Origin of the sequence: Kosakonia sp. MUSA4 (assembly GCF_013085925.1) — a bacterium.
Lineage (GTDB): Bacteria > Pseudomonadota > Gammaproteobacteria > Enterobacterales > Enterobacteriaceae > Kosakonia > Kosakonia sacchari_B.
In genome coordinates, this window is the sequence record NZ_CP025697.1 from 755,285 (window position 1) to 812,955 (window position 57,671).

Below are 57,671 nucleotides of genomic sequence, written 5' to 3' on the forward strand. Positions count from 1 at the left end.
TACAGATTAGACCGGTGTGCCCTTGGGGCATGGCGGTAAACAGAATTTGCCTGGCGGCACTAGCGCGGTGGTCCCACCTGACCCCATGCCGAACTCAGAAGTGAAACGCCGTAGCGCCGATGGTAGTGTGGGGTCTCCCCATGCGAGAGTAGGGAACTGCCAGGCATCAAATTAGCAAGTCAAACCGGGGCAACAAACCGGTGGTTGTAAAGAAATTCGGTGGAGCGGTAGTTCAGTCGGTTAGAATACCTGCCTGTCACGCAGGGGGTCGCGGGTTCGAGTCCCGTCCGTTCCGCCACTTATTTAAACCGTATCTCTTACGAGATACGGTTTTTTTTCGTCTGTTGATTGTGCAAAAAAGGGCACGTATGCCCTGTATTCTACTCCCAGCGCTTCAGCAGCAAGCTGGCGTTCACACCACCAAAGCCAAACCCGTTTGATAACGCATAGCGCATATGCTGCGTCTGTGCCGTAAGCGCAACCAAATTAAGCCCCTCAGCCTCAGCATCCGGATGGTGCAGATTCAGCGTTGGCGGTACAACCTGATCGCGTAATGCCTGAATGGTGAAGATCGCTTCAATTCCTCCCGCAGCTCCGAGCAGGTGGCCAGTCGCCGATTTCGTTGAGGTAATGGCTATTTGGTGCGTACCAAATACGCTTTTGATCGCCGCCAGTTCCCCTTTATCTCCAACCTGCGTTGACGTGGCATGGGCATTAATATGCTGAATATCTGCCGGGCTAATACCTGCCTGCTTAATAGCTGCTTCCATCGCCCGACGCGCGCCGTTACCATCTTCTGGCCCGGCAGTGAGATGATGCGCATCGGCACTGGTACCATATCCGACCAATTCCGCCAGCGGTGTAGCACCTCGCGCCAGAGCGTGCTCCAGCGATTCAATAACGACGATACCTGCACCTTCTCCCATCACAAAACCGTCACGATCGCGATCAAAAGGCCGTGATGCCGTCTCGGGGTGATCATTAAAACTGCTGGATAATGCTTTTGCCGCAGCAAAACCGCCAAGACTGACACGATGGATCGCGGCTTCGCTTCCGCCGCACAGTGCAATATCCGCTTCACCGGCGCGAATCATTCGTGCTGCATCGCCAATTGCCTGCGCTCCTGCTGCGCAGGCAGTAACAGGCGCGCCAATCGGACCACGAAAACCGTGGGCAATAGACACGTGACCGGCAGCCAGGTTGGCGAGAAAAGAAGGGATAGTAAAGGGGGAAAGACGGCGCGGCCCGCGAGTATCAGTAGTGCGTACGGCATTAGCTATCTCATTGAAACCGCCAATACCGGTAGCAATCACTGTTGCGGTGCGGTCTCTTTCAGCTTGATCTTCTGGAAACCAACCCGCCTGAGAGAGCGCTTCCTGCGCTGCCACCATTGCAAACTCGATAAAACGATCCATTTTTTTCCGTTCCTTTGATGGGATCGCTACTGAGGGATCGAATCCATGTAGCGGATCATCTTCAATGGAAGGAACCTGTCCCGCAACTTTACAGGCAATATCTTCCACAATCTCCTCATCGAGTCGGGAGATCCCAGATTTTCCCTGCAATAATGCTTGCCAGACATGCGACACGCCGCAGCCGAGCGGGCTGACGATCCCCATTCCTGTCACGACGATGCGTTTTGTTGGAACGCTCATAACTCTTTCTCCTGAACTATCATGGCGTCTGCGGCTTTTTCATGAATGGAACAAGCAACGCAGCAATCAAAAAACCCAGCATAATTAACCAGAATGCATCCGAGAAAGCCTGGGTCCGCGCCTCCCGCATCGCTAATGCCGAAAGGTTTTTCAGTGCGGCACTGTTGGCTATTTCCGGCGAAACGCCCTGGCTCATCAACCGGTTAGTACTGTTTTGAATGAAATCCGTCACTGGAAGGCTGGCGTTATTGAGATGATCGGCAAGGCGGCTATAGTGAAAATTGGTTCGGTCATTAATCACTGTGCCGCACAGGGCGATACCGATGGCGCCACCAAGATTGCGCATCAAATTAAACAGCCCGGATGCCAGTTTCAGGCGCGTGGGCGGCAGACTACCCAGCGTAAGTGTGACCGTTGGTGCGACGGCAAACTGTTGCGCCAGCCCGCGAAATGCCTGCGGCAACAGCAGCTCCTGCGCTCCCCATTCATGGGTGAGAGGAATAAAGCTGTACATCGAAACCGCAAATCCCAGCAACCCCGCCATTAACAGCCAGCGTAAATCGACACGGTTGGCCAGCCAGGCATAAAACGGTATCGAGAGCACCTGGAACAAACCGGTAGAAAAAACCGCCAGACCGATTTCCAGCGCGCTGTAACCGCGAACCATCCCAAGAAACAGCGGAGTTAAATAGATCGTAGCAAAGATGCCGACCCCTGCCATAAACGAGAAATAGCAGCCCAGCGTAAAGGTTCTGTCCTGCAATGCCCGAAGATCCATCACCGGTTGCGCATGACGAAGGGTACGCACAATAAAAGCAATGCCACACAGCAACGCTATCCAGCCAGTGGTCGCCAGCGTTGTATCATCAAACCAACCCCAGCGTGGCCCTTCCTCAAGGGTGTATTCCAGGCACCCCAGTGAAACGGCGAGCAGGATAATGCTCAGGTAATCAGCTCCGCGCAGAAGCGAGGGGTCAGGCGTATCGATTTTTACCAATAGCGGAACCGCAACGGTGATGTAAATTCCGGGCAGAATGTTGATAAAAAAAAGCCAGTGCCAGTTAAAATTTTCAGTTATCCAGCCACCGACCGTTGGGCCAAGAGTCGGTGCCAGCGATGCCAGTCCGCCAATCGTTGCCGCGGCGATGACACGTTGTTTACCCTGGAAAAAAGCAAACGCTGTCGTAAAAACCAGTGGGATCATTGAACCACCCGCCAGGCCTTGCAGGGTGCGGAAAGCAATCATGCTTTGAATATTCCATGCCCAGCCGCACAGCAGGCTCATCACGGTGAAACCGGCCGCAGAAGCGGCAAACAGCCAGCGTGTTGACATAACCCGTGCCAGCCAGCCCGAGAGAGGAATAATGATGATTTCTGCGATCAGGTAACTGGTCTGGACCCACACCGTTTCATCGTCGCCAGCAGAGAGCCCACCGCCAATGTCCCGCAGTGAAGCTGAAACAATCTGAATATCAATAAGCGCGATGAACATGCCCACGCACATGCTGGCGAAGGCAAACACTTTCTGGCCGACCGGCATTGAAATGCCTTGTGACAGCGGTACTGTGCCAGTGCTGCTCATTGCGAGCTCTTTTCATCAACAGTGACGACGACAGAAAGCCCCGGACGCAATACATCAAGTTTCGCCGCATCACCTTCCAGCGCGATACGTACAGGAACACGCTGAACGATTTTGGTGAAATTTCCGGTCGCATTTTCTGCCGGGAGAATGCTAAACCGCGAGCCAGTTGCCGGTGAAACGCTGGCAACATGACCATGGAAAATATGACCCGGCAAAACATCGGCCATGATAGTGGCGCTTTGCCCTGGACGCATATGCGCCAACTGGCTCTCTTTAAAATTGGCATCAATCCATAAACCGTCAGCGGGAACCAGCGAAAGCAATTGCGTTCCGCTGTTGACGAAGGAGCCGGACCACGCACGACGGTTACCGATCACGCCATCAAACGGTGCCCGAATTTCGGTATAACTGAGATTTAATCGCGCTATCGCAAGGCTGGCCTGCGCTTGTACCAGCGCGGCTTGCGTCTGTTTTTCTTTGGCGTTCAGCACTAATAACTGGCGTTCAGCGACCGTCGTATCCGCCTGCGCTTTGCTCTCTTCCGCACGGGCGCGACGATAATCCGCAGAGGCATTTTCCCGCACCTGGGCGGAAACGGCACTGGACATCACCAGCGCGTTATAGCGGCGATTGTCGTTTGCGGACTTTTCCGTAACGGCTCTGGCTGCCGTCAGAGAAGCGGCCGAACCTTCAATGGTGGCCATTTGCAATTGTCGGGTGGCATCAATGTCGGCCAGCGCGGCCTGCTGGGCGGCAACTTCACCAATGGCCTGTTCAACGGCGGCCTGGTAGTCGCGATCGTCAAGACGGATCAATAGATCGCCTCTCTTCACTAACATATTGTCCTGAACCGCGATCTGCTGGATATAGCCGGAAACTTTGCTGGAAATGGCACTGATATCCCCGCCGACATAGGCATCATCAGTCGACTGAATAAAACGCCCGCTTTGCCACCAGTAAACGCCGTAGCTTGCACCCGCCAACAACCCTACCGTCAGTGCTATCAGCACCAGCATTTTTTTCTTTTTATTCAGCGTCATGATCGCGGCTCGCATGGTGTTGCGGTACGAATTTCTGCGTGTTATCGCCAGCCCGTTTTCGTAGCAGATAGTCGTGGCGGTAGTGGATCATCGGCGATGCCGCAGGGCCTGGAACCAGGGTGTATTTCTCCGGCGTGATGGGCTCACCGGTCGCTTTATCTACCAGGATTGCCTGGACCGGGCGCTGTGTTTCACGTTCAACCAGCTGAATTTGTGCCCCTTCCGGGGAGAAGTAGCGATTTCCCCATTCAGCCAGCGCAAGGATCACCGGGCGGAAGTCACGTCCGAGCTGCGTCAAATGGTATTCGTAACGTGGTGGCGTGTTGCTATAGCTCACCTTTTCCAATAATCCGTCATCCACCAGTTCTTTCAGGCGGCGAGAGAGAATATTCGGAGCAACGTTGGTGCTTTTCTGGAACTCATCAAAGCGCGTGAAACCGGCAAACGCGTCGCGCAGGATTATCATGCTCCAGCTATCACCAATGCGTCCCAGACTGCGGGCGATGGGGCAGGGAGCAGTGCAAAGCGGTTCATTTTTCATTATCTGGCCTGGAAATTTGCTGTGTCATTGCGCTCACGGTGACATAGTGACTATCAAAATGCAAGTTACTCAGCGCGCGCGTTCCCGCCGAACTATTGCTTCTCAGGCAAAAATCCTCTGCTTTTTATGCTCTTTTTCCTTACCCGGCGCCTGGTAATAATCTGCGCACTGACTTAGTAAGCGACGAAAGAGGAATTTTTATGTCTATCCCTGCATTTGGTCTGGGTACCTTCCGTTTAACGGATGAAGCGGTGATCGCTTCGGTAAAAAATGCCCTGGAACTGGGTTATCGCGTGATTGATACCGCACAGATTTACGGTAATGAAGAAGCGATTGGTAAAGCACTTGCTGAAAGCGGTGTGGCACGTGAAGAACTGTTTATCACCACCAAGATCTGGACGGAAAATCTGGGTGAAGCAAAGCTGATCCCAAGCCTGAAAGAGAGCCTGAAAAAACTGGGTACTGATTATGTTGATCTGACGCTGATCCACTGGCCTTCTCCAGGCGCAGAAGTACCGGTTGCAGTCTCTATGCAAGAGCTGATGAAGGCAAAAGCGCAGGGTCTGACCCGTCAGATTGGTATATCTAACTTCACCATCCCATTGATGGAAGAAGCGATCGCGGCGGTGGGAGCAGAGAATATTGCGACCAACCAGATTGAACTCTCGCCGTATCTGCAAAACCGCAAAGTGGTTGACTGGGCGAAACAGCACGGTATTCATATCACCTCTTACATGACGCTGGCTTATGGTAAGGCGCTGAAAGATGAAGTGATTGGCCGTATCGCGCAGAAACATAACGCTACGCCAGCACAGGTGATCCTGGCCTGGGCGATGGGGGAAGGTTATGCAGTGATCCCGTCTTCCACTAAGCGTGAAAACCTTGCCAGCAACCTACAGTCGCAGACACTTAAACTGGATGCAGCAGACAAAGCGGCAATTGCCGAGCTGGATTGCAATGATCGCCTGGTCAGCCCGGAAGGGCTTGCGCCGAACTGGGATTAAGCGATGGAACAGCGGGAGCCTGCGCTCCCGTTATTATTTCTCTCCTGTCTGCGGTAAATGCTCGCTGACAAAATCGATAAAAGCGCGGATGCGGGTGCTCACTGCCCGGTCGCTGTAGTAGACGGCGCTGAAAGGCATTTCCACCGGCAGACGCTTATCCGCCAGCAAATCAACCAGCTCTCCACTCGCCAGTTCTTTGTCGATCATATAGTCCGACAGGCTGGCAATGCCATTTCCGCTCAGGCATAAATGTTTCAGCGTTTCACCGCTGTTCGACGCAATATCAGGTGTTACTTCATACAGTTGACCATCGGCAGCGGCAATGGGCCAGACGTTAAGCGAAACCGGCTCGGTAAAACCAAGGCAGACGTGATTGCTTAATTCTTCCACCGTTTCCGGTTTTCCGTGGCGAGCAATATATTCCGGCGAAGCGATAATTTTGCGATAGCTTTTAAACAGCGGACGGGCGCGCAGGCTGGAATCGGTCAGTTTGCCTACACGGATCGCAACATCCACTTTACGTTCGATCAGGTTGATAAAAGTTTCACTGGAGACCAGTGACAGTTTGATTTCCGGATAGCGCTCGCGAAACGGTTTTATCAACGGCATCAAAAAATGCAGCACCACAGGTGTTGCTGCGTCGATGCGTAACATTCCGCTGGGCGTGGAGTTGGTTTCCATGATCTCGGTTTCTGCTGCCGCCATTTCCTGCAGGACGTTTTGTACGCGCCGAAAGTAGCGCTCGCCTTCTTCAGTCAGGCTGAGCTGCCGCGTGGTGCGATTAAGCAAATTAACCCCAAGCTTATTTTCCAGCTTCTTTACCGCGCGGCTGATGGCCGAGTTGGCTTGTCCCAGGCGTTCCGCTGCCCGGCTGAAGCTGCCGCTTTCAACAACGGCAACAAAAATGGCGAGTTCTTCTGAGGTGGTTTTCATTATTGCCTCTGTAGCAACATTTCAACGATATTTTTCATCCATAAGTTATTTAACCATGTTGCCAGAGAGGGGGCTACAACGGTGTTCATTACTGATGTCACTGAGTACTTACTCACCAGAACAGGGCGTTTTTCTGGTGATTGAACGTTGAAACTCGGTGTTAAAATCCCTATAACTGAATGACCACCCGATGTTGGGGCGGACATCAAAGAGGTTTGAAGCCGAAAGTGCCAAAAAATACCTATGCCATGCGATATGTTGCCGGACAACCCGCGGAGCGAATCTTACCGCCGGGGTCTTTCGCGAGTATTGGCAAGGCGCTGCCCGCAGGCGTTCCGCTAAGTAGCGACGAAAAAATTCGCGTTCTGGTGTGGAATATTTTCAAGCAGCAGCGCGCGGAGTGGCTGTCGGTACTGCAAAATTTTGGTAAAGATGCGCATCTGGTTTTACTGCAGGAAGCGCAAACCACGCCGGAACTGGTCCGGTTTGCGACCACTAACTATCTTGCGGCTGATCAGGTTCCCGCCTTTGTTTTACCGCAGCACCCTTCGGGAGTAATGACCCTTTCCTCGGCGCATCCGGTTTATTGCTGCCCGCTACGCGAACGTGAGCCGATCTTACGTCTGGCAAAATCGGCGTTAGTCACGGTTTACCCGTTACCTGATTTACGCAATCTGATGGTCGTAAATGTGCATGCGGTTAATTTCAGCCTTGGCGTGGACGTTTACAGCAAGCAATTACTACCAATTGGCGATCAGATATTGCGTCATCACGGGCCGGTGATCATGGCTGGCGATTTTAATGCCTGGAGCCGTCCGCGCATGAATGCTCTGTACCGCTTCACCCGGGATATGTCTCTGCGGCAGGTGCGCTTTACCGACGACAATCGCCGGCGTGCCTTTGGTCGACCGCTCGATTTTATCTTTTACCGCGGGTTAAACGTGGAGGAAGCTTCAGTTCTGGTGACCCGCGCGTCGGATCATAACCCACTGCTGGTGGAGTTTAGCCCTGGCAAAGCCGGGAAGTAACACGGCGAAAAGGCAAAAAAAAGCACCGTGGGGAACGGTGCTTTTTTAATGGGCTTAAATCAGGAATCCGGCGTGGCGCTGTTTTTCACAAAGAGCGTCAGTTGATCGCCAGGCTGCAAATTATCCGTATCGTTGTTCCAGCGCATTACATCCTGGATGTTAACGCCGTGACGTTTTGCGATACTCGATAGCGAATCACCTTTGCGCACGCGATACGTAATGCTGTCGCTGTTGCGGGCAAGACGCTGCGCACTGCTGCCTGCGCCAACCGTCAGGTTCTGACCGATTTTCAGGTTTGCGCCGCGAAGGTTATTCCACTGCTGGAGATCCTTCGTGGTCACGCCGAGGCGTGAGGCAATCGCTGAAAGCGTGTCGCCTGAACGAACTTTGTAGCTGCGACTGGTCAGCGGGGTGTTATCCGCCACCAGGGTTGGCTGTACAGCGGCGATTTCGCCGGAGGCCAGAGATTCACGCAGTTGATCGGCGTGTTTCTTCGGTACCATCACGTACTGTGGCCCAACGGAACCGAGCGTGGAACCTTTAACGCCAGCGTTAAAGGTTTTCAGCTTGTTCACAGAGATGCCAGCCATTTCCGCCAACTGAGCAACTTCAACCGGGCTGCTCAATCTGACTCGCGCCAGGGCACGACTTTCGTCCGGCGTTGGCAAATTAACGCCATAACGCTTGCTGTTCTTGAGAATATCGCTCAATGCCAGCATTTTCGGCACGTAAATTTTGGTTTCCTGCGGCAGTGAGAGCGACCAAAAATCAGTGGGTTTACCCCGTGCTTTGTTCGCTTTTATTGCCTTCAGTACACGCCCTTCACCGCTGTTATAGGCGGCTACGGTCAGTAACCAGTCGCCGTCAAACATACGATTCAGACGCTGCATCATGTCGAGTGCGGCTGTTGTAGACGCCACAATGTCACGACGCGCATCGTAGCTGCGTGTCTGTTTTAAACCATAATTTCGCCCAGTGCTCGGAATGATCTGCCAAATGCCTGCGGCATTGGCGCCAGACGTCGCGTGTGGGTTAAAAGCGCTCTCCACTATGGGTAGTAGTACCAGTTCCATGGGCATGTTACGTTTTTTAACTTGCCCTGCTATCCAGTACATATACGGCTCTGCCCGTAAAGTTACATCGTGGAGATAGCTCTTATTGCTTAAATACTTCAGTTTCTGTTCGCGAATCCGGGCATTTTCCGGAATTCCCATCTTTAGCTCGTCGCTAATGGAGGTCCACAAGTCACTGTTATTCTGGGCGGCAAATGTTCCATCGTCCATCCACCGCGCCTGACTAGTAAACTTCCCTGCTTCCCCTTGACCAGCTGCAGAAAGGCTCTGTGCGTGCTGTTGGACCGTGCCGTCGTGCTTAGACGCCTGGCACCCCACGAGCAGGACAGAGGCGAATAATATCGCTTTTGCCTTCATGTGTGTGTCAATAGTAGTTGCTTAAAAGACGAGCGATAATAACGGCGCAGCTCAGAAAAGGCAACCAGGAAATATCAGAAGTTATCTTTCTTTGCCCGTAACCATGCGAAACGCTCTTCAGGGTGTTGCAAATTTGTTTCTTTGTTAATTACATCAATTAAATCAATATCTTTTGTTCGTAAAAATAAATTAATTCGACGCTCGTTTTTCAGAATTACGGGTAGTGTTTTTTGATTTTTTGCACGTAACTCCTTCACTTCTCGATAGTATTCGTTAAGTACAGGATCCTCCGGCAGGATACTGATTGCAAACTTCATATTTCCTAAAGTGTATTCATGTGCGCAACAAATGACCGTCTCATCCGGAAGGTCGTTTATCTTACAAAACGATTGATACATCTGGGTTGCCGTACCTTCGAAAAGCCTGCCGCATCCGCCGGAAAAGAGCGTGTCGCCGCAAAATAGATAAGGAAAGCTAAAGAAACAGATATGTCCTAAAGTGTGACCGGGCGTGGCGAATATAGAGAATTCGTGCCCCAAAACAGAAATGACCTGGCCATCAGCAACAATATGCGTAGCACCTTTATCTTGCGTCTCTGCGGGCCCGTACACCACAACGTCGGGATACCGCTGGCGCAGCTCTTTCACGCCGCCAACGTGGTCATTATGATGATGTGTTAAGAAGATGGCTTCCGGCTGCCATTGTTTCTCTTCAAGGGTTTGCAGCACCGGCGCGGCTTCGCCCGGATCGACAATCAGGCAGCGTCCGTTATCATTGTTCAGTACCCAGATGTAGTTATCCTGGAAGGCGGGAATACTGTTAAGATTCATAAAATACCTCTCAAAGCGGAGCGGAAGGTGGTGATGAAACCGGCAAGGACTCCTCAGACATTCGTAGCACCCGTAAGCTGGAATGATTTACCCAAAGGCGCATATTACCGTGAGGCGCTGGAAGGAGAACTCAAGCCCTGGTTTGCAAAAATGTATGGTTTTCATTTGCTTAAGATCGGCAATCTCAGCGCAGAAATCAATGCCGAAAGTTGTGCTGTTTCCCATCAGGTGAATGTTTCCCTGGCTGGCGAGCCAATGCAGGTTCGTGCCGATCCGCTGCATCTGCCCTTTGCGGAAAAATCCGTTGATGCCTGCCTGCTGGCGCACACGCTTTCCTGGTGTACCGATCCGCACCGTTTATTGCAGGAAGTGGATCGTGTGCTGATTGACGACGGCTGGCTGGTGATGAGCGGCTTTAATCCGATTAGCCTGCTCGGCCTGGCGAAGGCCGTACCGTTTGCCCGCCGCTCGCCAGCCGTCAAAAGCCGCATGTTTACTCTGATGCGCCAGTTCGACTGGTTATCACTGCTCAATTTCGAAGTGTTACATTATAGCCGTTTTCGCGTGCTGCCATGGACGAAGCAGGGCGGTAAACTGCTTAGCTCGCATTTACCCGCGTTGGGGTGCATGCAGTTGATCGTCGCCCGCAAACGCACCATTCCGTTGACGTTCAACCCGATGAAGCAGAGCCGTAATAAAACCCCAGTGCGCCAGGCTGTTGGCGCAACGCGCCAGTCTTAAGCCTCTGGCTGATAACCAACATCTTCCTGTGTCGGGTTCATCGCTGCCGCTCGCGCCAGCTCATCGCAGCGCTCGTTTTCCGGGTGGCCGGCATGGCCTTTGACCCATTCCCATTTAATTTGATGCTGGCTGAGCGCTGCATCCAGCCGCTGCCAGAGATCGACATTCTTCACCGGTTTTTTCTCTGCGGTTTTCCAGCCGCGCTTTTTCCAGTTGTGGATCCACTGGGTAATCCCCTGGCGCACATACTGGCTGTCGGTGCTGAGCACAATTTCGCAATGCTCTTTTAATGCTTCCAGCGCCACGATAGCGGCCATCAATTCCATGCGGTTGTTGGTCGTCAGACGATAACCTGCGCTGAAGGTTCTTTCATGCTGGCGATAGCGTAAGATGGCGCCGTAACCGCCAGGACCTGGGTTACCGAGACAAGATCCGTCGGTGAAAATTTCTACCTGTTTAAGCATCTCTGGTAGACTTCCTGAGTTGAAAACGACAAGTCTGACATAAATGGCCGCTATGAGCACTGCAATTACACGACAGATCGTCCTCGATACCGAAACCACCGGTATGAACCAGATCGGCGCCCACTATGAAGGGCACAAAATTATTGAAATCGGCGCGGTAGAAGTCGTCAACCGACGACTCACCGGCAATAACTATCATATCTACCTGAAGCCCGATCGGCTGGTCGATCCCGAAGCGTTTGGCGTTCACGGTATTGCCGATGAATTCCTGCTGGATAAACCCACGTTCGCCGATATCGCCGATGAATTTATTGATTATATTCGCGGTGCAGAGTTGGTGATCCATAACGCATCGTTTGATATCGGCTTTATGGACTATGAGTTCGGCAAGCTGAATCGCGGGATCCCAAAGACAGACACGTTCTGTAAAGTCACCGATAGTCTGGCGCTGGCGCGTAAAATGTTTCCGGGCAAGCGCAACAGCCTCGATGCGCTCTGTTCTCGTTACGAAATCGACAACAGCAAACGTACGCTGCACGGGGCGTTACTCGATGCCCAGATCCTCGCTGATGTGTATCTGATGATGACCGGCGGCCAGACATCGATGAAATTTTCGATGGAGGGCGAAGGGCAGTCTCAGATGGGAGAAATGGGGATCCAACGCGTTGTCCGCGCTGCCAGTAAGCTGCGCGTTGTTTTAGCCAGTGATGACGAGCTCGCAGCCCATGAATCACGCCTGGATTTGGTGCAGAAAAAAGGCGGAAGTTGCCTCTGGCGCGGCTAAATCAGGTACTTATGCATGAATATTTGCTGCATAGATGATTTTTGCAGCAAATGATTAGAAACAGAAGAAAAAGCGTTGACGGCACCAGACGCAATACGTAATATGCGCCTCGTTCCCCTAACGGGAACGCAGTGGAGCGGTAGTTCAGTCGGTTAGAATACCTGCCTGTCACGCAGGGGGTCGCGGGTTCGAGTCCCGTCCGTTCCGCCACTATTCAGAAGGCCTGAATCAGCAATGATTCAGGCCTTTGTCATTTCAGTTCTCCGCTTTATCACTTTGCCGTAAGGCGGGTGCTCCCGTTCTTATACAACCGCTAACGTTGCTGGTTTCGCCGGAATAACTCTCTTAATTCATGCCTTATCCACCGGAGCATCCAGTGGGTAGGGATTTTTATGAATACGGTTGTAGTTCAGGGCATACAAAGCGGTGATGATCATCAGCGTGACGAACGACCACATCACCTCTTTCGCGCCGGAGCCGACAACGGCCCAGATGCAGTAGATAAAGGCAATAAAGGTCAGCAGCAGATATACAGGCCGCGCTTTACCGAAGTGGCCATGACCAAGCAACAGCAACGCTGCACAAGTATAAAGATAAGGCACAAGGGTAAAGATTACGGAAACGGATGACACCAGAGCAAACTCTTTTGCCGCGTTTGGAGAGATGCTGCTGAACTGGAAGATAGTCATCAATACGCCGACGATAACCAGCCCGACAACTGGCGTACCGGCTTTGTTCACGCGAGCGAAAAGAGGAGGAAACAGACCGTCGTCAGCCGCCGCTTTAGCGGTCTGACCCGCCAGCAGCGTCCAGCCACCGAGCGAGCCAAGACAACCCGCCGCCGCGCAGAACGAGACAATTGCCCCTGCGGTGTTCCCCAGCGCCATGCGCGCCGCATCGCCGAAAGGGGACGCTGAGTTGCGCAGGGTCTCATTGGGGAGCATTCCCATGATGGCGGTCGTCGACAACACGTAACAGACGGCGGCAATCAGTACCCCGCCGATAGTGGCGATAGGCACATTACGTTTTGGATTTTTCACCACGCCAGCGGCAACCGATGCGCTTTCGACGCCAATAAAGGACCACAGCGTGACATTCAGCGTACTCTGGATGGCGCCGAAGGTATTGAGCCCGCTAACGTTCCAGGCGGCCATATAGGTTTCCCCACGAAACCAGAACCAGCCAAAAACGGCGATACCGACTATCGGGATCAGTGCCAGTACGGTGGCTACAGCCTGTACGCGGGTGATCATTTTTGGCCCGACGATATTCAAAAGAACAAAAATCCACAGTATGACGACGCAGGTCACGGTCAATACCATAGGATCTTTGAGGATCGGAAAGAAGTAACTCAAATAACCGACCCCAATCACCACCATCGCGATGTTCCCCACCCAGCAGGCAAGCCAGTAGAGAACGTTGGTTTGATAGCCTAAAAAGGGGCCAAAACAGCGGCGAGCGTAGGCATAAGAACCGCCGGGGCTGGGATCGAGGAACGACATTTTGGCGTAGACCACCGACAGCGCTAACGCGCCGGTAATGGTAACGAGCCATCCGTAGATGGCAATCCCGCCAGTAGCGGCCAGATTGGCGGGTAACAGAAAAACGCCCGATCCCATAATATTCCCGGAAACCATCAGAGTGACGGGGATCAGGCCTACTTTGTGCGCATCAACGTCGGTCGTCATAATCATTCTCCTGAAGGTGATTCAGGGGAAATAATACCGCGCAGAACGTGTAATTTTAGATTGCCCAGCGGGGTATATCTGTTGCCGATATTATTAGAGCTAATGTTACAACAATATCTGCCGGAAAATATTACTGGCGATATTGGGAAATATAATGCAATGGTGTCGTGCCATAAAATGCCTTAAATACTGAAATGAAATATGAGGTACTACGATAACCACACAGTTGAGAAATCTGATATATATTTTTATCCGCCATTAATAGCTGCTGAACCGCGTAGCGCATTCGGCAGTCGGTAATTATCTGGCTATAACTGGTGTTTTCATTTTTGAGTTTCTTTTTCAACAGGCTTGGGCTAAGGCAAAGCGCGCTGGCCACCTGGCTTAAACTCCACTCTTTATGAATATCATTTTGGATAATTTGGTAAACGCTATCTTTTGCGCTGCGTCTTAGCATATGCATTAACAACGCAATAAACCGGGGATGATCAAGAAACAGGGAAAGCTCGGTGAACAGTAAAGCACGGGTTCTCTCAATTTCACAGCTTTCAGTGGTTTGCAGTATGCTATGCAGCGCAGCCTGACGAAACACTTCCGGCGTTCGGCAATAGCAGGAGATTACGGGCACAGCAAGTCTGGGCCACGGGCTAACCTGCGTTAAATCCTTATTCAAAAATTGCAGGTAATCATTCAGTACAGGTTTGCTGATATGCGCGACCAGTTCTTTGTTGAAGGATGATAAATCAATAATGTTATTATCACAGGAAAGGAGTGTCAGATGGTTTGCTGGTAATGCCAGCGGTGGGTTATCATTGATTTTAGCCTCAACATCCCTTTCTGTTAAAACCACCACGCATGGCGTACGACTACAAAGTCTCATTCTCTCACTCCATGAATACGAATAAGCAAATTACTCAGCAGAAATGAAAGCGTAGCAGGCATAAAAGACTCTGCCAGATAATTATTGGCGGTGAGATGGATAAGATTTTTCTGTAAATAAAAAGTTCCACCACTGGAAATGTAGTGGGTATGTCATTTCAGGTGCCGGACAAAGATGGTGGAATAATACGTTTCCTTTAAAATACAACCACAGGAGCGGAGTTTTTGCAATTGACGACATCCGCTCCTGTATGCACTCCCGTTGAGTGCAAAAGGTTTTAACGGAAGAGTTATAAACTATAGATGCTTTTTAATTTTCTCCCACTCTTTTTTCACCTCGCTTTTAAAGTTGGCCTTTTTATTTTCAGTACAGGCCTGAACAACAGCGGGTGTTACAGTTGTAATTCCCTGAACATCCATAACGGCATCTTCAGGTTTGTCTTTATTATTTAATGCTTCCGCGAAACCTACAGCCGTTGGCTGAAATGATGTCTCCAGTGCAAGAAAATCCTCGCATGTCCAGCTGTTAACTGGCTTTTTATTTTCAGCCGCCTGGCTTAATGCTGGAATTAATAACAGGCTACCGAGAATGATGCATGATGTTTTCTTCATATTACTATCCTTAGCTATTCATTTAATAAGACCTCATAACTATATCACCGCCGAAGAACGGGTGCAGTGACTAATAAGGGCACCATAATATGGCATAAAATAATAAAGCAAAGAAAATCAAATTGGTATAACAATCCTAAGAATAAAACATCAGAAGTTATTACTAAAAATGGTTTGTCGCTTTGAAAGTGGAGTGTTGTACATTTAAAATGTTTTTATTTGGTCGTAGGGATTGAACTTATCATTAGCGGGGTGAGTTGCTTTGGACTTGCTCATCGGTTTAGCAAATTACACACTCAATAAAAAACCTGCCTGAACCAGGCAGGTCTGGAAAGCGAGGAATTGTTTAAAAATAGGGCGATATTTTCAGTGTCGCAATATCGCTCATTCTTCGGAGTTTTAATTTTAGCATGATATTAAATTTTTGGCTGCGTAAGGTCTGCTCAGAAATATTCAGGGTGGAAGCGATTTTGTCAGGATCTTCCTGGTTTAAAAAGTGACTAACAATTTTAAACTGATTGTGTGAAAATCCTATTTGTGGTCTGTTAGAGAGGATTCTGTTTTCGGTTAAAAGCGAGAGCCAGTTTTCTAACTGCATTTTTCTGCTCACGAAAAAAAGCGCGGCGCGTGTTTTTATTTTACTAATGCGAAACGGTGCCAGTAAAAATATGTTGCCCACGTTCAGCGATTTTAAAATGTTAACTGTTTTATCGTCGAGCACATTATTATGGTACACATCAATAATCACTTTGCTCGACGCATCAGTCAGATGATTATTAATGTCCGAAATTTTAGCGATCTTTATTATTTTTTCCTGTTTTAAAAGGTGCTCCACACCCCGAAAAAGGAATATGTCTTTCGTCATTATGAAGATCATAAACGGGCTCCTGTTGAGACTGTCATCCTTTTTGCCTCACGCTTTGATGCACATTACGTGATACATACCATTGATAATATCGGTGCCTTCGGTTTCATGTTCAAAGCCAGGAAACTCATGATCCCAGGATTGTAGCGCGCGTAAATAGGCAATCTGCGGGCTGGTATTGCCACCAAAGCTTTCCCCGGATAGCAGCATCGGAATTCCGGGTGGATACGGGATAACGGAGTTGGCCGCAATGCGGTTTGCCAGACCTTCAATCGCGACCCTCTCGACGTTATCGCAGACAATGGCTTGATATGCTTCACGCGGCGTCATCATCGCATACGGCAGAGAGGCGTAGGCAGCATTCAGGCTTCGACCCGGGTTGTTGATTTTCAACCAGCCGAACATTTTGTTGCCTAAATCGCGCACGCCCATTTCGGCGTAGATCGCCGGATAGTGATTGACCAGCTCAGGCATCACCTGCGATAGCGGCGCATTGCTATCGTAATGGTGTTTAAAGGAGCACAACGTATTAATTAACGTGCCCCATTTTCCGCGGGTAATCCCCATAGAGAAGAGAAACATTATCTGGAAATCGGTGGTGCGGGTCGGCACGATACCGTGACGACCAAGCCATGCGGTGACCAGCGCTGCGGGTACGCCGTCCGCCAGCAGGTTACCATCGTCACCCATTCCGGGCGCCAGAATGCTGACTTTTATCGGATCCAGCATGCTCCAGTTATCCGGCAAATCTTTAAAGCCGTGCCAGGTTTCTCCCGGACGCATAACCCAGCAGCTCTGATCGTGGCCCAGCAGTTCTGCTGGCGCGTCCTCAAAGGCTATCTCCTTACCGGTTTGTGGATCGACCAGTTTCTCTTTGTTCCACGGTTTGAAGAACCAGTCATCGTTGTTGGTAAACTCGCGGTAGAGGCGCGCCATCGCCTGACGAAAATCAACAGCCTCGTCGATGACTTCCTGAGTGAGAGACAGACCGCTGTTGCCGTCCATCATCGAGACCGCAATATCGTTTGACGCACAGATGGCGTACAGCGGCGACGTGGTGGCATGCATCATATAGGCCTGATTAAACCGCGAAAAATTCACCGCGCCGCGCCCTTCGCGCACATGAATGTATGAGGCCTGAGAGAGCGCATTCAGTAATTTGTGTGTGGAGTGGGTGGCGAAGAGCGTTGGGCCAGTATGATCCCCGGGCGCGCCGCGCATGGCGTAGTGATCGTTGTACACCGGGTTGAAGCGCGCATAGCCGTACCAGGCTTCGTCGAAGTGAATACGATCGCAGGTTTGTTCCAGCAGGATCTGGGCATTTTTGGCGTTATAGCACACGCCATCATAGGTACAGTTCGTGACGACGCTATAAGACGGTTTATGCGCGGTGTGCGCTTTGATAAGCGGGCTGGTGCGGATTTTTTCCTGCAACGTTTCCGGCTGCATCTCGTGCGGATAGATAGGGCCAATGATGCCGTAGCGGTTACGGCTTGGCACCATATAGACCGGCTTCGCCCCGGTGAGGATCAGGCCCTGCTCAATCGATTTATGACAGTTACGGTCAATTACCACCACATCATCATCGGTCATACAGGCCTGCATAATGGTACGGTTGGAGCCGGAAGTCCCGACGACGACAGACCATGAGCGGTCGGCGCCAAACACCCGCGCGGCGTTCTTTTCGCTCTCGCCGAACGCACCGGTATGGTCGAGCAGAGAGCCCAGTGATGCCCGCTCGATTCCCATATCGGTACGGAACAGGTTTTCGCCGTAATAGTCGTGGTACAGCCGTCCTGCTGGCGTTTTAGTAAAACCAACGCCGCCCTGATGGCCCGGCGCGGCCCAGGAGTATTCATGAATGCCGCTGTATTTCACCAGCGCAGAGAACAGCGGCGGCAACAAAAGTTTGCGGTAGCGGGTCATTGCTGCAACCGCGCGTCCGGCAATGAAATCGGCGGAATCTTCCAGAATCCAGGCAAACTCATCGATAAGTTCCACCAGTTGCAGATCCATCAGCGCGGTGGCTTTTTCACGCTCTCCGAGCAGGAATACCGGTACGTTTTGCTGACGTTCGTGCAGCTTATTCAGCAACTGGCGAACGCGCTGATGCTCATCATTTTCGTTCATCTGATAGCTGAACATCAGGCAATCAATGGCTTCATTGGCGGAGATGATAGCGTAACCATCATCGAGTGAAGTGGATTGTATTACGTCAATATTCTGGCGGCGTAACGCAATGGCCAAACGGGCTACCGCCGCTCCGACCCAGGTATCCTTGTGCAGAAATTCACTTTCAACAATGAGTATTTTCACATCGTTAACCCTGTGTAGTGGTGGGATGCGATATTAAATACGCTGCACGTGGAGGGGAGTAAATGGCCGCTGCGGGGTTATCGACAGGGGGATTATTTTTATGGCTGATTCTGATATTTGGCGTTAAAAAGGCCTGAGCGTCATGGTTCTGGCAATTGCCGTTTCTGCCTGCGCGCTCACTGGTTAAGCGAGCAATATACCGCTGGCGTTCAGCGCGTCAGGCGAAGCTGTTGTAAATTGCCATCAAGTTGCAAATCGGTTTGCAGACGCGCCACATCCCGGCAGGTAAATGCCATCGCCCGGTGAGCTTCCAGTTTCTGCCGCCACTTCTCCGGTACCGCTTCGAGGTTTCCGTATAGCGCCTCCAGCGTTGGAAATGTGCTCAGCAATTGCGTTGCGCTTTTCGGACCGATACCCGCCACGCCCGGTACTTTCGAACTGCTGATCCCCGCCAGGCCCCAATAATCCGGTAATTGCCCTGGCGTAACGCCATACTCCTGAGCAATAAAGGGCGCGTCCAGCCAGCGTTTCTGAAAGTAGTCGCGAATGCGGATCGTCGGGGAGAGCAACTGGCAGTAGCCTTTGTCGGTTGAGACAATCGTCGCCTGTTGCCCGGCCTGCGCCATTTTCACCGCCAGCGTCGCAGCAAGATCGTCGGCTTCGTTGCCAGGCGTTGTCCAACAGCGGATCCCGCGTTGTTCGAAAGCCGCGCGCAGGAATGGCATTTCCGTCTGTAGGGTATCCGGCATGGGAGGGCGGCCCGCTTTGTAATCCGGCAGCAACTGGTGGCGCCAGCCCTGATTACGGGCCTCATCATCAAAAACCGCGACGGCATGGGTTGGCTGACTGTGGATAATCAACTGCTCCAGCGCATGCAGGCAGGTATCCACACAGGGTGAACCTTGCACCGCATGAATACGGCGAATCAGATTGAGTGCGTCAACAATGAGCAGATGAGCCACAGATACCCTCCTTGAAATCATCCGCTAAGGGTATCATCGCACGCCTGGCGAGGCTATAAAGCAGGGCATAATCAGGAAGATGCCTCGCAAAACGAGGCATCTGATGCGGGATTAGTCGCAGGAAACGATCTTCATCGCCAGCCCGCCGCGAGAGGTTTCACGGTATTTGGCGTTCATATCTTTTCCGGTTTCATACATTGTTTCGATAACTTTATCGAGGCAGACGCGCGGTTCACTGGTGCGACGCAGCGCCATTCGCGCCGCATTGACCGCTTTCACCGAGGCAATCGCGTTACGCTCGATACAGGGCACTTGCACCTGGCCGGCTACCGGGTCGCAGGTCAGACCGAGGTTGTGCTCCATGCCGATTTCCGCCGCGATACAGACTTGCGCCGGGCTGCCGCCCAACAACTCTGCCAGCCCAGCCGCCGCCATCGAGCAGGCGACGCCGACTTCTCCCTGGCAGCCCACTTCCGCGCCGGAAATGGAGGCATTCATCTTATACAGCGAGCCGATGGCGCTGGCGACCAGCAAATAACGCGCCAGTGAATTGGCGTTAACCTGGCGGATAAAGCGATCGTAATACGCCAGTACCGCCGGCACGATCCCGCACGCACCGTTTGTCGGCGCCGTCACCACACGCCCACCGGCGGCGTTCTCTTCGTTCACCGCCAGCGCGAACATATTGATCCAGTCAACCACGGCCATCGGGTCGGTGCTGGTTTTATCGCTGCTGACCAGCATACGGCGCAGCGCAGCGGCACGGCGCGGAACGCGCAGTTTGCCAGGTAATACTCCTTCCGTTGCGATGCCGCGTTCTATGCCGCCCTGCATCACTTCCCACACGCGGGCGAGATGCTGTTCCAGCTCGGCTTTGCTGTGTAGCGCCAGTTCGTTTTTCATCATCAACCCGGAGAGCGATAAACCGGTCTCCTGGCAATGGCGCTGCAAATCGGCGGCGGTTTGGTAAGGGTAGGGCACTTCGACCGGCGCGCTGGTGGGTTGGCCAAAGTGTTCTTCGTCAACGATAAACCCGCCGCCGATGGAGTAATAGGTCTGGCTGTAGAGCACCTGCTCGCCCGCAAGCGCAGTAATACGCATGCCGTTTTCGTGCAGTGAGAGGTTATCCGCATGGAAATTCATGCATTGATCGACCGGAAACTCCACTTCATGCGCTTCGTTGGCCAGCTGCAGGCGGCCATGGGTATTAACATCCTGAATAAAACCCGGAATGGCATCAATATCGACGCTATCCGGCAGATTCCCCGCCAGGCCCATAATAATCGCGATGTCAGTATGGTGCCCTTTACCGGTCAGGGATAGAGAGCCGTAAACATCCACCACGACGCGGGTTACGTCGTGCAAAATGCCACGAGCAATCAGGTCGTCTGTGAACTGTTTACCGGCTTTCATCGGACCAACGGTGTGCGAGCTGGACGGCCCGATACCGATTTTAAAAATATCGAATACGCTGATCATGACGCATTATCCATTGCTATAGGGGATGCGCCGCCCGACAGGACGGCGCGAAAAGATTAGCTGAACAGGGAGAAGAAGATCGCGGAGATGGCGATGAGCCCCATAATCACGATGAAGATGTTGCTGATAGCGCCGCTGTATTTGCGCATTGCCGGTACTTTCGCGATGGCATACATCGGCATCAGGAACAGGATCATCGCAATGATTGGCCCGCCCAGGGTTTCGATCATGCCCAGAATGCTTGGGTTCCAGGTGGCAACGGCCCAGGTGGTCAACAGCATAAACAGCGCGGTAATTTTATTCAGTTTGTTGATTTCGATGGATTTGCCTTTGCTGCGCAGAGACTTAATCACCATACCGTTAAAACCTTCACGCGCACCCAGATAGTGGCCGAGGAACGATTTGGTGATGGCGATCATCGCAATGATCGGCGCCATCCAGGCGATAACCGGCGCATTAAAGTGGTTCGCCAGATAAGAGAGAATGGAGATGTTCTGCTCTTTCGCCGAAGCCAGATCGGCGGGTGCCAGGCTCAGCACACAGCTAAACACAAAGAACATAACGGTCATTACCATCATGATGTGCGCGAAGGCCAGAATGCGGGAGCATTTACGCTCGGCTTCTGCGCCGTACTCTTCGCGCTTGGCAACGGCAAAAGAGGAGATGATCGGCGAGTGGTTAAACGAGAACACCATCACCGGAATTGCCAGCCACAGCGTCATCCACAGGCCATGGCCGGTGGCGGAAGCGCTGCTCAGCGACAGGGTTTCCAGCACGGCGCCGTTCCACTGCGGAATCAAGTACACCGCCAGCAGCATCAGCGCGATAACGAACGGAAATACCAGGATGCTCATCGCTTTCACAATCATCTGCTCACCGAAGCGCACGATGGTCATCATACCGACGATAAGGATCAACGACAGGATCGCGCGCGGCGGCGGGGTCATGCCCAACTGGTGGGTCATAAAGCTGTCCACGGTGTTGGTGATCGCCACGCTATAAACCAGCAGGATCGGATAAATCGCGAAGAAATAAAGCAGGGTAATCAACTTACCCGCGCCGATACCGAAGTGCTCTTCGACCACTTCAGTAATGTCTTCGCCCGGGTTTTTACCGGACAACACAAAGCGGGTCAGGCCACGGTGGGCGAAGTAGGTCATCGGGAAAGCAAGAATTGCCATGATGATGAGCGGGATCAGGCCGCCGACACCGGCGTTAATCGGCAGAAACAGAACGCCTGCGCCGATGGCTGTGCCGTAAAGGCCCAGCATCCACATGGTGTCGGTTTTGCGCCATGAACTGCGTGTTGCTACGGAGGTTCCTACACCAGTCTGAATGGTTTCCATTTATACATCTCCTGGGGAAGCAAAATACTGCCGTTGCAGACAAATCAAATGTCGGAAACGTCAGCGTCAATATTTAAGTCGGCCAATTACAGTTTTTTTATAATTTCTCCCTGTAACTATTTGCGGCGGAAAGATACAGATAAGTTATGGCAACATCAGTGATGCGGATCTCAAATGCAATAATCTACTTTTTATGTGGATATATTTAGACCATTTATCTGGCTAATTATTAACATGTGAAATTTATGAGCAAAAAGGCTAACACTCGCCAGATATGCGATCAAATAACGGGTGGCAGAAGATGATAAAAGCACTGCAAAACAACGTTTTTGCAGTTATTTATCGATATTAAAGGCGGTTGTTGTACATGAATTGCTGGTCAGCAAATGATTGGTTAAACGCGAGGTATAAGGGCGGGTTATGACTCCGCCCTGGAAAGGTCAATCAGGCACAAATTTCGTAGCACGGAATGTAAGCGGAACCCGGGAGTTTCATACGGTGCTGGGCGACAAAACCCTGCAACAGATCGTCCATTCGGCGCATCATGTCGCTGTCGCCGTGAATTTTATAGGGACCAAACGCTTCAATCGCGCGGATACCTGGCTCTTTCACGTTACCTGCCACAATACCCGAGAAGGCCCGGCGCAGATCCGCCGCCAGCACTTCTACCGGTTGGTCTGGGTAGAGTTTCAGGTTTGCCATATTTTCATGGGTCGGTTCGAACGGCACTTGCAGATCCGGCGCAATGCGAATCGACCAGTTGAAACTGTAGGCATCCCCGGTATCGCGACGGTTCTCTTTTACCAGCGGCATGGCTTTTTTCATCTGACGCGCCACTTCAGCCGCATCATTAACGATGATGGTGTAGTGGCGACGCGCGGCTTCGCCCAGCGTATTGACAATAAATTCGTCCAGAACGCGGAAGTAGTCCGCACTCTCTTTCGGCCCGGTGAGGATCAGCGGCAGCACCTGATTTTTGTTCGCCGGATTCATCAGGATCCCCAGCAGATAGAGCAGCTCTTCTGCCGTGCCCACGCCGCCAGGAAAGATAATGATCCCGTGCGCGATGCGGACAAAAGCTTCCAGCCGTTTTTCAATATCCGGCATGATGATCAACTCATTGACCAGCGGGTTCGGCGGCTCAGCGGCAATAATGGATGGCTCGGTCATGCCGATAAAACGGCCATCCTTATAGCGTTGCTGCGCATGGCCAACGGCGGCGCCTTTCATTGGCGCCTCCATCGCGCCCGGCCCGCAGCCGGTGCAGATATTCAGCTCGCGCAGACCCAACTGCGTACCCACGCGGCGTGCGTAAAGGTATTCGGTTTCGTTGATCGAGTGGCCGCCCCAGCAAACCACCATATTTGGCGCTTCGCCGACGTGCAGGGCGCGCGCGTTACGCAAAATAGAGAAGACGAGGTTAGTAATATGGATCGAGCTTTCCAGATTTAAATGCTGGAAACGCCCGGCATTATGAATTTGCCCACTGACGAAGAGGATATCGCGCAGGACCGCGAACAAGTTGGCCTGCAACGAGCGGATGATCCGCCCGTCGACAAAGGCCTCTTCCGGCGGGTTAATCAGTTCCAGCTTCACGCCGCGTTCACGGCGCAACACATTGATATCAAAACCGACATTGCGGGAAAGCAGCTCTTTGCTACTATCCGTCAGGCTCCCTGAGTTCAGTACAGCGAGCGAGCAGTTGCGAAACAGTTGATAAAGGTCGCTGCTGGCCGTGCGTTTAAGCATATCGACTTCCAACTGCGACAGCATATCCATTGAGCCAAGCGGGCTAATATGTGTAATCAAGTGAACTCCTTAACGGGACGGAATTTATCTTCCCACTGATTACAATAGCCCTGGCTTATGACGTTTAACAACCCGGCGGGAAATGTTTTACTGACGTACCAGACGCCCGGTGGCAGGGATGAAATCGGTATTGGTACGCCACGGATTGATATCCAGCCCGCCACGGCGCGTGTAGCGTGCGTAAACGCTCAGTTTTTCCGGCTGGCAGAAGCGCTGAATGTCGGTAAAAATGCGCTCAACGCACTGCTCGTGAAACTCGTTGTGATGGCGGAAAGAGACCAGATAACGCAGCAGCTTCTCGCGATCGATCTTTGGCCCCCGGTACTGGATCTGCACTGAGCCCCAGTCCGGCTGGTGGGTAATGAGACAGTTTGATTTCAGCAGATGGCTAACCAGCGTCTCTTCAACCACTTTGCCGCTGGCAGCGTCCGTCAGCCACGCAGCGTCAAAGGCATAGCTCTCGATTTCAATATCCTGCTCGTCAATGCAGGTACCATGGAAATGGGCGATCGGCTGACCTTCCAGCTCATCAATACGGTACAGCGCCACGCTGACGTTGCCTTGCGCGCAGGCGCTCAAATCGCGTTGCAGAGTATCGCGTACCTCATCCCAACTGGCGAAGCGCGTCTGGTTAAAACTGTTGAGATAGAGTTTAAAGCTTTTCGATTCCACCAGATTCACGCTGGCGTAATCCAGTTCGACGTGGCCTACCGCCACCTGCGGCAAACCTTTGGCATTCAGCCAGGAGAGTTCATAAAGCGTCCAGATATCCGCCCCGTGAAAAGGAAGATTCCCGGCCGTCAGGCCCAGCGGATCGCGATTTAATGAACGGGGAACGCCCTGCAACAGGCTGGCGTCATAGGTGTCGCGGTAATCTGTGGTTTTGCCAAGCGTCAGGCCAGCCAGCGCCTGGTGGTTATCGTAAGAAGACATGTTTCATCGCCATTTTGCAGGTAAACTATTACGCAGAGTTTATCCTGGCTTAGATGAAGAGAGAAATCGGTGGAAAACGAGACGGCCATTGCGCTGAAAGCTTTTACGGAACGTTATTGCGACGCGTGGCACGCAGCGCGCGGCACCTGGCCACAAAGCGAGGAGCTGCACGGAATACCATCGCCCTGCATTATCTCTTCAACCGATGAGTATGTGATTTGGCAACCTCAGCCATTCTCCGCGCAACCGAACGTAAACCCGATTGAGCAGGCAATGGAGATTGTGGTACAGACGCCGGTTCATACGTTTTATACCACGCAATTCGCCGGGGATATGCCCGCGCGCCTTGGTGCACTGCCGCTGACGCTGCTGCAAACCTGGAGCGAGGAGGATTTTCTGCGCGTACAGGAAAACCTGATTGGTCATCTTGTCACGCAGAAAAGGTTAAAGCTTTCGCCGACGTTGTTTATCGCCACACTTGATAGCGAGCTGGATGTCATTTCGCTGTGTAATCTGAGCGGTGAAGTGGTGCAAGAAACGCTGGGTACCCGTCAGCGTACCGTTCTGGCCCCCAGCCTTGAGGATTTTCTTAATCGGCTCGAACCTGTCGTGTAGTCCTCGATGCTACTCTGCGTGTGCGAGATCTCTCACGCGACCTGTAAGAGATCGCCAGGACATTTGCCATACTGTCATTGTGCTATTCCCCCTATACTTATTTAATTTCATAACGTTACACCTTAACCCTTATACCTAAAGGGTTTCATTCAAAAGATAATTTGCGTTAGGTGTTCTTGTAAGGGGGGGCAGAATGGGTAATTCTGTTTCTGTCGACAGGGAGTCTGACAACGAAGCGTACATCAGGATGATGTTGCTTCAGGGACACACCGGGAAGGTGCTACAGGGAAAGGCTTCAGGATGAAGCAGCAGGACAACGCAGGATTGCGCTAAGGGACACCTCCAGGAAGGAGAATGAGAGTCGGTCAGGATGGCCGGCAGATCAGGATGATCAGGGACACGCATTAAGGATGAGGCTAAGTCACATCGGGGTGGTGTGAGCATGATGCACAGTTCACGGATGAACCGGTCAGGAGACCACAGGAAAAGTTTTCAAGGATGAGCAGGGAGCACAACGAGTAGCCGGACTGCTACGAAACGAACCGGGAGCACTGTTTTTACAGTGCTCCCTTTTTTTATTTGCTCTGGTCTTTGCTATGCTGCGCGCCAGTCTGTTTTCTACCGGGGGTTTTTATGACTCTTCACCAACGAGTGCGCGAGCAACTTCATCAACTCGAAGCGCAACTGCGCGAGCAAAATCTGTGGCAAAGCGCGGCGCCAGCGCCGGATGCCTTTGAAAGCACGCAACCCTTCTGTATGGATACCCTTGAGCCGTTCGAGTGGCTGCAATGGGTATTAATTCCGCGTATGCACGCACTGCTGGACAGCCAGCAGCCGCTGCCGCAGGCGTTTGCCATCGCGCCCTATTATGAAATCGCTGTTGACGCCACGCACCCCTCCCGTGAGGTGATGCTGGTTCACCTTCAGCAGCTTGACACGCTGTTCGCCGGTGAAGATGACTAATGCTGGAGATTATTTACCAGGACGAATGGCTGGTGGCGGTGAACAAACCCTCTGGCTGGCTGGTACACCGTAGCTGGCTGGATCGCGATGAAAAAGTGGTGGTAATGCAAACCGTGCGCGACCAAATCGGCCAGCACGTTTTTACCGCGCACCGTCTCGACAGGCCAACGTCCGGCGTTTTATTGATGGGCCTTTCCAGCGAAGCGGGTCGCCGCCTGGCGCAGCAGTTTGAGCAGCATCAAATCCAGAAACGCTATCATGCGATTGTGCGCGGTTGGTTGATGGAAGAGGCGCTGCTTGATTACCCGCTGGTGGAGGAGCTGGACAAAGTCGCCGACAAATTCGCCCGCGCGAATAAAGAGCCGCAGGCAGCGGTAACCCATTATCGAGGGCTGGCGACCACCGAAATGCCCGTGGCGACCAGTAAATTCCCGACCACCCGTTATGGGCTGGTTGAACTGGAACCGAAAACCGGCCGCAAACATCAATTACGCCGCCATCTGGCGCACTTACGTCATCCGATCATTGGCGACAGCAAGCACGGCGATTTGCGGCAAAACCGCAGCGCCGCAGAGCATTTTGGTTGTCAGCGGCTGATGCTGCATGCCAGCCAGTTAACGCTCACGCACCCGTTTACCGGCGAAGCTTTAACGCTGCGCGCCGGGCTGGATGAAGTGTGGATGCAGGCGCTGTCGCGCTTCGGCTGGCGTGGGCTTCTCCCTGATAATGAAAGGGTTGAGTTTGCGCCGCTGAACGGTCAGGATGAGGGCCATCTCGAATCACACAAGGAGTGATGAGCATGGCGAAGGTCGGAATTTTTGTTGGCACCATGTACGGTAATTCGCTGCTGGTGGCGGAAGAAGCGCAGGAAATCTTAAACGCGCACGGCCATAGCGCGATGGTGTTTGAAGATCCCACCGCAGCGGACTGGGATAACAACAAAGGCCATTATGCGCTGGTGGTAACGTCTACGACCGGGCAGGGCGATTTGCCGGACAGCATTGCGCCGTTGTTCCACTACCTGCGCGATACCGTGGGTTATCAGCCGGATTTACATTATGGTGTGATTGCCCTGGGCGATAGCACATACGCCAATTTCTGCGGCGGCGGCAAACAGTTTGATGCGTTGTTGCAGGAGCAGAGCGCACAGCGCATCGGTGATATGCTGCTGATTGACGCGAATGAAGATCCGGAGCCGGAAAGCGTGTCAAATCCGTGGGTTGAACACTGGGCAACGCTGCTGAAATAACGTTTTCCCTCCTCAGACGGGGAGGGGAAATGCCCTCTTTTTTCGGCGTCAAGCGACGCATTTCACATTCTTCGATCTTTACCTTCGTCTGATCTTCTTTGCCGATCCCGGCTTCCATTTCCGTGAAGTACTCCCCATCACCCTGGGCTAATGCAATAAAGCAACTTGCCGGGTCTGATGAATGTTGTGTTGTTGCACGGTGAGAGTTGAAAGGCCGCTTCTTATACTTTTCTTGCCAGTCAAAAAATGCGTTCTGCTAAGGGGAAAAACCCCGGCAGGAACAGCAAAAAACACAACTACATCATCCTGTCTTCCCCTACAGGTTGTGCCGTACAGGATGAATGTACAAAGAACATTGATGCTTCGGGAGTACAACCATGAGTACATTCAGCCAGGCGGCGAGCGGCGCTGAAAAGCGCACAAACGCCCGCTACTGGATAGTGGTGATGCTGTTTATCGTCACATCCTTCAACTACGGCGATCGCGCTACTTTGTCGATTGCCGGTTCGGAGATGTCCAAAGCCATCGGCCTTGATTCGATCGCAATGGGTTATGTTTTTTCTGCATTTTCCTGGGCCTATGTGATTGGCCAGATACCGGGCGGCTGGTTGCTTGACCGCTTCGGCTCCAAACGGGTCTATTTCTGGTCCATCTTTACCTGGTCGCTGTTTACCTTATTGCAGGGCTTTGTCGATATCTTCAGTGGCTTCGGCATCATCGTGGCGCTCTTTACTCTGCGTTTTATGGTCGGTCTGGCCGAATCGCCCTCTTTCCCCGGTAACAGTCGTATCGTTGCGGCCTGGTTCCCGGCGCAAGAGAGGGGCACGGCGGTGGCGATTTTTAACTCCGCACAATATTTCGCGACCGTTATCTTTGCACCGATCATGGGCTGGCTGACGCACGAAGTGGGCTGGTCGCACGTCTTCTTCTTCATGGGCGGTTTAGGGATCTTCATCAGTCTGCTGTGGCAGAAAATGATCCACGAGCCGAATCAGCACCCGGGCGTCAACAAGAAGGAGCTGGAGTACATTGCCGAAGGCGGCGCGCTGATCAACATGGATCAGAAGAACAACATTCACAGTGTCCCGTTCTCGGAAAAATGGGGGCAGATTAAGCAACTGCTGGGTTCGCGCATGATGATCGGCGTTTACCTGGGGCAGTACTGCATTAACGCCCTGACTTACTTCTTCATCACCTGGTTCCCGGTGTATCTGGTGCAGGCGCGCGGCATGTCGATCCTGAAGGCCGGTTTTATGGCGTCGATTCCGGCCATTTGCGGGTTTGTCGGCGGTGTACTTGGCGGCATCATTTCAGACTGGTTAATGCGTCGCTACGGCTCGCTGAATATGGCGCGCAAAACACCGATCGTGCTGGGCATGCTGCTCTCGATGAGCATGGTGTTCTGTAACTACACCAACTCGGAAATGATGATCATCGGCTTTATGTCGTTGGCTTTCTTCGGTAAAGGGATTGGCGCGCTGGGCTGGGCGGTGATGGCAGATACCGCGCCGAAAGAGATCAGCGGTCTGAGCGGCGGCCTGTTCAATATGTTCGGCAACATCTCCGGCATCGTGACGCCCATTGCTATCGGCTATATCGTTGGTACTACCGGTTCGTTTAATGGCGCGCTGATTTATGTCGGTATCCATGCGCTGGTCGCGGTACTGAGCTACCTGGTGCTGGTCGGCGATATCAAACGTATCATACTGAAACCTACAGGACGTGAGTAATGAATACACAAGCCAGCCCGATTATCACCGGGATGAAAGTTATTCCCGTAGCCGGGCATGACAGTATGCTGATGAACATTGGCGGCGCGCATAACGCTTACTTTACGCGCAACATCGTCGTGCTTACGGATAACGCCGGGAATACTGGTGTCGGTGAAGCGCCCGGCGGCGAAGTGATCTACAAAACGCTGGTCGATGCCACTCCGATGGTGGTCGGGCAGGAAGTTGCCCGGCTGAATAAAGTGGTGCAGCGCGTGCATAAAGGCAACCAGGCGGCGGATTTCGATACCTTCGGCAAAGGCGCATGGACCTTTGAACTGCGCGTCAATGCCGTTGCAGCGCTGGAAGCCGCGCTGCTCGATCTGCTCGGTAAAGCGCTGAACGTACCGGTGTGCGAGCTGCTTGGCCCTGGCAAACAGCGCGATGCCGTAACGGTACTGGGTTATCTGTTCTATGTCGGCGATCGCACGAAAACCGATCTTCCCTATCTGGATGCCACGCCCGGCAGCCACGAATGGTATCGCCTGCGTCATCAGGAAGCGATGACCAGCGATGCGGTGGTGCGTCTGGCGGAGGCCTCGCAGGATCGCTACGGCTTTAAAGATTTCAAACTTAAAGGCGGTGTCCTGCCCGGTGAGCAAGAGATTGAAACCGTGAAGGCGTTGAAAAAACGCTTCCCGAGTGCGCGCATTACGGTGGATCCGAACGGTGCCTGGCTGCTGGACGAAGCCATTAGCCTGTGTAAAGGGCTGAATGATGTGCTGACCTACGCCGAAGATCCGTGTGGTGCCGAGCAGGGCTTTTCCGGCCGCGAAGTGATGGCGGAATTCCGCCGCGCCACCGGTCTGCCGGTCGCCACCAATATGATCGCCACCAACTGGCGAGAAATGGGTCACGCAGTGATGCTGAATGCCGTCGATATTCCGCTGGCGGATCCGCACTTCTGGACGCTCTCTGGTGCCGTGCGGGTTGCGCAGTTGTGCGATGACTGGGGGCTGACCTGGGGTTGTCACTCCAACAATCATTTCGATATTTCACTGGCGATGTTTACCCATGTCGGCGCTGCTGCGCCGGGAACGCCAACCGCTATCGACACTCACTGGATCTGGCAGGAGGGCGATGCCCGCCTGACCAAACAGCCGCTGGAAATCAGGCAGGGCAAAATCGCCGTGCCGGATGCGCCAGGCCTTGGCGTGGAGATCGACTGGCATCAAATCGAGAAAGCGCATGCCGCCTATAAAAAACTGCCTGGCGGCGCGCGCAATGACGCAGGCCCGATGCAGTACCTCATCCCGGGCTGGACGTTTGACAAAAAACGCCCGGTCTTTGGACGTCATTGAGAGAGAAAAGGATAAAAAATGAGCACATATACGTCTACCCCCGTTGTCGCATCCATGCAGGTGATCCCGGTTGCCGGGCACGACAGCATGTTGATGAACCTGAGCGGCGCGCATGCCCCTTTTTTCACCCGCAATATCGTGGTGATCAAAGACAACGCAGGGCACACCGGCGTGGGGGAAATTCCGGGCGGCGAGAAAATCCGTAAAACGCTGGAAGATGCGATTCCGCTGGTGGTGGGTAAAACGCTGGGTGAATACAAAAACGTGCTGAACAGCGTGCGCCAGACTTTTGCCGATCGCGATTCCGGCGGCCGCGGTCTGCAAACCTTCGACCTGCGCACCACGATCCATGTGGTGACGGGCATCGAAGCGGCGATGCTGGATCTGTTAGGCCAGCACCTTGGCGTCAACGTCGCCTCCCTGCTGGGTGAAGGCCAGCAGCGTAATGAAGTGGAGATGCTGGGCTACCTGTTCTTCGTCGGCGACAGCAAAAAAACGCCGCTGCCGTACCAAAGCCAGCCGGATGACAAATGCGACTGGTATCGCGTTCGCCATGAAGAGGCAATGACGCCGGATCGCGTTGTGCGTCTGGCGGAAGCCGCTTATGAAAAATATGGCTTTAACGATTTCAAACTGAAAGGCGGCGTTCTGGCGGGCATGGAAGAGGCGGAAGCCATTTCCGCGCTGGCAAAACGCTTCCCGCAGGCGCGCGTTACGCTGGATCCGAATGGCGCATGGTCGCTGGATGAAGCCATCAAAATCGGTAAGCACCTGAAAGGCGTGCTGGCTTACGCGGAAGATCCTTGCGGTGCTGAACAGGGCTTCTCCGGCCGTGAAGTGATGGCAGAATTCCGCCGTGCGACCGGTCTGCCGACGGCGACCAACATGATCGCCACCGACTGGCGTCAGATGGGCCATACGCTGTCGCTGCAATCGGTGGATATTCCGCTGGCGGATCCGCATTTCTGGACGATGCAGGGCTCGGTACGCGTGGCGCAAATGTGCCACGAATTTGGCCTGACCTGGGGTTCACACTCCAACAACCACTTCGATATTTCTCTGGCGATGTTCACTCACGTCGCTGCCGCTGCGCCTGGCAACATTACCGCTATCGACACACACTGGATCTGGCAGGAAGGCAATCAGCGCCTGACTAAACAGCCGTTCGAAATCAAAGGCGGGATGGTACAGGTGCCGACCACGCCGGGTCTGGGCGTTGAACTGGATATGGATCAGGTGATGAAAGCCAACGCGCTGTACCAAAAACATGGACTTGGCGCGCGTGATGATGCGATGGGGATGCAGTATCTGATCCCTGACTGGAAGTTTGATAACAAACGGCCCTGCATGGTGCGTTAATGAAATTGCCAGTCCTTGCGGGGGCTGGCATTTCCGTACCTTTCCTGGGTGTATGCTTATTGTTGTGAATATGCATAAGGATGGCTTATGAAGATTGTTATCGCTCCTGACTCTTACAAAGAAAGCTTAAGCGCCCTGGAAGTCGCGACGGCTATTGAGCGTGGTTTTCGCGAGATATTTCCCTCGGCGGAGTATATAAAAATTCCGGTTGCAGACGGTGGCGAAGGGACGGTAGAAGCCATGGTTGCTGCGACCAACGGTCGTATTGTTAAGGTAGCGGTGAAAGGCCCGCTTGGCGAACAAGCGGAAGGGTTTTATGGCATTTCCGGCGATGAGCAGTCGGCGTTCATTGAAATGGCGGCGGCCAGCGGGCTGGAAATGGTGCCGCCTGCGAAGCGCGATCCGCTGATTACCACGTCGTGGGGAACCGGTGAACTGATCCGCCATGCGCTGGATGCTGGCGTTAAACATATCATTATTGGTATCGGCGGCAGCGCCACCAATGACGGCGGCGCAGGCATGGTGCAGGCGCTGGGCGCGAAGCTGCTCGACGAGCAGGATCGGCAGATTGCGCCAGGCGGCGCGGCGCTGGAATCGCTGGCGCGCATCGATCTCCGCGAGCTGGATAAACGCCTTGCCGGTTGTCGCATTGAGGTGGCCTGCGACGTCACCAATCCCTTAACCGGCGAAGCGGGGGCATCGGCCGTTTTTGGCCCGCAGAAAGGCGCTACGCCAGAGATGATTGCCCGGCTGGATAAGGCGCTGGCGCATTATGCCGGGATCATTGCCCGCGATCTGGATATCGACGTACTGAACCTGGCGGGCGGCGGCGCAGCGGGCGGCATGGGCGCGGCGTTATATGCCTTCTGCGGCGCGGAATTGCGCCAGGGGATTGAGATCGTCACCGACGCACTGGCGCTGGATAAACACGTCAGGGGCGCGGATCTGGTGATCACCGGCGAAGGGCGCATCGACAGCCAGACGGTGCATGGCAAGGTGCCGGTCGGCGTAGCGAAAGTGGCCAAACGCTACAATATTCCGGTGATCGGCATTGCCGGGAGCCTCACCGCCGATGTTGGCGTGGTGCACGATCACGGCATTGATGCTGTTTTCAGCGTGCTCTATACGATCTGTACGCTGGAAAAAGCGCTGGAAAATGCAGGTGAAAACGTCCGCATGACGGCGCGCAATGTGGCGGCGGTGCTAAAAGCGGGGCAGCAACTGTAGTGATTTTTGCCGGATAGCGCAGGCGCTTATCCGGCTTACTAAAGAGACAAAATTTCGCGCTATCCCAGGCCGGATAAGGCAATGCCGTCATCCGGCGCTCAGGCCATCCGTGACTCTCAACATCGCTACCCAATCAACCGGTGCGCTTCGCGCGTAACGTTATCCATCTCATCAAGCAACTCCAGAAACTCCGGTTCCAGTTCGTCGGCACTGACGCCGCTACGCAGTTGATGCTCAATAAGCTGGCAGAGGTTTTTCAGCCGTGGAACGCCGCTGTAACCGCAACTGCCGTGCAGTTTGTGGATCGCTTCCGGCAGCCCCTGCGGCGCTTCGCCGACCAGTTGTTCCTCCACCATATTGCGGATCTCCGGCAGAAACTCGACCAGCATATGCAGCATCTCGCGCGCAAGGTCGGTTTTTCCCGCCGCCTGGCGCAGCGCCAGTTGCCAGTCGAGCGTGACATCGTGATTGATCGGTAGCTCCACCGGGATCTCTTCGGTTTCCGGCGTATGCCAGACGCTGGTTTCCGGGCCGGGCTTGTAGCGCAACAGCAGGTTATGCAGCTTATCTTCTTCGATTGGCTTGGCCAGATAATCGTTCATCCCGGCGCTGAGCAGCTTCTCTTTTTGCCCGGCCATCGCATGTGCGGTTACGGCGACCACTGGCGTTTGCTGCTGATGCGGCAGCTGGCGTATCAACTCGCAGGCGCGAATACCGTCCATCTCCGGCATCTGGATATCCATCAAAATCAGATCGAACTGCATCTGTTTGGCTCGCTCAATGGCCTGCAAGCCGTTCTCGCACAGTTCAACGTGCTGCACCTGATCGTCAAGCAGAACGCCGATCAGCTTCAGGTTCGCCGGGTTGTCATCCACCGCCATGACGCTCATCGGCAGTTTGCTTTCATCCGCATGTGAGGCCAGAACCAGCTGTGTCGTGCGGCAGTACTCGGTCAAAGCGGGCAGCAGGCGGGTGGTGGTCAGCGGTTTAAGCAGACAAGCCGCTGCGCCATCCTGTTTCAGCTCTTCGGCATTCACCTGCGCATGGCACGGCAGCGCCAGCAGCAGATAGTCGGTCATGGCTGCCGCACGCGCCAGGCGATCGTGCTGCATATTGAGCGGCTCGCGCACGGTTACCGGCACCGCCAACAGCAAAATATCGTAATGCCCTTGCGGGAGCGCCGAGAATGACGGGCTGTAAATTATCTCCAGTGGCGTGTTGTTCAGCACTTCCAGCGTGCTTTGCGCCGCTGCGGCATTCGGTTCAACATACGCCAGACGTTTACCGGCCAGTCTTTCCGTGGTGGGTGCTTCGCTGATGGCGTTTGGATTGAGGTCGAGATCAATATGGAACCAGAAGGTTGAACCCCGGTTCGGCTGGCTATGGAAAGAGATATCGCCGCCCATCTCATTCACCAGCCGTTGCGTGATCACCAGGCCCAGGCCAGTACCGCCGTGACGGCGCGAGATGCTGGCATCCGCCTGGCGAAATGCCTGGAACAGACGCGACTGATCGCGTTCCGGAATGCCGATGCCGGTATCGCGGATCTGCACCTCAATTTGCACTTTGTTATTGCTGATGGCGCGTTTCTCAACCACCACATCGATATTGCCATGTTCGGTAAACTTGATGGCGTTGCCGACCAGATTGGTGATCACCTGTTGCAGACGCAGCGGGTCGCCAATCACATTATCCGGAACATCATTTTTGATGTTCAGCGTTAGCTCAAGCCCCTTATCGTGCGCCGAGTGCGCCAGCAAGATCACCACCTCATCCAGCGTGTTGCGTAGAGGGAACGGAATGCTTTCGAGGATCAGTTTGCCCGCTTCCAGCTTGGAGAAGTCCAGCACATCGTTAATGATCGCCAGCAGATTATTCGCCGAGCGTTCAATGGTCAGCAGGTGATCGCGCTGGGTAGGATTCAGTTCAGATTTCAATGTCAAACGGGTAAAGCCAATCACGCCGTTCAGCGGTGTGCGCAGCTCATGAGACATATTGGCGAGGAACTCAGATTTAATTCGCGCGGCTTCCTGCGCACGCTTTTTCGCGAGGTCCAGCTCAACGTTCTGGATCTCCATCTGCTCCAGCGTTTCACGCAGATCCGAGGTGGATTGATCGATATTATGCTGCATCTCTTCGTGGTAGGCCGCCAGCGACATGGCCATCGAATTGATACCGTTTTTCAACATATCCAGCTCGCCGAGCATAAAACCTTCGACTCGGCTGTCGAGCTGCCCGCGACGGATACGGTCAACGGTATTCACCATATTACGAATGGGGCCGGTCACGTCGCGCATCAGACGCCAGCCAAAAATCAGCGCAATACCAATACAGAACAAAATCATCAGGCTGGAGATAAAAATCTCCTTGTACTGCTGCAGGCGAACCGATTTCAGATCCAACTGTAGCGCCACATAGCCAAGCATATTGCCGGTGATTTTATCCGCAGGCAGAGCGGTGTTTGCCGGTTCAAGCCCCTCGGACAGGATCGGCGTGCGCAGCACCATCGTATCGCCGCGGCGGGTAACGCTCAGCTTGCGCGGGAAAGGCTGCCCTTCTGGCAGCCTGAGAGCGTCGCCATCAAGCTGGAAATTGGACGAGACGAACACGTCGTTGCGCCCGTCGTAAATGGTGATAGCGCGGACGATGTCAGAATGGCGACGGTGAAGCACGCTAATCAACTGGCCAATGGCTTCGCGATCCTGTAGTGCCATGCTGTATTCACTGGAAACCGCCAGCGGTTCAATAATACTGGCGCCGGAGTCTTCCAGTTGACGCTGTAAATCGTTATAGCGGTGAACGACGAAAAAGATACTGAGCAGCACACCGATAAGCACGGTGGGTGCCAGGATCAGAATCATCATGCGTGCGCGCAAGCTGTAGTTGGTCATGGAGTTCCGTTATGGGAGAATTAGGCCATTACACAGTTATTGAGAATATTCACTGCAATGGCGCAATTCTACTCTGCAAAACGACGCGTGACGACTCGTGAGCGCATTACCGTCACGGTAACCGACCTCGATCCCTTTGGTCAGGGTGTTGCTCGCCATAATGGTAAGGCGTTGTTTATTCCCGGATTATTACCAGAAGAAACGGCGGAAATTACCCTCAAAGAGGAAAAACGTCAGTTTGCCCGTGGGGAAGTAAAACGTCGCCTGAATGACAGCCCGGAGCGCGTGAAACCGGCATGTCCGCATTTTGGCGTTTGCGGCGGGTGCCAGCAGCAACATGCCAGCATTGCCCTGCAACAGCGCAGTAAAAGCGCGGCGCTGGCGCGATTGATGAAGCAGGACATTGACGAGGTGATTGCCGCACAGCCGTGGGGATATCGCCGTCGGGCGCGTTTGAGCCTCAGCTGGCAGCCGAAAACGCAGCGTCTGGAGATGGGGTTTCGCAAAGCGGGCGACAGCGACATTATCAATGTGACGCGTTGCCCGGTACTGGTGCCCCGTCTTGAGGCAATGCTGGTGCCGCTGCACGAATGTCTGGCGGAGCTTGGTGCCGTGCGCCATCTGGGGCACGTCGAACTGGTGGAGGCCGACAATGGCCCACTGATGGTTTTGCGGCACACGGCGCCATTAAGTCACGCGGATAAAGAAAAACTGGAACGTTTTTCGCATTCTCAGGGGATTGCGCTGTACCTCGCGCCACAAAGCGAGATACTTGAACACGTTAGCGGAGAATCCCCCTGGTACAGCTCCGACGGGCTACGCTTAATGTTCAGCCCGCGGGACTTTATTCAGGTCAACGATGGCGTTAATCAGCAAATGGTGACCCATGCGCTGGCGTGGCTTGATATCCAGCCCGGCGACCGTGTACTGGATCTGTTCTGCGGTATGGGAAATTTCACTCTGCCGCTGGCGCAGCGCGCGTTAAGTGTCGTTGGGGTGGAAGGCGTCGCCGATCTGGTGGCGAAAGCGCAGGAGAATGCGCAACAGAATGGCTTGCAGAATGTGACATTCTTTCATGAAAATCTGGAGGATGATGTCACTCAGCAACCCTGGGCGAGCCAGGGATTTGATAAGGTGTTGCTCGATCCCGCGCGTGCTGGTGCTGCCGAAGTGATGCAACATATTATAAAATTGTCTCCCGGCAGAGTGGTGTACGTTTCCTGTAACCCCGCCACGCTTGCCCGTGACAGTGAAGCGCTATTAAATGCAGGTTACCAGATTCAGCGGCTGGCGATGCTGGACATGTTTCCACACACTGGCCATCTGGAATCGATGGTGTTGTTTGTGAAAAACAAATGATTAATTTCGGCTTGTCGAATTCGGCAGGCCCGGTCCCTGAAAGGAGAGGACAATGGTTGCGGTACGCAGTGCACATTTGAACAAAGCGGGTGAATTCGATCCAGCCAAGTGGATTGCCAGTCTGGGGATCACCAGTCAGCCGTCGTGTGAACGCTTAACCGAAACCTGGGAATATTGTCTGCGACAAACGCAGGGGCATCCGGATGCCGGCGTCGTGTTGTGGCGCGGCATTGAGATGGTAGAAATTCTCTCCATGCTGAGTATGGATACCGACACGCTGCGTGCGGCGCTGCTGTTTCCGCTGGCTGATGCCGAAGTGGTGAGCGAAGAGGTGCTGAGTGAAAGCGTCGGCGCCTCGGTGGTCAACCTGATTCACGGCGTTCGCGACATGGCCGCCATCCGCCAGTTGAAAGCCACGCATACGGATTCCGTCTCTTCTGAACAGGTCGATAACGTTCGCCGCATGCTGCTGGCGATGGTCGATGATTTCCGCTGCGTGGTCATCAAGCTGGCCGAACGTATCGCGCATCTGCGTGAAGTGAAAGATGCGCCGGAAGATGAACGCGTACTGGCGGCGAAAGAGTGTACCAACATCTATGCGCCGCTGGCGAACCGGCTGGGCATCGGGCAACTGAAATGGGAGCTGGAGGATTACTGCTTCCGCTACCTGCATCCGGCGGAATACAAGCGCATTGCCAAGCTGCTGCATGAACGCCGTATCGATCGCGAACACTATATCGACGAGTTTGTCGGCCATCTGCGCGCCGAAATGAAAACCGAAGGCGTCAAAGCTGAGGTCTACGGCCGACCAAAGCACATCTACAGTATCTGGCGGAAGATGCAGAAAAAACACCTCGCCTTTGACGAGCTGTTTGATGTGCGCGCTGTGCGTATTGTCGCCGAACGCTTGCAGGATTGTTATGCCGCGCTGGGGATTGTGCATACCCATTACCGCCACCTGCCGGATGAGTTCGACGACTACGTCGCCAACCCGAAACCGAACGGTTATCAGTCTATTCATACGGTAGTACTGGGGCCGGGCGGGAAAACCGTTGAAATCCAGATTCGTACCCGCCAGATGCATGAAGATGCCGAGCTGGGCGTTGCCGCGCACTGGAAGTACAAAGAGGGAACGGCAGTTGCCGGCAGCCCGCGTTCCGCGCATGAAGACAGGATTGCATGGCTGCGTAAACTGATCGCCTGGCAGGAAGAGATGGCCGATTCCGGCGAAATGCTGGATGAAGTTCGCAGCCAGGTCTTTGACGATCGGGTGTATGTGTTTACGCCGAAGGGCGATGTGGTCGATCTGCCTGCGGGCTCCACGCCGCTGGACTTTGCCTACCACATTCACAGCGACGTCGGGCATCGTTGCATTGGCGCGAAGATCGGCGGGCGCATCGTTCCTTTTACCTACCAATTGCAGATGGGTGACCAGGTCGAAATTATCACCCAGAAGCAGCCGAACCCAAGCCGCGACTGGCTGAATCCAAACCTCGGCTATGTGACGACCAGCCGTGGGCGTTCGAAGATCCACGCCTGGTTCCGTAAGCAGGATCGCGACAAAAACATTCTTGCCGGACGGCAGATCCTTGACGATGAGCTGGCGCATCTGGGGATCAGCCTGAAAGAGGCGGAAAAACATCTGCTGCCGCGTTACAACTTTAACGAGCTGGAAGAGTTGTTGGCGGCGATTGGCGGCGGCGATATCCGTCTTAATCAGATGGTGAACTTCCTGCAATCGCAGTTCAATAAACCGAGCGCCGAAGAGCAGGACGCCGCCGCGCTGAAACAGTTGCAGCAGAAAACGTACGCGCCGCAAAGCCGCAGCAAAGACAATGGCCGTGTGGTGGTGGAAGGCGTTGGCAATCTGATGCATCACATTGCGCGCTGCTGCCAGCCGATCCCGGGCGATGAAATCGTCGGATTTATCACCCAGGGACGCGGGATCTCGATCCACCGCGCCGACTGCGATCAGCTGGAAGAGCTGCGCACCGTTGCGCCAGAGCGTATTGTGGATGCCGTCTGGGGCGAGAGCTACTCGGCCGGGTATTCGCTGGTGGTGCGCGTGACGGCGAACGACCGTAGCGGCCTGCTGCGCGATATCACCACTATTCTCGCCAATGAGAAGGTGAACGTGCTGGGCGTTGCCAGCCGCAGCGACACCAAAGAACAGCTTGCCACCATCGATATGAATATCGAAATCTACAACCTGCAGGTGCTGGGCCGCGTGCTTGGCAAACTCAACCAGGTGCCGGACGTTATCGACGCCCGTCGTCTGCACGGTGGCTGATTTTCACTTCATCCGATCCTCTCCCGTCAGCGGAGAGGATCCCATTTTTTACCAGGAAGACTCATGACTCAAATCGATCGTCTGCTCGGGATTATGCAACGCCTGCGCGACCCGGAAACCGGCTGTCCGTGGGACAAAGAACAAACCTACGCCACCATTGCGCCCTATACGCTGGAAGAGACGTACGAAGTGCTGGACGCCATCAACCGGGAAGATTTTGACGATCTGCGCGGTGAACTGGGCGATCTGCTGTTCCAGGTGGTGTTCTACGCCCGGATGGCGCAGGAAGAGGGACGCTTTGATTTTAACGATGTCTGCGCGGCGATTAGCGACAAACTGGAACGCCGTCACCCGCATATTTTTGGCGACGCCCATGCCGGAAACAGCACGGAAGTGCTGGCGCGCTGGGAGCAAATCAAAACCGAAGAACGTGCTGAGAAAGCGCAGCACTCGGCGCTGGACGACATTCCCCACAGCCTGCCTGCGCTGATGCGTGCGCATAAAATCCAGAAACGCTGCTCCGGCGTTGGTTTTGACTGGACGTCACTTGGCCCGGTGCTCGATAAGGTATATGAAGAGATCGACGAAGTGATGGACGAAGCAAAACAGGCCGTTGTGGATGAGGCAAGACTGGAAGAAGAGGTCGGTGATTTACTGTTTGCTGCGGTAAATCTGTCGCGCCATCTGGGAGTAAAAGCGGAAGTCGCGCTGCAAAAAGCGAACCTGAAATTTGAGCGTCGTTTCCGCGAGGTGGAGCGAATTGTCCGCGAGCGCGGGCTGGAAATGACCGGTGTGGATCTGGAAACAATGGAAAATGTCTGGCAACAGGTAAAACGCCAGGAACATGATCTTTAACGGAATTGTTCCAGTAAGCGCCATTTGTGTGATTTTTTAAATAACAAGCGCTTGATTTACGTCAAAAACATTTACCTGAAAGCGGCTATTTTCACACTCCTTATATCTGCCAGAACGCTTTGAGAAGCGCCTCTTCGAGTTATTCGGGGCGCGGCAAGGCGGCAACTGAGAAAATCCCTGGGCGCATCGTCATGCTGTGCGTCCGGGCCAGGCGAATGAAGCCAGGGCAGATGCGGCCTGAAGAACGAAGGAGAGGGATAATGAAAGTTTGTGGCCTCAGCCATGATCGGGTATACTGCTTTCCCGTCCTGGTTATTCCATCGTCTTTTAAACCTAACTTCTCAGGTTCAGCATGACAACGAACTATATTTTTGTGACCGGCGGGGTCGTATCCTCTCTGGGTAAAGGCATTGCCGCAGCCTCCCTGGCAGCCATTCTTGAAGCTCGTGGCCTTAACGTCACTATGATGAAACTGGATCCGTATATTAACGTCGATCCGGGGACTATGAGCCCAATCCAGCATGGCGAAGTGTTCGTTACCGAAGATGGCGCTGAAACCGATCTTGATTTGGGTCACTACGAGCGCTTCATTCGCACCAAAATGACGCGTCGCAACAACTTCACCACCGGTCGCATTTACTCCGAGGTTCTGCGTAAAGAACGTCGTGGCGACTATCTGGGCGCGACCGTACAGGTTATTCCGCACATCACTAACGCTATCAAAGAGCGCATCATTGCAGGCGGCGAAGGCCACGATGTCGCGCTGGTTGAAATCGGCGGTACCGTGGGTGATATCGAATCCCTGCCGTTCCTTGAAGCTATTCGCCAGATGGCGGTAGAAGTGGGCCGTGAGCGCACGCTCTACATGCACCTGACCCTGGTGCCGTACATGGCCGCTTCGGGTGAAGTGAAAACCAAGCCGACTCAGCACTCTGTGAAAGAGCTGCTTTCCATTGGTATTCAGCCGGATATCCTGATTTGTCGTTCCGATCGTGCCGTTCCTGCTAACGAACGCGCGAAAATTGCTTTGTTCTGTAACGTTCCAGAAAAAGCAGTGATTTCTCTGAAAGACGTCGATTCTATTTATAAAATCCCGGGCCTGTTGAAATCCCAGGGGCTGGACGATTATATTTGTAAACGATTCAGCTTGAACTGTCCGGAAGCAAACCTGGCCGAATGGGAACAGGTTATTTACGAAGAAGCGAATCCGTCAGGTGAAGTCACCATCGGTATGGTCGGCAAGTACATTGAACTGCCGGATGCCTACAAATCGGTGATCGAAGCGCTGAAACACGGTGGTCTGAAAAACCGCGTTACCGTCAACATCAAGCTGATTGATTCGCAGGATGTTGAAACGCGCGGTGTGGAAATTCTGAAAGATCTGGATGCAATCCTCATCCCTGGCGGCTTCGGTTACCGCGGTGTGGAAGGCAAGATCGCCACCGCACGCTATGCGCGTGAAAACAATATTCCTTACCTGGGAATTTGCCTGGGTATGCAGGTTGCGTTGATTGAATTCGCACGTAACGTGGTCGGGATGGAGAACGCCAACTCCACGGAATTTGTGCCAGACTGTAAATACCCGGTTGTGGCGTTGATTACCGAGTGGCGTGATGAAGAAGGCAACGTTGAGCAGCGTTCTGAGAAGAGCGATCTCGGCGGTACGATGCGCCTCGGCGCACAGCAGTGCCAGCTTGGCGATGACAGCCTGGTTCGTCAGCTTTACGGCGCACCGACTATCGTTGAACGCCATCGCCACCGTTACGAAGTCAACAATATGCTGTTGAAACAAATTGAAGCTGCGGGTCTGCGTGTTGCGGGCCGTTCCGGGGATGATCAGTTGGTCGAGATCATTGAGGTGCCGAATCATCCGTGGTTCGTCGCCTGTCAGTTCCATCCGGAGTTTACTTCTACGCCGCGTGATGGACATCCGCTGTTTGCAGGCTTTGTGAAAGCCGCCAGCGAGCATCAAAAGCGTCAGGCGAAGTAAAAAAAGTTACAACGACAACGCGTACCTTTGGTACGCGTTGTTTGTCTGGAGTTTTAGTTTAACTTGTACTGAGGAAAACCTAATGTCCAAAATCGTTAAAGTCATCGGTCGTGAAATCATCGACTCCCGTGGTAACCCGACTGTTGAAGCCGAAGTACACCTGGAAGGTGGTTTCGTAGGTCTGGCGGCTGCGCCGTCAGGTGCTTCTACTGGTTCCCGCGAAGCGCTGGAACTGCGCGATGGCGACAAATCCCGTTTCATGGGTAAAGGCGTACTGAAAGCGGTTGGCGCGGTTAACGGCCCGATCGCTCAGGCGATCCTGGGTAAAGATGCAAAAGACCAGGCTGGCATCGATAAGATCATGATCGATCTGGACGGTACCGAAAACAAATCTAACTTCGGTGCAAACGCAATCCTGGCCGTGTCTCTGGCTGTTGCTAAAGCTGCTGCTGCCTCTAAAGGCCTGCCGCTGTACGCTCACATTGCTGAACTGAACGGCACCCCGGGCAAATACTCCATGCCGGTTCCGATGATGAACATCATCAACGGTGGTGAGCACGCTGATAACAACGTCGACATTCAGGAATTCATGATTCAGCCGGTTGGCGCGAAAAGCCTGAAAGAAGCTGTACGTATGGGTTCAGAAGTGTTCCATAACCTGGCAAAAGTTCTGAAATCCAAAGGCATGAACACTGCTGTTGGTGACGAAGGCGGCTACGCGCCGAACCTGGGTTCTAACGCCGAAGCACTGGCTGTTATCGCTGAAGCGGTAAAAGCTGCGGGCTACGAACTGGGCAAAGACATCACTCTGGCGATGGACTGCGCAGCGTCTGAATTCTACAAAGACGGTAAATACGTTCTGGCTGGCGAAGGCAACAAAGCGTTCACCTCTGAAGAGTTCACTCACTTCCTGGAAGATCTGACCAAACAGTATCCGATCGTTTCCATCGAAGATGGTCTGGACGAATCTGACTGGGCTGGCTTCGCATACCAGACCAAAGTACTGGGCGACAAAATCCAGCTGGTTGGTGACGATCTGTTCGTAACCAACACCAAAATCCTGAAAGAAGGTATCGAAAAAGGCATCGTTAACTCCATCCTGATCAAATTCAACCAGATCGGTTCTCTGACCGAAACTCTGGCTGCGATCAAAATGGCGAAAGACGCTGGCTACACCGCTGTCATCTCTCACCGTTCTGGCGAAACTGAAGACGCTACCATCGCTGACCTGGCTGTTGGTACCGCTGCTGGCCAGATCAAAACTGGTTCTATGAGCCGTTCTGACCGCGTTGCTAAATACAACCAGCTGATTCGTATCGAAGAAGCGCTGGGTGAACAAGCTCCGTTCAACGGTCGTAAAGAGATCAAAGGTCAGGCGTAATCGCTAAGCCTTGATGAAATGAAAAATGCCAGTCATCTGACTGGCATTTTTTTTGGCTATTTGAAATCCACTTCCATCTGCTGCGGGATTGTCAGCCCGCGCGTCGTCTGTACACAACGGGCAATATAGTCCGTAAAGCGAGGCGGCTTCGGCATGCCCATACTCAGCAGCTTATCGTTGCTAAAACGCACGTTGAGCATGGCGAACGCGCCGTATAAACGCATCGCTTTCAACATCAACCGCTCATTACAGGGGCCGAAAATGCCCTTCAGCTCGCGGCGCATCTTCACCAGCGTCTCGTAACTGACCTGCGCATATTTATCACCCACCGGTGCTTTTTCCAGCGCTTGCGCCATCGCTTTATCGATATCAGCAAAACGCACGCTGTTCTCTTCACCGGCAGAGATGTGCACCACTTCGCCCTGAGCTACCTGGCCTTTAAGCAGCATCAGCAACGCATCGGCGCAGTAATCGACCGGGATAACATCAACGCGATCTTCCAGCGAGCACATAAATTTCTGCAACATTAGCCCCATACTGAAGACCCAGAAAATACTGGTTGATGGCAGACATCCGTGATGCGTGTGCCCGACGACGATAGAAGGGCGGGCAATCACCAGCGGCATCTGCGGGCACTCCTGGCGCATCAGTTGCTCAATGGTCGATTTGGAGCGCGTATAGGCCACCAGATGCTCGGCATTCTCGTGAAACTCTGCGCTTTCCGGCACCAGTGAATCCGGTTCCGGCGTGCAGGACATCGCGGTGCCGACGTGAAGAAAACGCTGCAAGCCCGCCACCTGCGACATTTTGCGGGCAAAGGCTAGCGTCCCTTCGACATTCACTTTCCAGACCAGCGGGTTATTGCCAAAAGAGGCAACAGCCGCGCAGTTCAGCACGTGAGTGACGCTTTCCAGCGCAGGATCGTTAATGAAACCTTCCGGTTCGCCCAAATCCCCTGGCAGGATTTGCGAAGTATCAAGTGTGTTAAGTTCTGCATCCGTAAGACCAAACTTGCGCATGTTGTTTTTAACGCGCTCAAGTCCGGCCTCTTTGTCCTCTGCCCTTACCAACAGCAGTAAATTTATGGCTTCACTGCCGTGGAGGATTTTTTCCAATACCGCTCCACCCAGAAATCCCGTCACGCCCGTTATTAATAATGTATTCATGAATGCTATCTCTCCAGCGTTGCTCGGGCGGATTGTAGGCACGGAAAGCTAAACGCCATATCAATAAAGCAGAGTGGGAAATGGGGGATTCTTAAGCTTGCTTTAAGGAAAGTACGAAAGGGGATTTGCGTTCGACAACGGCAGCGAGCAATTAATTCCAGCACGAAATGTTAAAAAAATAACTATTTGATTTAAAAGAGTTTATATTTTTATTGACAGCGTGAAATAGAGACGACAATTTGCGTCGAAGTGTAAGAAAAAACATAGCTAGTTACATCATTTTTAGCGGTCGCAGGTGGAGAAAAGCGCAATACCGCGAAAGGCTATGAAGGTTAAGCCAGGATCTGCAATAATTAGCGTTTATTTCTGATCAGAGTTGACTATGCAGTACCCGATTAACGAGATGTTCCAGACCCTGCAAGGCGAGGGTTATTTCACCGGCGTTCCTGCCATTTTTATTCGTCTACAGGGATGCCCGGTTGGTTGCGCCTGGTGCGACACCAAACACACCTGGGATAAGCTTGCGGATCGGGAAGTGTCGCTATTTAGCATCCTTGCGAAAACCAAAGAGAGCGATAAGTGGGGCGCGGCCAGTAGTGAAGATCTGCTGGCGATTATTGCGCGCCAGGGCTGGACGGCGCGCCATGTGGTGATCACCGGCGGCGAACCCTGCATCCACGATTTGACTCCGCTCACCAGCCTGCTGGAGCTGAACGGTTTTAGCTGCCAGATCGAAACCAGCGGCACGCATGAAGTGCGCGCTTCCCATTCCACCTGGGTGACAGTATCGCCGAAGGTGAATATGCGCGGCGGCTACGATGTGCTGTTGCAGGCGCTGGAGCGTGCGGATGAAATCAAGCATCCGGTCGGGCGCATGCGCGATATCGAAGCGCTGGATGAGCTGCTGGCGCAGTTAACCGATGACAAGCCGCGAGTGATTGCCTTGCAGCCTATCAGCCAGAAAGAAGATGCAACCCGCCTGTGTATTGAAACCTGTATCGCCCGCAACTGGCGGCTCTCGATGCAGACACATAAATACCTGAACATTGCCTGATAAATCAGCCCGCCCTGGCGGGTTGTTTTTCCCGCGCAATATCTGATGAAATTTTTACTGTGATGCTTATACGTTTCACAGCCCGCGCCGTTATTAATCATTCTCTGCGTTTTTAATGAAAAAGAATTCGGGTTAATGGCGTCGGGCTATTATTCAACGAATATGACGCAGAGCGCCCGCAGTAAAGGCAAAACGCTCGCTATCCTGTTCCGGCGAACCGCTGGGAGATTAAGCAGGGATTAATGGGAATTTCTTGCCAGTTGCGCAGCGGATTATGTCAACGGCCATGTGCTGGTCGTGGATGGAGGTTTCCTGGTTCGCTAACAGCTAACGGTCAGTCATCTCCGAAAGGAAATGACCGACTCGCTTATTCACCGCGATAGACGCAACCTGCGGTGCAGGTTTCTTTCACCATGACTGCGCTCAGCAGCGGCACAACCGGCTTCATCTGATCCCAGATCCATTTCGCCAGCACTTCGCTGGTGGGGTTTTCCAGCCCTGGGATCTCATTCAGATAGTAGTGATCCAGCCTGTCATACAACGGCTTAAACGCCGCTTTCAGTTCGGCGAAGTCCATGATCCAGCCGGTATAAGGCTCCACCTCGCCGGTGATCTCCAGGCGCACCATAAAGGAGTGGCCATGCAGACGACCGCACTTATGCCCTTGCGGGACATGCGGTAAATGGTGAGCGGCTTCAAAGGTGAAATCTTTAAACAACGTGGTCGACATAATGCACTCTCAGACTGACAAAAAACCGCCGCATAGTAGCGGAAATGACCTTTTTTAGCATTAACTAAAATCGCTAAAAGTGTTTACTGGTGAAATACCACCAATCTGTATTTATTTTATTATTGTAATTCAATGAGTTAATTAACCAGTTTTAGTGTTATTAACTATAGCTAAAACAGGTTAGTTCTTTTGGTTATTTATTATTTCCAACCTTTCTTTAATTGTTATTATCCCGCCGTTAACCTTAGTTTCACTTCGGTTTTTAAAATTATACCCCCTTATCGTTTTTGCGTTGTTGACCGCGAAAAAGTCTGTCTGCAAAACGAAGGGGAATTTTCGCTACTGGAACATAACAACGCATGACAACTCAGGCTCCACCTTCCGCGTTGCTGCCGCTAAACCCGGAGCAACTGGCGCGCCTTCAGGCCGCAACCACTGATTTGACGCCCACCCAGTTAGCCTGGGTTTCTGGTTATTTCTGGGGCGTACTGAACCAACAACCCGCGGCTGCAGCTACCGCACCGGTATCAGCGGCAGAGATCCCGGCCATTACGCTGATTTCCGCGTCGCAAACCGGCAACGCTCGCCGTGTGGCGGAAGCGCTGCGCGACGATCTGCTGGCAGCGAAACTGAACGTCAACCTGGTTAACGCCGGTGACTACAAATTCAAACAGATCGCTAATGAAAAATTGCTGGTGATGGTGGCTTCCACCCAGGGTGAGGGAGATGCGCCGGAAGAAGCCGTTGCGCTGCATAAATTCCTGTTCTCGAAAAAAGCGCCAAAACTGGATGGCACTGCCTTTGCGGTGTTCGGCCTTGGCGATACGTCGTATGAATTCTTCTGCCAGGCGGGTAAAGACTTTGACAGCAAACTCGCTGAGCTGGGCGCGGAGCGCCTGCTGGATCGCGTTGACGCCGATGTCGAGTATCAGGCTGCGGCTGCCGAATGGCGCGCGCGCATCGTCGAGGTATTAAAAGCCCGCGTACCGAAAGACTCTCCGGCGCAGGCGGTGGCGAGCGCGACGGGCGCGGTGAACGAGGTTTTCTCCAGCCCTTATACTAAAGAAGCGCCGTTGACGGCGAGCTTGTCGGTGAACCAGAAAATCACCGGCCGTCATTCCGAAAAAGATGTTCGCCATATCGAAATCGATCTCGGGGATTCAGGGCTGCGCTACCAGCCGGGCGACGCGCTGGGCGTCTGGTATCAGAACGATCCGGCCCTGGTGAAAGAACTGGTGGAACTGCTGTGGTTGAAAGGCGATGAGCTGGTCACGGTTGACGGTAAAACCGTGCCGCTCGCTGAAGCGTTGCAGTGGCACATCGAGCTGACGGTCAACACCGCCAACATCGTGGAAAATTACGCCACGCTGACGCGCAGCGAAACGCTGTTGCCGCTGGTGGGTGATAAAGCCCAATTGCAGCACTATGCCGCGACAACGCCGATTGTCGATATGGTGCGTTTCTCCCCGGCACAGCTTGATGCGCAAGCGCTGATTGGTCTGCTGCGTCCGCTGACGCCGCGCCTCTACTCCATTGCTTCTTCGCAGGCGGAAGTGGAAAACGAAGTGCATGTCACCGTCGGCGTAGTGCGTTACGAAGTGGAAGGGCGTGCGCGTGCGGGCGGGGCTTCCAGCTTCCTCGCGGATCGCGTGGAAGAAGAGGGCGAAGTGCGGGTGTTCATTGAGCACAACGATAACTTCCGCCTGCCAGCCAACCCGGAAACGCCGGTAATTATGATTGGCCCGGGCACTGGCATTGCGCCGTTCCGCGCCTTTATTCAACAACGCGCGGCCGATGAAGCGCCGGGTAAAAACTGGCTGTTCTTTGGCAACCCGCACTTCACCGAAGATTTCCTCTATCAGGTGGAGTGGCAGCGTTACGTTAAAGAGGGCGTGCTGAATCGCATTGATTTGGCCTGGTCCCGCGATCAAAAAGAAAAAGTCTACGTACAAGACAAACTGCGCGAACAGGGCGCAGAACTGTGGCGCTGGATCAATGACGGTGCGCACATTTATGTCTGCGGCGATGCCAATCGCATGGCGAAAGATGTCGAGCAGGCTTTACTGGACGTGATTGCCGAATTCGGTGGTATGGATACCGAAGCGGCGGATGAATTTTTAAGTGAGCTGCGCGTTGAGCGCCGTTATCAGCGAGATGTCTACTAATGAGTGAAAAACATCCCGGCCCACTGGTGGTCGAAGGTAAACTGGCCGACGCCGAGCGTCTGAAGCTCGAAAGCAACTATCTGCGCGGCACGATTGCAGAAGATCTGCACGACGGCCTGACCGGCGGTTTCAACGGCGACAACTTCCTGCTGATCCGTTTTCACGGTATGTATCAGCAGGACGATCGCGATATTCGCGCCGAACGCGCCGAGCAGAAACTGGAGCCGCGCCACGCGATGATGCTGCGCTGCCGTCTGCCGGGCGGCATCATTACGCCGAAGCAGTGGCTGTCGATCGATAAATTTGCCGATGATAAGACCCTCTACGGCAGTATTCGCCTGACTAACCGCCAGACGTTCCAGTTCCACGGCATTCTGAAAAAGAACGTCAAACCGGCACACCAGATGCTGCACGAAGTCGGGCTGGACGCGCTGGCGACCGCCAACGACGTTAACCGTAATGTATTGTGTACGTCGAACCCGGTTGAGTCGGAACTGCATGCTGAAGCCTACGAGTGGGCGAAAAAGCTCTCCGAGCATCTGCTGCCGCGTACTCGCGCTTATGCGGAGATCTGGCACGACGCCGAGAAAGTGGCGACCACGGACGAAGAGCCTATCTTGGGTAAAACTTACCTGCCGCGTAAGTTCAAAACCACGGTGGTCATTCCACCGCAGAACGACGTGGATCTGCACGCCAACGACATGAACTTTGTGGCGGTAGCGGAAAACGGCAAGCTGGTCGGTTTTAACCTGCTGGTGGGCGGTGGGCTTTCCATTGAACACGGCAATAAGAAAACCTACGCCCGCACCGCCAGCGAGTTTGGTTATCTGCCGCTGGAGCATACGCTGGCGGTGGCGGAAGCGGTGGTGACGACCCAGCGCGACTGGGGTAACCGTACCGACCGTAAAAACGCCAAAACCAAATACACGCTGGAACGTGTTGGCGTCGATACCTTCAAAGCGGAAGTGGAACGCCGCGCGGGGATCACATTCGAACCGATTCGCCCGTACGAATTCACCGGTCGCGGCGATCGCATTGGCTGGGTGAAAGGTATCGATAATAAATGGCACCTGACGCTGTTTATTGAAAATGGCCGTATTCTGGATTATCCGGGCCGTCCGCTGAAAACCGGTCTGCTGGAAATTGCTAAGATCCATAAAGGCGACTTCCGTTTAACGGCGAACCAGAATCTGATTGTGGCCGGCGTGCCGGAAAGCCAGAAAGCGAAAATCGAAAAACTGGCGCGCAGCCATGGCTTAATGGATGCGGTGAAACCGCAGCGCGAAAACTCTATGGCCTGCGTGTCGTTCCCGACCTGCCCGCTGGCTATGGCCGAAGCCGAACGTTTCCTGCCTTCATTTGTGGATAAAGTGGAAGCGGTGATGGAGAAACATGGCGTTGGCGACGATCATATCGTGCTGCGCGTCACGGGTTGCCCGAACGGCTGTGGCCGCGCGATGCTGGCGGAAGTGGGGCTGGTCGGTAAAGCGCCGGGTCGCTACAACCTGCATCTCGGCGGCAACCGCATCGGTACGCGTATTCCGCGTATGTTCCGGGAAAATATCACCGAAACGGAAATTCTGGCGACGCTTGATGAGCTGGTCGCACGTTGGGCAAGCGAGCGCGAAGAGGGGGAAGGCTTCGGCGATTTCACCATTCGTGCCGGGATCGTCCGTCCGGTACTCGATCCGGCGCGCGATTTCTGGGAATAATGCAGTCATGCCGGATGGCGGCGTAAACGCCTTATCCGGCCTACGGTTTGCGTAATTTGTTGGCATGATAAGCGAAATGCCATCAGGCAGTGAACCCGGTAATCTGTAGGCCTGATAAGCGCAGCGCCATCAGGCAATGAACACGGTGAGGAACTTATGTCCAGACTCGATCTGAATGCGCTGAATGAACTGCCGAAAGTTGAACGTGTGCTTCAGCTTGCTGAAACCAATGCGCAACTCGAAAAGCTGAACGCCGAAGAGCGCGTCGGCTGGGCGCTGGAAAACCTGCCGGGCGAGTATGTGCTCTCCTCCAGCTTCGGTATCCAGGCGGCGGTAAGCCTGCATCTGGTCAACCAGGTTCAGCCGAACATTCCGGTGATCCTGACTGACACCGGCTACCTGTTTCCGGAAACCTACCAGTTTATCGACGAACTGACAGACAAGCTTAAGCTGAACCTGAAAGTATTCCGGGCCGAGCAAAGCCCGGCGTGGCAGGAAGCGCGTTACGGTAAGTTGTGGGAACAGGGCGTTGAAGGCATTGAAAAATACAATGAAATCAACAAAGTTGAACCTATGAATCGCGCGCTTGCCGAGCTGAACGCGCAAACCTGGTTTGCCGGACTGCGCCGCGAACAATCCGGCAGCCGCGCCAATCTGCCGGTGCTGGCTATCCAGCGCGGCGTATTTAAAGTGCTGCCGATTATCGACTGGGACAACCGCACGGTATACCAGTACCTGCAAAAGCACGGGCTGAATTACCATCCGCTGTGGGATCAGGGTTATCTGTCCGTAGGCGATACGCACACCACCCGCAAATGGGAGCCCGGCATGGCGGAAGAAGAGACGCGCTTCTTCGGTCTGAAACGCGAATGCGGGCTGCACGAAGGCTGACAGAGCAGTATCAAATTTTGAAACACAATGAGGCAGGGAGGAATCCCTGCCTTTTTTATAGTTAAACACAGTCACCTAACAACAGGAGCATTGTGATGAAAATTGCGTTTCTGGGGCTTGGCACCATGGGGTTGCCAATGGCCGCGAATCTCATCAAAGCCGGTTATCAGGTTCAGGGCTGGAACCGCTCTGCCGGGCCGCGCGAGAAACTGGCATCGCTGGGCGCCACCACGGCGGAAACCGCCGCAGAAGCGGTGAGGGATGCTGATGTGGTTATTTCCATTCTGGCGGACGATAACGCCACGCGCAGCGTCGTGCTGGAGGGCAATGTGCTGGCGACGCTGAAACCCGGGGCTATCCACCTGAATATGGCGACGATCTCTGTCGATCTGGCAGTGGAACTGGCGCAACTGCACCGGGCGCGTAATATCGGTTATCTTGCCGCGCCGGTGCTGGGGCGGGTGAATGTTGCCGAAGCGGGGCAGTTAAATATTCTGGCGGCTGGCGACAGCGCGCTGCTGGCAAAGGTGCAGCCGCTGCTGGATGTGCTCGGTCAGAAGACCTGGTATCTTGGTGCGCGGCCGGAGCAGGCGAATGCCACGAAGCTGGCGGCCAACTTTATGATTGCCAGCGCCATTGGCACGATGGGTGAGGCGGTTGCGCTGGTGCAGGGGCATGAGGTTAATAAAGCCGATTTTATTGATTTAATCACCTCCACGTTGTTTGCCGCGCCGGTCTATAAAGGTTACGGCCAGGCGATTGCCAGCGACACCTTCGAGCCAGCCGGGTTTAAGCTGGCTTTGGGGCTGAAGGATGTGCGCCTGGCGCAGGATGCCGGCGAACGGGTTAATGTGCCGATGGCGATTGCCGGTACGCTGCGCGCTGCGCACGTGGAAAGCCTGGCCCATGATGAAGGGCATCTCGACTGGGCCGCGCTGGCGCGTACCGCCGCCCGCCGCGCCGGACAACTTTAGCAAACTTGCCGGATGGCGGCTTCGCCTTATCCGGCCTACGCCACGGCCAACAATGTAAGCCCGGTAAGCGCCTGCGCCACCGGGTATTTCCCTGCAGCGACACCTTTCCCTCGATGAATAAAAAGGCTGAAGCGATGGGGTTGAGTCCCCGCTGAAATCGGCGAGCCGGAGGGCTGCTTCGTCTCATCCGGCCTGGGCGTTCCCTCCCTTTTTAGTGCATTCCTTGCACTAAAGCTGTGCATTCTTTGCACGATGAAGCACTTCGCTTATACCCCTTCGTTTCTCGCGCAAAAAATAAACATTAATAAATCAAAGTATTAACAAAAATTTCAAAAATATGACTGAACCAATACGTAATTGGTTCAGTAATTGCTTAGTTATAAGGGCGATACATCGCGGATTAAATAATTAACTATATGTAATTAAAGAAAAAGATAACGCGAAATACGGATGAACCAATATGGAAAAACCGTCACGCTATCTGGCAAATTCCAGTACGGCGCTTGAACAACTTCGTGGGCTTATTCACCAACATGAGTCAACACCAGGGACTCCACTGCCCACGGAACGTGAACTGGCGGAACGCTTAGGCGTCGGGCGGCGAGAAGTACGCCGCGCGCTGGACGTACTGGAGGAAGAGGGGCGGATCTGGCGTAAGCAGGGCAAAGGCACGTTTATTGGCCCCGCTGCGCCGGTCGCGCCGCTGGCACTCCAGGGACTGGTGCAACAAACCAATATGCTGGAAGTGATGGAAGCGCGCTTGCAGGTTGAGCCGGGGCTTGCGCGGCTGGCGGCACTTCGCGCCAACCCGGAAAACCTGGCGCTGATGCAGCGCATGCTGGAACGCATCGATAACGTCAATCCGGACGATCCGGATCTTAATGAGCTGTGGGACAGCGCTTTTCACCGGGCCATCGCTGAAGCGGCGGGAAACCGTTTGATGCTCGGTCTTTTTGACGCCATTGACGCCGTGCGTCGCGAACCCGCCTGGCACCACCTGCGGGAGCTGGCGCGTACTCCGGCGAAGGTCGATCGCTATAACGATCACCACCACCGCATCATGCACGCCATCCGGCAGCGCCAGCCGCAGGAGGCTTTCCTGGCGATGCGTGAACATCTGCTCGACCTGCAACATGCCCTGATCCAGGCCATTCATCTCGAGGACGATACGCCATGACCACCATACCTTTTCACGATCCCGCGCCCGTCCTGCGTCTGCACAATCTGAAAGTCCAGTTCGCCGGTAGCCCGGTCAGCGTACTGGACGGTATTTCGCTGACCATAAAAAGCGGGGAAACGCTGGCACTGGTGGGGGAATCCGGCTGCGGTAAAAGCATTACCTCGCTGGCGTTGATGGGGCTGTTGCCCAACAGCGCGCAGATCCTCAGCGGCGAAATGCAGTTTCGCAGCCACAATCTGCGCCAGCTTTCGCCGAGGGAATATGCGGATCTGCGCGGTAATGAACTGGCGATGATTTTTCAGGAGCCGATGACCTCGCTGAACCCATCGTTCACCCTTGGCGATCAACTGAGTGAAGCAGTGATGCGTCACCAGCATGCCTCCCGGCAGGCCGCGCGGGATATCGCGCTGCAGATCCTCGAAAAGGTACAAATCCCGGCGGCGGAGATGCGCCTGAAAGCGTATCCGCACCAGCTTTCCGGCGGTATGCGCCAGCGCGTGATGATTGCTATGGCGCTGATTAACAACCCGCGTCTGTTGATTGCCGACGAACCGACAACCGCGCTGGATGTCACCATTCAGGCGCAGATCCTCGCGCTGCTCAACACCCTGAAAGCCGAAACCGGCACGGCAGTATTGATGATCACCCACGATCTCGGCGTGGTAGCGGAAGTCGCCCAGCAAGTCGCCGTAATGTACGCCGGGCAAGTGGTCGAGCAGGGCAGCGTGGAGGCGATTTTTGCCGATCCGCAACATCCGTACACCATCGGCCTGATGGGCTCGATTCCCTCGCTGGGCGCGCGCAAGGGCCAGCTTTCCACTATTCCCGGCGCCGTACCGTTACCGGAAGCGATGCCAGAAGGCTGCCGTTTCGCCACGCGCTGCCCGTTTGCGCAGAGCCGCTGCCATGCGGAAAAACCGCCGCTACAGCCGCTGGGACGGGGCCATCAGGCGGCCTGTTTCCGCGTCCCCCTTGAACAGCATATTGCGCTGGGAGAAACCGCATGAGCACACCGATCCTTGAGGCCCACGATCTCAGCAAACGCTTTGTCGGCGCGACGCGCCTGTTCGCGCCAAAACGCTTTGTCACGGCAGTCGATCGCATTTCGCTCGCCGTTTATCCCGGTGAAACGCTGGCGATTGTGGGCGAGTCCGGTTCCGGCAAATCGACGCTTGGCCGCCTGCTGCTACGTCTGCTGGCGGCGTCCGAAGGGCACGTTTACTACCAGGGCGAAGAGATCACTCACGCCAGCGGCGCGCGGTTAAACCAGCTGCGCCGCGAGCTGCAAATCATCTTTCAGGATCCCTTCGCCTCGCTGAACCCGCGCATGACCGTGGAGCAGATCGTCGGCGAACCGCTGTGGCTGCACCAGAAAATGGGCAAAGCGGATCGCCAGGCGCGCGTTGCCGAACTGCTCGCCACCGTTGGCCTGCCTGCGGCCTGGGCGCGGCGTTTCCCGCATGAATTCTCCGGCGGGCAGCGCCAGCGTATTGGCATTGCCCGCGCGCTGGCTTCCGGGCCGAAGCTGCTACTGGGTGATGAACCGGTATCCGCGCTGGATGTCTCGGTGCAGGCGCAGGTGGTGAACCTGCTGGAAAACCTGAAACAGCAACTTGGGTTGACGATGATCATCGTCGCGCACGGCCTGGCGGTGATCCGCCATATGAGCGATCGCGTGGCGGTGATGTATCTCGGGCAGATCGTCGAAATGGCGACTGTCGATCAGATCTTCGACGCGCCGCTGCACCCATACACGCAGGCGCTGATCGCCTCTGCGCCGCAAACCCAGCCCGGCATCAAGCATGAAATGCCGCTGTTGCAGGGGGATTTACCTAATCCGGCCAGCCCGCCGCAGGGCTGCCGTTTTCATACCCGGTGCCCGCACGTCACCGATGAATGTCGGCAACGCGAACCGATCGCTCAGGTACTTGAAGGCGGCCGCCAGGTCTCCTGCCATCGCTGGCAGGAGCTTAACCGTGACCGCACGGTCATCCAGATTGCTCCACCCTCCGCCGCGTTCCTGCGACGCCGTGCTCTGTTCGAACACGCGGCCTCTCACTCATCCCCTTAAAGGAAAAAAATAATGATTGTGCGTAATTCTCTTTTGACCGTTCTGGGAAGTGTTATGTTGCTGGGCGCGGCGCTGCCGGCCCAGGCTGAAAGTGTGCTGCGTATTGGCTTAGGCGCGGATCCGGACATGCTCGATCCGCACCTGGCGCGCACCTACTATGGCCGCTTTGTCTTCGCCTCGTTGTGCGATCGGCTGGTGGACGTCGATGAAAACCTGAAAGTGGTACCGGGTCTGGCGAAAACGTGGTCGTGGAGCGAAGACGGCAAAACCCTGACCATGAACCTGCGCGACGGCGTGACCTTCCATGATGGCGAGAAATTTGATGCTGCCGCAGCGAAATTCAGCCTCGATCGCGCCCTGACGCTGCCTGGCTCGCTGCGTAAAAGTGAGATCTCCTCGGTGGAATCGGTGGAAGTGACCGGGCCGATGCAAATCACCCTGCACCTGAAAACGCCGGATTCGGCGCTGCTGATGCAACTCACCGACCGCGCAGGCGCGATGCTGGCGCCAGAAGCGGCGAAGAAGCCGGACTTCGCTGCGCATCCGGTCTGCTCCGGGCCATACAAGTTCGACAGCCGCGTTTCGCAGGATCGCATCGTGCTTTCGCGCTTTGACAACTACTGGAACAAAGGCGCTTACCACTTCGACAAAGTGATTTATCTGCCGATCCCGGATGCCTCGGTGCGCCTGGCGAACCTGCGTGCGGGCGATCTGGATCTCAGCGAAGGCATTGTGCCAAGCGATGTGAAAACGGTAGAGAACGACGGCAAATTAAAACTGGCGAAGGTGACCGGGCTGGGGTATCAGGGCATTACCTTTAACATCAACAACGGCAAAGTCCCGGCTAACGATCCGTTTAAAGATGCGCGCGTGCGCGAAGCGTTCTCACAGGCAATTGACCGCGAGGCGTTAAACCAGGTGGTATTTGAAGGTCTCTACGCCCCGGCGAACCAGGCGTTCTCACCGGTCAGCCCGTATCACGTTAACCTGCCGGTGCCGCCGCGCGATGTCGAAAAAGCCAAAGCGCTGCTGAAAGCGGCAGGCGTACAGACGCCGATCACCGTTTCGCTGCTGGTGCCGAATAACCCGACTTCGCAGCAGGTGGCGCAGGTATTACAGGCAATGACCGCCGAAGCCGGTTTTAACGTCAATCTGCAAATGACCGAATTCGCCACGCTGCTGGATCGCCAGCAAAACGGCGACTTCCAGCTCAGCTACTCCGGCTGGTCTGGCCGCCCGGATCCCGACGGCAGTATCTTCGGCTTTATTCACAGCAAAGGCACCCTCAACGATGGCCGCTACAGCAATGCGCAGGTGGATGACTGGCTGACCCAGGCGCGTCTGCATAACGATCCGGCTACCCGTAAAGGGCTGTATGAGAACGTGGTTAAACAACTGCAAACGGATATGCCGATTGCTTACCTCTACTTCGAGCCGCGCATTTTTGGGATGAATAAAAAAGTAGAGTGCTTTAAACCTTACCCGGACGGCATTGTGCGCCTGGCAGGTATGACGTTCGCGAAGTAACGGAGTTGTAAGGAGATACCATGCTGGAATT

General features: G+C 54.1%; 48 protein-coding genes, 2 tRNA genes, 1 rRNA gene and 1 pseudogene (1 of these 52 cut by a window edge). 31 read left to right on the top strand and 21 right to left on the bottom strand.

Annotated features, from left to right (window positions below; translation table 11 throughout):
• Window positions 1-49 precede the first annotated feature (49 nt).
• A 5S ribosomal RNA gene (rrf, locus tag C0557_RS03540) occupies window positions 50-165 on the top strand.
• 56 nt (window positions 166-221) lie between these two features.
• A tRNA-Asp gene (locus C0557_RS03545) sits at window positions 222-298 on the top strand.
• An 82-nt stretch (window positions 299-380) separates the two neighbouring features.
• Here C0557_RS03545 and fabF read toward each other — a convergent pair.
• The 4 genes from fabF to C0557_RS03565 are packed head-to-tail and all read right to left on the bottom strand — an operon-like array spanning window position 381 to window position 4,818.
• Window positions 381-1,655 (bottom strand): beta-ketoacyl-ACP synthase II, encoded by a 1,275-nt coding sequence (fabF, locus tag C0557_RS03550; RefSeq protein ID WP_208657497.1) that lies wholly within the window; start codon window positions 1,653-1,655, stop codon window positions 381-383.
• A 19-nt stretch (window positions 1,656-1,674) separates the two neighbouring features.
• Window positions 1,675-3,237 (bottom strand): DHA2 family efflux MFS transporter permease subunit, encoded by a 1,563-nt coding sequence (locus tag C0557_RS03555; RefSeq protein WP_208657498.1) that lies wholly within the window; start codon window positions 3,235-3,237, stop codon window positions 1,675-1,677.
• Window positions 3,234-4,277 carry an HlyD family secretion protein gene (locus C0557_RS03560; protein ID WP_208657499.1) on the bottom strand — a complete coding sequence of 348 codons (1,044 nt, stop codon included), beginning with the start codon at window positions 4,275-4,277 and terminating at the stop codon, window positions 3,234-3,236. The genes C0557_RS03555 and C0557_RS03560 overlap by 4 nt, the downstream gene beginning before the upstream one ends.
• Window positions 4,264-4,818, bottom strand: a complete 555-nt coding sequence (locus C0557_RS03565; protein ID WP_208657500.1) for a helix-turn-helix domain-containing protein — start codon at window positions 4,816-4,818, stop codon at window positions 4,264-4,266. Before C0557_RS03565 ends, C0557_RS03560 begins: the two co-directional genes overlap by 14 nt.
• 200 nt (window positions 4,819-5,018) lie before the next feature.
• On the opposite strand from C0557_RS03565, the gene dkgB reads away from it, so the two are divergent.
• Complete coding sequence (gene dkgB, locus C0557_RS03570) at window positions 5,019-5,822, top strand: 2,5-didehydrogluconate reductase DkgB (protein WP_208657501.1); 804 nt, start codon at window positions 5,019-5,021, stop codon at window positions 5,820-5,822.
• Between the two features lie 33 nt (window positions 5,823-5,855).
• Here dkgB and yafC read toward each other — a convergent pair whose 3' ends face one another.
• Window positions 5,856-6,755, bottom strand: coding sequence for a DNA-binding transcriptional regulator YafC (yafC, locus tag C0557_RS03575; protein ID WP_074776873.1), 900 nt, complete (start codon window positions 6,753-6,755; stop codon window positions 5,856-5,858).
• A gap of 227 nt (window positions 6,756-6,982) precedes the next feature.
• Here yafC and C0557_RS03580 point away from each other — a divergent pair, with 227 nt between their 5' ends.
• Window positions 6,983-7,783 carry an endonuclease/exonuclease/phosphatase family protein gene (locus tag C0557_RS03580; RefSeq protein ID WP_074777055.1) on the top strand — a complete coding sequence of 267 codons (801 nt, stop codon included), beginning with the start codon at window positions 6,983-6,985 and terminating at the stop codon, window positions 7,781-7,783.
• 59 nt (window positions 7,784-7,842) lie between these two features.
• Here C0557_RS03580 and mltD read toward each other — a convergent pair whose 3' ends face one another.
• Both mltD and gloB read right to left on the bottom strand, forming a co-directional pair.
• Window positions 7,843-9,213 (bottom strand): murein transglycosylase D, encoded by a 1,371-nt coding sequence (gene mltD, locus C0557_RS03585; protein ID WP_208657502.1) that lies wholly within the window; start codon window positions 9,211-9,213, stop codon window positions 7,843-7,845.
• A gap of 74 nt (window positions 9,214-9,287) precedes the next feature.
• The gene (gene gloB, locus C0557_RS03590) at window positions 9,288-10,043 is read right to left on the bottom strand and encodes a hydroxyacylglutathione hydrolase (RefSeq protein WP_208657503.1); all 756 of its coding nucleotides are present in this window, start codon (window positions 10,041-10,043) and stop codon (window positions 9,288-9,290) included.
• 33 nt (window positions 10,044-10,076) lie between these two features.
• Here gloB and C0557_RS03595 point away from each other — a divergent pair, with 33 nt between their 5' ends.
• Window positions 10,077-10,784, top strand: coding sequence for a class I SAM-dependent methyltransferase (locus C0557_RS03595; protein ID WP_074776876.1), 708 nt, complete (start codon window positions 10,077-10,079; stop codon window positions 10,782-10,784).
• Here the strand turns inward: C0557_RS03595 and rnhA are convergent.
• Window positions 10,781-11,248, bottom strand: coding sequence for a ribonuclease HI (gene rnhA / locus C0557_RS03600; protein WP_035889499.1), 468 nt, complete (start codon window positions 11,246-11,248; stop codon window positions 10,781-10,783). The two genes, C0557_RS03595 and rnhA, sit on opposite strands and share 4 nt — an antisense overlap.
• A 52-nt stretch (window positions 11,249-11,300) precedes the next feature.
• On the opposite strand from rnhA, the gene dnaQ reads away from it, so the two are divergent.
• Together dnaQ and C0557_RS03610 are read left to right on the top strand one after the other, a co-directional pair.
• A complete protein-coding gene (gene dnaQ / locus C0557_RS03605; protein ID WP_208657504.1) occupies window positions 11,301-12,032 on the top strand; it encodes a DNA polymerase III subunit epsilon in 732 nt (243 codons plus the stop codon).
• A gap of 133 nt (window positions 12,033-12,165) precedes the next feature.
• Window positions 12,166-12,242 (top strand) — tRNA-Asp (locus tag C0557_RS03610).
• Between the two features lie 140 nt (window positions 12,243-12,382).
• Here the strand turns inward: C0557_RS03610 and adiC are convergent.
• The 10 genes from adiC to queF all read right to left on the bottom strand — a co-directional run bounded on the left by adiC (window position 12,383) and on the right by queF (window position 24,921).
• Window positions 12,383-13,720, bottom strand: a complete 1,338-nt coding sequence (adiC, locus tag C0557_RS03615) for an arginine/agmatine antiporter (protein ID WP_208657505.1) — start codon at window positions 13,718-13,720, stop codon at window positions 12,383-12,385.
• A gap of 130 nt (window positions 13,721-13,850) precedes the next feature.
• Entirely contained in the window at window positions 13,851-14,600 is a 750-nt protein-coding gene (locus C0557_RS03620) for an AraC family transcriptional regulator (RefSeq protein ID WP_208657506.1), read from the bottom strand.
• Window positions 14,601-14,896: 296 nt separating this feature from the next.
• Window positions 14,897-15,211 carry an acid-activated periplasmic chaperone HdeA gene (hdeA, locus tag C0557_RS03625; protein ID WP_208657507.1) on the bottom strand — a complete coding sequence of 105 codons (315 nt, stop codon included), beginning with the start codon at window positions 15,209-15,211 and terminating at the stop codon, window positions 14,897-14,899.
• A gap of 346 nt (window positions 15,212-15,557) precedes the next feature.
• The gene (locus tag C0557_RS03630) at window positions 15,558-16,088 is read right to left on the bottom strand and encodes a response regulator transcription factor (protein ID WP_074776881.1); all 531 of its coding nucleotides are present in this window, start codon (window positions 16,086-16,088) and stop codon (window positions 15,558-15,560) included.
• A gap of 36 nt (window positions 16,089-16,124) precedes the next feature.
• Window positions 16,125-18,392 (bottom strand): arginine decarboxylase, encoded by a 2,268-nt coding sequence (adiA, locus tag C0557_RS03635; RefSeq protein ID WP_208657508.1) that lies wholly within the window; start codon window positions 18,390-18,392, stop codon window positions 16,125-16,127.
• A 209-nt stretch (window positions 18,393-18,601) separates the two neighbouring features.
• A complete protein-coding gene (xni, locus tag C0557_RS03640) occupies window positions 18,602-19,354 on the bottom strand; it encodes a flap endonuclease Xni (RefSeq protein WP_253073779.1) in 753 nt (250 codons plus the stop codon).
• A 111-nt stretch (window positions 19,355-19,465) separates the two neighbouring features.
• A complete protein-coding gene (locus tag C0557_RS03645) occupies window positions 19,466-20,833 on the bottom strand; it encodes an L-serine ammonia-lyase (protein WP_074776884.1) in 1,368 nt (455 codons plus the stop codon).
• Window positions 20,834-20,889: 56 nt separating this feature from the next.
• Window positions 20,890-22,179 carry an HAAAP family serine/threonine permease gene (locus C0557_RS03650; RefSeq protein ID WP_208657510.1) on the bottom strand — a complete coding sequence of 430 codons (1,290 nt, stop codon included), beginning with the start codon at window positions 22,177-22,179 and terminating at the stop codon, window positions 20,890-20,892.
• A 444-nt stretch (window positions 22,180-22,623) separates the two neighbouring features.
• Window positions 22,624-23,988 carry a nucleotide 5'-monophosphate nucleosidase PpnN gene (ppnN, locus tag C0557_RS03655; protein WP_074776886.1) on the bottom strand — a complete coding sequence of 455 codons (1,365 nt, stop codon included), beginning with the start codon at window positions 23,986-23,988 and terminating at the stop codon, window positions 22,624-22,626.
• Between the two features lie 87 nt (window positions 23,989-24,075).
• Window positions 24,076-24,921 carry an NADPH-dependent 7-cyano-7-deazaguanine reductase QueF gene (gene queF, locus C0557_RS03660; protein WP_208657511.1) on the bottom strand — a complete coding sequence of 282 codons (846 nt, stop codon included), beginning with the start codon at window positions 24,919-24,921 and terminating at the stop codon, window positions 24,076-24,078.
• A 69-nt stretch (window positions 24,922-24,990) separates the two neighbouring features.
• On the opposite strand from queF, the gene syd reads away from it, so the two are divergent.
• The 8 genes from syd (at window position 24,991) to C0557_RS03700 (ending at window position 33,404) form a co-directional block, all read left to right on the top strand.
• The gene (syd, locus tag C0557_RS03665; protein WP_208657512.1) at window positions 24,991-25,536 is read left to right on the top strand and encodes a SecY-interacting protein; all 546 of its coding nucleotides are present in this window, start codon (window positions 24,991-24,993) and stop codon (window positions 25,534-25,536) included.
• A 633-nt stretch (window positions 25,537-26,169) separates the two neighbouring features.
• Window positions 26,170-26,499 carry a YqcC family protein gene (locus C0557_RS03670; protein ID WP_208657513.1) on the top strand — a complete coding sequence of 110 codons (330 nt, stop codon included), beginning with the start codon at window positions 26,170-26,172 and terminating at the stop codon, window positions 26,497-26,499.
• Complete coding sequence (gene truC / locus C0557_RS03675) at window positions 26,499-27,293, top strand: tRNA pseudouridine(65) synthase TruC (RefSeq protein ID WP_208657514.1); 795 nt, start codon at window positions 26,499-26,501, stop codon at window positions 27,291-27,293. Before C0557_RS03670 ends, truC begins: the two co-directional genes overlap by 1 nt.
• A gap of 5 nt (window positions 27,294-27,298) precedes the next feature.
• Window positions 27,299-27,748 (top strand): flavodoxin, encoded by a 450-nt coding sequence (locus C0557_RS03680; protein WP_208657515.1) that lies wholly within the window; start codon window positions 27,299-27,301, stop codon window positions 27,746-27,748.
• A 377-nt stretch (window positions 27,749-28,125) separates the two neighbouring features.
• Window positions 28,126-29,478 carry an MFS transporter gene (locus C0557_RS03685; RefSeq protein ID WP_208657516.1) on the top strand — a complete coding sequence of 451 codons (1,353 nt, stop codon included), beginning with the start codon at window positions 28,126-28,128 and terminating at the stop codon, window positions 29,476-29,478.
• Window positions 29,478-30,818 (top strand): enolase C-terminal domain-like protein, encoded by a 1,341-nt coding sequence (locus C0557_RS03690; protein WP_208657517.1) that lies wholly within the window; start codon window positions 29,478-29,480, stop codon window positions 30,816-30,818. The genes C0557_RS03685 and C0557_RS03690 overlap by 1 nt, the downstream gene beginning before the upstream one ends.
• An 18-nt stretch (window positions 30,819-30,836) precedes the next feature.
• Entirely contained in the window at window positions 30,837-32,177 is a 1,341-nt protein-coding gene (gene gudD, locus C0557_RS03695) for a glucarate dehydratase (RefSeq protein WP_074776892.1), read from the top strand.
• Between the two features lie 87 nt (window positions 32,178-32,264).
• The gene (locus C0557_RS03700) at window positions 32,265-33,404 is read left to right on the top strand and encodes a glycerate kinase (RefSeq protein WP_208657518.1); all 1,140 of its coding nucleotides are present in this window, start codon (window positions 32,265-32,267) and stop codon (window positions 33,402-33,404) included.
• 125 nt (window positions 33,405-33,529) lie between these two features.
• Here the strand turns inward: C0557_RS03700 and barA are convergent, their stop codons facing one another.
• Window positions 33,530-36,295, bottom strand: coding sequence for a two-component sensor histidine kinase BarA (gene barA / locus C0557_RS03705; RefSeq protein WP_208657519.1), 2,766 nt, complete (start codon window positions 36,293-36,295; stop codon window positions 33,530-33,532).
• Window positions 36,296-36,352: 57 nt separating this feature from the next.
• Between barA and rlmD the strand changes: the two genes are divergently transcribed.
• The 5 genes from rlmD to eno all read left to right on the top strand — a co-directional run bounded on the left by rlmD (window position 36,353) and on the right by eno (window position 44,170).
• Complete coding sequence (rlmD, locus tag C0557_RS03710) at window positions 36,353-37,654, top strand: 23S rRNA (uracil(1939)-C(5))-methyltransferase RlmD (protein ID WP_208657520.1); 1,302 nt, start codon at window positions 36,353-36,355, stop codon at window positions 37,652-37,654.
• Window positions 37,655-37,706: 52 nt separating this feature from the next.
• Entirely contained in the window at window positions 37,707-39,944 is a 2,238-nt protein-coding gene (gene relA / locus C0557_RS03715) for a GTP diphosphokinase (protein ID WP_208657521.1), read from the top strand.
• A 63-nt stretch (window positions 39,945-40,007) separates the two neighbouring features.
• The gene (gene mazG, locus C0557_RS03720) at window positions 40,008-40,799 is read left to right on the top strand and encodes a nucleoside triphosphate pyrophosphohydrolase (protein ID WP_208657522.1); all 792 of its coding nucleotides are present in this window, start codon (window positions 40,008-40,010) and stop codon (window positions 40,797-40,799) included.
• Window positions 40,800-41,151: 352 nt separating this feature from the next.
• Window positions 41,152-42,789, top strand: a complete 1,638-nt coding sequence (gene pyrG / locus C0557_RS03725) for a glutamine hydrolyzing CTP synthase (protein WP_074776897.1) — start codon at window positions 41,152-41,154, stop codon at window positions 42,787-42,789.
• 82 nt (window positions 42,790-42,871) lie between these two features.
• Entirely contained in the window at window positions 42,872-44,170 is a 1,299-nt protein-coding gene (gene eno, locus C0557_RS03730) for a phosphopyruvate hydratase (RefSeq protein ID WP_007373292.1), read from the top strand.
• Window positions 44,171-44,226: 56 nt separating this feature from the next.
• On the opposite strand, the gene C0557_RS03735 is transcribed toward eno, so the two are convergent.
• Window positions 44,227-45,336 (bottom strand): SDR family oxidoreductase, encoded by a 1,110-nt coding sequence (locus C0557_RS03735; protein WP_208657523.1) that lies wholly within the window; start codon window positions 45,334-45,336, stop codon window positions 44,227-44,229.
• A gap of 382 nt (window positions 45,337-45,718) precedes the next feature.
• Between C0557_RS03735 and queE the strand changes: the two genes are divergently transcribed.
• Both queE and C0557_RS27615 read left to right on the top strand, forming a co-directional pair.
• Entirely contained in the window at window positions 45,719-46,390 is a 672-nt protein-coding gene (gene queE, locus C0557_RS03740; RefSeq protein WP_074776900.1) for a 7-carboxy-7-deazaguanine synthase QueE, read from the top strand.
• A 135-nt stretch (window positions 46,391-46,525) separates the two neighbouring features.
• A pseudogene (locus C0557_RS27615) lies at window positions 46,526-46,714 on the top strand (oxidoreductase); the annotation flags it as partial.
• Window positions 46,715-46,757: 43 nt separating this feature from the next.
• On the opposite strand, the gene queD reads toward C0557_RS27615, so the two are convergent.
• On the bottom strand, window positions 46,758-47,120 hold the full coding sequence (gene queD, locus C0557_RS03745; protein WP_208657524.1) for a 6-carboxytetrahydropterin synthase QueD: 363 nt from the start codon (window positions 47,118-47,120) through the stop codon (window positions 46,758-46,760).
• Between the two features lie 359 nt (window positions 47,121-47,479).
• Here queD and cysJ point away from each other — a divergent pair, with 359 nt between their 5' ends.
• From cysJ to C0557_RS03790, 9 genes are all read left to right on the top strand, one after another.
• The gene (gene cysJ / locus C0557_RS03750; RefSeq protein WP_208657525.1) at window positions 47,480-49,285 is read left to right on the top strand and encodes an NADPH-dependent assimilatory sulfite reductase flavoprotein subunit; all 1,806 of its coding nucleotides are present in this window, start codon (window positions 47,480-47,482) and stop codon (window positions 49,283-49,285) included.
• The gene (gene cysI / locus C0557_RS03755) at window positions 49,285-50,997 is read left to right on the top strand and encodes an assimilatory sulfite reductase (NADPH) hemoprotein subunit (protein WP_208657526.1); all 1,713 of its coding nucleotides are present in this window, start codon (window positions 49,285-49,287) and stop codon (window positions 50,995-50,997) included. The genes cysJ and cysI overlap by 1 nt, the downstream gene beginning before the upstream one ends.
• Before the next feature lie 156 nt (window positions 50,998-51,153).
• Complete coding sequence (cysH, locus tag C0557_RS03760; RefSeq protein WP_007373300.1) at window positions 51,154-51,888, top strand: phosphoadenosine phosphosulfate reductase; 735 nt, start codon at window positions 51,154-51,156, stop codon at window positions 51,886-51,888.
• 95 nt (window positions 51,889-51,983) lie between these two features.
• Window positions 51,984-52,862, top strand: a complete 879-nt coding sequence (locus C0557_RS03765) for an NAD(P)-dependent oxidoreductase (RefSeq protein WP_208657527.1) — start codon at window positions 51,984-51,986, stop codon at window positions 52,860-52,862.
• 460 nt (window positions 52,863-53,322) lie between these two features.
• A complete protein-coding gene (locus tag C0557_RS03770) occupies window positions 53,323-54,039 on the top strand; it encodes a FadR/GntR family transcriptional regulator (RefSeq protein WP_007373303.1) in 717 nt (238 codons plus the stop codon).
• Window positions 54,036-55,049, top strand: a complete 1,014-nt coding sequence (locus C0557_RS03775; RefSeq protein ID WP_208657528.1) for an ABC transporter ATP-binding protein — start codon at window positions 54,036-54,038, stop codon at window positions 55,047-55,049. The genes C0557_RS03770 and C0557_RS03775 overlap by 4 nt, the downstream gene beginning before the upstream one ends.
• Window positions 55,046-56,113 (top strand): ABC transporter ATP-binding protein, encoded by a 1,068-nt coding sequence (locus C0557_RS03780; protein WP_208657529.1) that lies wholly within the window; start codon window positions 55,046-55,048, stop codon window positions 56,111-56,113. The genes C0557_RS03775 and C0557_RS03780 overlap by 4 nt, the downstream gene beginning before the upstream one ends.
• 12 nt (window positions 56,114-56,125) lie before the next feature.
• Window positions 56,126-57,640, top strand: a complete 1,515-nt coding sequence (locus C0557_RS03785; RefSeq protein ID WP_208657530.1) for an ABC transporter substrate-binding protein — start codon at window positions 56,126-56,128, stop codon at window positions 57,638-57,640.
• A gap of 20 nt (window positions 57,641-57,660) precedes the next feature.
• Window positions 57,661-57,671, top strand: partial view of an ABC transporter permease gene (locus C0557_RS03790; RefSeq protein ID WP_208657531.1) — the 5' end (the start) only. 934 nt of this gene lie beyond the right edge of the window; the window shows 11 of its 945 coding nt (coding positions 1-11); its start codon is at window positions 57,661-57,663; its stop codon lies off the right edge, out of view.

Bases quoted from the DNA above. Each gene is read 5' to 3' on its own strand.
- fabF (WP_208657497.1), bottom strand. From the start codon at position 1,655: ATGAGCGTTCCAACAAAACGCATCGTCGTGACAGGAATGGGGATCGTC.
- C0557_RS03555 (WP_208657498.1), bottom strand. From the start codon at position 3,237: ATGAGCAGCACTGGCACAGTACCGCTGTCACAAGGCATTTCAATGCCG.
- C0557_RS03560 (WP_208657499.1), bottom strand. From the start codon at position 4,277: ATGACGCTGAATAAAAAGAAAAAAATGCTGGTGCTGATAGCACTGACG.
- C0557_RS03565 (WP_208657500.1), bottom strand. From the start codon at position 4,818: ATGAAAAATGAACCGCTTTGCACTGCTCCCTGCCCCATCGCCCGCAGT.
- dkgB (WP_208657501.1), top strand. From the start codon at position 5,019: ATGTCTATCCCTGCATTTGGTCTGGGTACCTTCCGTTTAACGGATGAA.
- yafC (WP_074776873.1), bottom strand. From the start codon at position 6,755: ATGAAAACCACCTCAGAAGAACTCGCCATTTTTGTTGCCGTTGTTGAA.
- mltD (WP_208657502.1), bottom strand. From the start codon at position 9,213: ATGAAGGCAAAAGCGATATTATTCGCCTCTGTCCTGCTCGTGGGGTGC.
- gloB (WP_208657503.1), bottom strand. From the start codon at position 10,043: ATGAATCTTAACAGTATTCCCGCCTTCCAGGATAACTACATCTGGGTA.
- C0557_RS03595 (WP_074776876.1), top strand. From the start codon at position 10,077: ATGAAACCGGCAAGGACTCCTCAGACATTCGTAGCACCCGTAAGCTGG.
- rnhA (WP_035889499.1), bottom strand. From the start codon at position 11,248: ATGCTTAAACAGGTAGAAATTTTCACCGACGGATCTTGTCTCGGTAAC.
- dnaQ (WP_208657504.1), top strand. From the start codon at position 11,301: ATGAGCACTGCAATTACACGACAGATCGTCCTCGATACCGAAACCACC.
- adiC (WP_208657505.1), bottom strand. From the start codon at position 13,720: ATGACGACCGACGTTGATGCGCACAAAGTAGGCCTGATCCCCGTCACT.
- C0557_RS03620 (WP_208657506.1), bottom strand. From the start codon at position 14,600: ATGAGACTTTGTAGTCGTACGCCATGCGTGGTGGTTTTAACAGAAAGG.
- hdeA (WP_208657507.1), bottom strand. From the start codon at position 15,211: ATGAAGAAAACATCATGCATCATTCTCGGTAGCCTGTTATTAATTCCA.
- C0557_RS03630 (WP_074776881.1), bottom strand. From the start codon at position 16,088: ATGATCTTCATAATGACGAAAGACATATTCCTTTTTCGGGGTGTGGAG.
- C0557_RS03645 (WP_074776884.1), bottom strand. From the start codon at position 20,833: ATGATCAGCGTATTCGATATTTTTAAAATCGGTATCGGGCCGTCCAGC.
- C0557_RS03650 (WP_208657510.1), bottom strand. From the start codon at position 22,179: ATGGAAACCATTCAGACTGGTGTAGGAACCTCCGTAGCAACACGCAGT.
- queF (WP_208657511.1), bottom strand. From the start codon at position 24,921: ATGTCTTCTTACGATAACCACCAGGCGCTGGCTGGCCTGACGCTTGGC.
- C0557_RS03670 (WP_208657513.1), top strand. From the start codon at position 26,170: ATGACTCTTCACCAACGAGTGCGCGAGCAACTTCATCAACTCGAAGCG.
- truC (WP_208657514.1), top strand. From the start codon at position 26,499: ATGCTGGAGATTATTTACCAGGACGAATGGCTGGTGGCGGTGAACAAA.
- C0557_RS03680 (WP_208657515.1), top strand. From the start codon at position 27,299: ATGGCGAAGGTCGGAATTTTTGTTGGCACCATGTACGGTAATTCGCTG.
- C0557_RS03685 (WP_208657516.1), top strand. From the start codon at position 28,126: ATGAGTACATTCAGCCAGGCGGCGAGCGGCGCTGAAAAGCGCACAAAC.
- C0557_RS03690 (WP_208657517.1), top strand. From the start codon at position 29,478: ATGAATACACAAGCCAGCCCGATTATCACCGGGATGAAAGTTATTCCC.
- gudD (WP_074776892.1), top strand. From the start codon at position 30,837: ATGAGCACATATACGTCTACCCCCGTTGTCGCATCCATGCAGGTGATC.
- C0557_RS03700 (WP_208657518.1), top strand. From the start codon at position 32,265: ATGAAGATTGTTATCGCTCCTGACTCTTACAAAGAAAGCTTAAGCGCC.
- barA (WP_208657519.1), bottom strand. From the start codon at position 36,295: ATGACCAACTACAGCTTGCGCGCACGCATGATGATTCTGATCCTGGCA.
- rlmD (WP_208657520.1), top strand. From the start codon at position 36,353: ATGGCGCAATTCTACTCTGCAAAACGACGCGTGACGACTCGTGAGCGC.
- relA (WP_208657521.1), top strand. From the start codon at position 37,707: ATGGTTGCGGTACGCAGTGCACATTTGAACAAAGCGGGTGAATTCGAT.
- mazG (WP_208657522.1), top strand. From the start codon at position 40,008: ATGACTCAAATCGATCGTCTGCTCGGGATTATGCAACGCCTGCGCGAC.
- pyrG (WP_074776897.1), top strand. From the start codon at position 41,152: ATGACAACGAACTATATTTTTGTGACCGGCGGGGTCGTATCCTCTCTG.
- eno (WP_007373292.1), top strand. From the start codon at position 42,872: ATGTCCAAAATCGTTAAAGTCATCGGTCGTGAAATCATCGACTCCCGT.
- C0557_RS03735 (WP_208657523.1), bottom strand. From the start codon at position 45,336: ATGAATACATTATTAATAACGGGCGTGACGGGATTTCTGGGTGGAGCG.
- queE (WP_074776900.1), top strand. From the start codon at position 45,719: ATGCAGTACCCGATTAACGAGATGTTCCAGACCCTGCAAGGCGAGGGT.
- queD (WP_208657524.1), bottom strand. From the start codon at position 47,120: ATGTCGACCACGTTGTTTAAAGATTTCACCTTTGAAGCCGCTCACCAT.
- cysJ (WP_208657525.1), top strand. From the start codon at position 47,480: ATGACAACTCAGGCTCCACCTTCCGCGTTGCTGCCGCTAAACCCGGAG.
- cysI (WP_208657526.1), top strand. From the start codon at position 49,285: ATGAGTGAAAAACATCCCGGCCCACTGGTGGTCGAAGGTAAACTGGCC.
- cysH (WP_007373300.1), top strand. From the start codon at position 51,154: ATGTCCAGACTCGATCTGAATGCGCTGAATGAACTGCCGAAAGTTGAA.
- C0557_RS03765 (WP_208657527.1), top strand. From the start codon at position 51,984: ATGAAAATTGCGTTTCTGGGGCTTGGCACCATGGGGTTGCCAATGGCC.
- C0557_RS03770 (WP_007373303.1), top strand. From the start codon at position 53,323: ATGGAAAAACCGTCACGCTATCTGGCAAATTCCAGTACGGCGCTTGAA.
- C0557_RS03775 (WP_208657528.1), top strand. From the start codon at position 54,036: ATGACCACCATACCTTTTCACGATCCCGCGCCCGTCCTGCGTCTGCAC.
- C0557_RS03780 (WP_208657529.1), top strand. From the start codon at position 55,046: ATGAGCACACCGATCCTTGAGGCCCACGATCTCAGCAAACGCTTTGTC.
- C0557_RS03785 (WP_208657530.1), top strand. From the start codon at position 56,126: ATGATTGTGCGTAATTCTCTTTTGACCGTTCTGGGAAGTGTTATGTTG.